Origin of the sequence: Rhizobium sp. RU36D, from assembly GCF_900176345.1 — a bacterium.
Lineage (GTDB): Bacteria > Pseudomonadota > Alphaproteobacteria > Rhizobiales > Rhizobiaceae > Allorhizobium.
Genome location: NZ_FWXU01000014.1, coordinates 1 through 55400, shown reverse-complemented (window position 1 = coordinate 55400; position 55400 = coordinate 1). Strand labels below are relative to the sequence as shown.

The 55400-nt window shown below is 62.7% G+C and carries 59 protein-coding genes and 2 riboswitches (1 of these 61 running past the window's edge); of the genes, 28 read left to right on the top strand and 31 right to left on the bottom strand.

All coding sequences use genetic code 11. From position 1 onward, the window contains the following. The 3 genes in view from B9A97_RS17355 to B9A97_RS17345 are tightly spaced (at most 1 nt apart) and all read right to left on the bottom strand, a layout consistent with a single transcriptional unit that may run on beyond the window. Positions 1–301: the beginning of a hypothetical protein gene (locus B9A97_RS17355; protein WP_084366622.1), read on the bottom strand. 2177 nt of this gene lie to the left of the window's left edge; 301 of the gene's 2478 nt are visible here — the first part of the coding sequence; it begins with the start codon at positions 299–301; the stop codon falls past the left edge of the window. A gap of 1 nt (position 302) precedes the next feature. Beyond that, complete coding sequence (gene kduI / locus B9A97_RS17350; RefSeq protein WP_084366621.1) at positions 303–1139, bottom strand: 5-dehydro-4-deoxy-D-glucuronate isomerase; 837 nt, start codon at positions 1137–1139, stop codon at positions 303–305. Then, complete coding sequence (locus tag B9A97_RS17345) at positions 1136–2248, bottom strand: beta-galactosidase BglB (RefSeq protein WP_084366620.1); 1113 nt, start codon at positions 2246–2248, stop codon at positions 1136–1138. The genes kduI and B9A97_RS17345 overlap by 4 nt, the downstream gene beginning before the upstream one ends. 115 nt (positions 2249–2363) lie before the next feature. Here B9A97_RS17345 and B9A97_RS17340 point away from each other — a divergent pair, with 115 nt between their 5' ends. Continuing rightward, positions 2364–3470: a LacI family DNA-binding transcriptional regulator gene (locus B9A97_RS17340; protein WP_084366675.1), complete on the top strand. Its 1107-nt coding sequence runs from the start codon at positions 2364–2366 to the stop codon at positions 3468–3470. A 250-nt stretch (positions 3471–3720) separates the two neighbouring features. Here B9A97_RS17340 and B9A97_RS17335 read toward each other — a convergent pair whose 3' ends face one another. Together B9A97_RS17335 and B9A97_RS17330 are read right to left on the bottom strand one after the other, a co-directional pair. Beyond that, positions 3721–4881 carry an aminotransferase gene (locus B9A97_RS17335; RefSeq protein WP_084366619.1) on the bottom strand — a complete coding sequence of 387 codons (1161 nt, stop codon included), beginning with the start codon at positions 4879–4881 and terminating at the stop codon, positions 3721–3723. Positions 4882–4923: 42 nt separating this feature from the next. After that, positions 4924–5943 carry a LysR substrate-binding domain-containing protein gene (locus tag B9A97_RS17330; protein WP_084366618.1) on the bottom strand — a complete coding sequence of 340 codons (1020 nt, stop codon included), beginning with the start codon at positions 5941–5943 and terminating at the stop codon, positions 4924–4926. Positions 5944–6112: 169 nt separating this feature from the next. Between B9A97_RS17330 and speB the strand changes: the two genes are divergently transcribed. The 8 genes from speB (at position 6113) to B9A97_RS17290 (ending at position 12628) form a co-directional block, all read left to right on the top strand. Then, complete coding sequence (gene speB, locus B9A97_RS17325) at positions 6113–7168, top strand: agmatinase (RefSeq protein WP_084366617.1); 1056 nt, start codon at positions 6113–6115, stop codon at positions 7166–7168. Between the two features lie 67 nt (positions 7169–7235). Further along, a complete protein-coding gene (locus tag B9A97_RS17320) occupies positions 7236–8324 on the top strand; it encodes an ABC transporter substrate-binding protein (protein WP_084366616.1) in 1089 nt (362 codons plus the stop codon). Between the two features lie 109 nt (positions 8325–8433). After that, positions 8434–8682 (top strand): type II toxin-antitoxin system Phd/YefM family antitoxin, encoded by a 249-nt coding sequence (locus B9A97_RS17315; RefSeq protein ID WP_084366615.1) that lies wholly within the window; start codon positions 8434–8436, stop codon positions 8680–8682. Beyond that, on the top strand, positions 8679–9113 hold the full coding sequence (locus tag B9A97_RS17310; RefSeq protein ID WP_084366614.1) for a type II toxin-antitoxin system VapC family toxin: 435 nt from the start codon (positions 8679–8681) through the stop codon (positions 9111–9113). The genes B9A97_RS17315 and B9A97_RS17310 overlap by 4 nt, the downstream gene beginning before the upstream one ends. A 42-nt stretch (positions 9114–9155) precedes the next feature. Then, positions 9156–10190 (top strand): ABC transporter ATP-binding protein, encoded by a 1035-nt coding sequence (locus B9A97_RS17305; RefSeq protein ID WP_084366613.1) that lies wholly within the window; start codon positions 9156–9158, stop codon positions 10188–10190. Beyond that, entirely contained in the window at positions 10187–11041 is an 855-nt protein-coding gene (locus B9A97_RS17300; RefSeq protein WP_084366612.1) for an ABC transporter permease, read from the top strand. The genes B9A97_RS17305 and B9A97_RS17300 overlap by 4 nt, the downstream gene beginning before the upstream one ends. Then, positions 11038–11838, top strand: a complete 801-nt coding sequence (locus B9A97_RS17295) for an ABC transporter permease (protein ID WP_084366611.1) — start codon at positions 11038–11040, stop codon at positions 11836–11838. The genes B9A97_RS17300 and B9A97_RS17295 overlap by 4 nt, the downstream gene beginning before the upstream one ends. A 10-nt stretch (positions 11839–11848) precedes the next feature. Continuing rightward, positions 11849–12628, top strand: a complete 780-nt coding sequence (locus B9A97_RS17290) for a carbon-nitrogen hydrolase family protein (RefSeq protein WP_084366610.1) — start codon at positions 11849–11851, stop codon at positions 12626–12628. 39 nt (positions 12629–12667) lie between these two features. Here the strand turns inward: B9A97_RS17290 and B9A97_RS17285 are convergent, their stop codons facing one another. Continuing rightward, the gene (locus B9A97_RS17285) at positions 12668–13576 is read right to left on the bottom strand and encodes a LysR family transcriptional regulator (RefSeq protein ID WP_084366609.1); all 909 of its coding nucleotides are present in this window, start codon (positions 13574–13576) and stop codon (positions 12668–12670) included. A 100-nt stretch (positions 13577–13676) separates the two neighbouring features. Here B9A97_RS17285 and B9A97_RS17280 point away from each other — a divergent pair, with 100 nt between their 5' ends. The 3 genes from B9A97_RS17280 to mmsB are packed head-to-tail and all read left to right on the top strand — an operon-like array spanning position 13677 to position 16814. Then, positions 13677–14825, top strand: coding sequence for an acyl-CoA dehydrogenase family protein (locus B9A97_RS17280; RefSeq protein WP_084366608.1), 1149 nt, complete (start codon positions 13677–13679; stop codon positions 14823–14825). Between the two features lie 4 nt (positions 14826–14829). After that, positions 14830–15909: an enoyl-CoA hydratase/isomerase family protein gene (locus B9A97_RS17275; protein WP_179145321.1), complete on the top strand. Its 1080-nt coding sequence runs from the start codon at positions 14830–14832 to the stop codon at positions 15907–15909. A 14-nt stretch (positions 15910–15923) separates the two neighbouring features. Continuing rightward, positions 15924–16814 (top strand): 3-hydroxyisobutyrate dehydrogenase, encoded by an 891-nt coding sequence (mmsB, locus tag B9A97_RS17270; RefSeq protein ID WP_084366607.1) that lies wholly within the window; start codon positions 15924–15926, stop codon positions 16812–16814. Between the two features lie 7 nt (positions 16815–16821). On the opposite strand, the gene B9A97_RS17265 is transcribed toward mmsB, so the two are convergent. Beyond that, complete coding sequence (locus tag B9A97_RS17265; protein ID WP_143530544.1) at positions 16822–17439, bottom strand: hypothetical protein; 618 nt, start codon at positions 17437–17439, stop codon at positions 16822–16824. A 132-nt stretch (positions 17440–17571) separates the two neighbouring features. Next, positions 17572–17674, top strand: a riboswitch (TPP riboswitch). A 137-nt stretch (positions 17675–17811) separates the two neighbouring features. Here B9A97_RS17265 and B9A97_RS17260 point away from each other — a divergent pair. Then, the gene (locus B9A97_RS17260) at positions 17812–18597 is read left to right on the top strand and encodes an ABC transporter permease (RefSeq protein ID WP_084366605.1); all 786 of its coding nucleotides are present in this window, start codon (positions 17812–17814) and stop codon (positions 18595–18597) included. Beyond that, a complete protein-coding gene (locus B9A97_RS17255; protein ID WP_084366673.1) occupies positions 18597–19538 on the top strand; it encodes an ABC transporter substrate-binding protein in 942 nt (313 codons plus the stop codon). Before B9A97_RS17260 ends, B9A97_RS17255 begins: the two co-directional genes overlap by 1 nt. A 22-nt stretch (positions 19539–19560) precedes the next feature. On the opposite strand, the gene B9A97_RS17250 is transcribed toward B9A97_RS17255, so the two are convergent. From B9A97_RS17250 to B9A97_RS17240, 3 genes are all read right to left on the bottom strand, one after another. Then, positions 19561–19875, bottom strand: coding sequence for a type II toxin-antitoxin system RelE/ParE family toxin (locus B9A97_RS17250; protein WP_084366604.1), 315 nt, complete (start codon positions 19873–19875; stop codon positions 19561–19563). Positions 19876–19878: 3 nt separating this feature from the next. Then, on the bottom strand, positions 19879–20145 hold the full coding sequence (locus B9A97_RS17245; protein ID WP_084366603.1) for a type II toxin-antitoxin system ParD family antitoxin: 267 nt from the start codon (positions 20143–20145) through the stop codon (positions 19879–19881). A 108-nt stretch (positions 20146–20253) separates the two neighbouring features. Continuing rightward, positions 20254–20907, bottom strand: a complete 654-nt coding sequence (locus tag B9A97_RS17240; RefSeq protein ID WP_084366602.1) for a TetR/AcrR family transcriptional regulator — start codon at positions 20905–20907, stop codon at positions 20254–20256. A 250-nt stretch (positions 20908–21157) separates the two neighbouring features. On the opposite strand from B9A97_RS17240, the gene B9A97_RS17235 reads away from it, so the two are divergent. After that, on the top strand, positions 21158–23047 hold the full coding sequence (locus tag B9A97_RS17235; RefSeq protein ID WP_084366601.1) for a bifunctional sugar phosphate isomerase/epimerase/4-hydroxyphenylpyruvate dioxygenase family protein: 1890 nt from the start codon (positions 21158–21160) through the stop codon (positions 23045–23047). A 144-nt stretch (positions 23048–23191) separates the two neighbouring features. Here B9A97_RS17235 and B9A97_RS17230 read toward each other — a convergent pair whose 3' ends face one another. The 3 genes from B9A97_RS17230 to B9A97_RS17220 all read right to left on the bottom strand — a co-directional run bounded on the left by B9A97_RS17230 (position 23192) and on the right by B9A97_RS17220 (position 24670). Next, positions 23192–23587, bottom strand: coding sequence for a hypothetical protein (locus B9A97_RS17230; RefSeq protein WP_084366600.1), 396 nt, complete (start codon positions 23585–23587; stop codon positions 23192–23194). A 133-nt stretch (positions 23588–23720) separates the two neighbouring features. After that, on the bottom strand, positions 23721–24419 hold the full coding sequence (locus B9A97_RS17225) for a DUF2161 domain-containing phosphodiesterase (RefSeq protein WP_084366599.1): 699 nt from the start codon (positions 24417–24419) through the stop codon (positions 23721–23723). A gap of 11 nt (positions 24420–24430) precedes the next feature. Beyond that, a complete protein-coding gene (locus tag B9A97_RS17220; RefSeq protein ID WP_084366598.1) occupies positions 24431–24670 on the bottom strand; it encodes a hypothetical protein in 240 nt (79 codons plus the stop codon). A 144-nt stretch (positions 24671–24814) separates the two neighbouring features. On the opposite strand from B9A97_RS17220, the gene B9A97_RS17215 reads away from it, so the two are divergent. Beyond that, a complete protein-coding gene (locus B9A97_RS17215) occupies positions 24815–25417 on the top strand; it encodes a DUF922 domain-containing Zn-dependent protease (protein ID WP_084366597.1) in 603 nt (200 codons plus the stop codon). A 10-nt stretch (positions 25418–25427) separates the two neighbouring features. Here the strand turns inward: B9A97_RS17215 and B9A97_RS17210 are convergent, their stop codons facing one another. The 8 genes from B9A97_RS17210 to B9A97_RS17175 all read right to left on the bottom strand — a co-directional run bounded on the left by B9A97_RS17210 (position 25428) and on the right by B9A97_RS17175 (position 34089). After that, positions 25428–25634 (bottom strand): hypothetical protein, encoded by a 207-nt coding sequence (locus B9A97_RS17210; RefSeq protein ID WP_084366596.1) that lies wholly within the window; start codon positions 25632–25634, stop codon positions 25428–25430. Between the two features lie 33 nt (positions 25635–25667). After that, complete coding sequence (locus B9A97_RS17205) at positions 25668–26210, bottom strand: invasion associated locus B family protein (RefSeq protein ID WP_084366595.1); 543 nt, start codon at positions 26208–26210, stop codon at positions 25668–25670. Between the two features lie 147 nt (positions 26211–26357). Next, positions 26358–27758 (bottom strand): dipeptidase, encoded by a 1401-nt coding sequence (locus B9A97_RS17200; RefSeq protein ID WP_179145326.1) that lies wholly within the window; start codon positions 27756–27758, stop codon positions 26358–26360. 19 nt (positions 27759–27777) lie between these two features. Further along, entirely contained in the window at positions 27778–28836 is a 1059-nt protein-coding gene (locus B9A97_RS17195; protein ID WP_084366594.1) for an ABC transporter ATP-binding protein, read from the bottom strand. A gap of 7 nt (positions 28837–28843) precedes the next feature. Beyond that, the gene (locus B9A97_RS17190) at positions 28844–29632 is read right to left on the bottom strand and encodes an ABC transporter permease (protein ID WP_084366593.1); all 789 of its coding nucleotides are present in this window, start codon (positions 29630–29632) and stop codon (positions 28844–28846) included. A 2-nt stretch (positions 29633–29634) separates the two neighbouring features. Next, positions 29635–30459, bottom strand: a complete 825-nt coding sequence (locus B9A97_RS17185; protein ID WP_084366592.1) for an ABC transporter permease — start codon at positions 30457–30459, stop codon at positions 29635–29637. A gap of 478 nt (positions 30460–30937) precedes the next feature. Beyond that, complete coding sequence (locus tag B9A97_RS17180) at positions 30938–31978, bottom strand: ABC transporter substrate-binding protein (RefSeq protein ID WP_084366591.1); 1041 nt, start codon at positions 31976–31978, stop codon at positions 30938–30940. A 227-nt stretch (positions 31979–32205) separates the two neighbouring features. Continuing rightward, positions 32206–34089 carry an adenine deaminase gene (locus B9A97_RS17175; protein WP_244564268.1) on the bottom strand — a complete coding sequence of 628 codons (1884 nt, stop codon included), beginning with the start codon at positions 34087–34089 and terminating at the stop codon, positions 32206–32208. A 142-nt stretch (positions 34090–34231) separates the two neighbouring features. Here B9A97_RS17175 and B9A97_RS29805 point away from each other — a divergent pair, with 142 nt between their 5' ends. Then, positions 34232–34381 carry a hypothetical protein gene (locus tag B9A97_RS29805; protein ID WP_179145320.1) on the top strand — a complete coding sequence of 50 codons (150 nt, stop codon included), beginning with the start codon at positions 34232–34234 and terminating at the stop codon, positions 34379–34381. Continuing rightward, positions 34368–34826: an HD domain-containing protein gene (locus B9A97_RS17170; protein ID WP_084366589.1), complete on the top strand. Its 459-nt coding sequence runs from the start codon at positions 34368–34370 to the stop codon at positions 34824–34826. Before B9A97_RS29805 ends, B9A97_RS17170 begins: the two co-directional genes overlap by 14 nt. A gap of 8 nt (positions 34827–34834) precedes the next feature. On the opposite strand, the gene B9A97_RS17165 is transcribed toward B9A97_RS17170, so the two are convergent. Then, the gene (locus B9A97_RS17165) at positions 34835–35626 is read right to left on the bottom strand and encodes a class I SAM-dependent methyltransferase (RefSeq protein ID WP_084366588.1); all 792 of its coding nucleotides are present in this window, start codon (positions 35624–35626) and stop codon (positions 34835–34837) included. 111 nt (positions 35627–35737) lie between these two features. On the opposite strand from B9A97_RS17165, the gene B9A97_RS17160 reads away from it, so the two are divergent. The 7 genes from B9A97_RS17160 to B9A97_RS17130 all read left to right on the top strand — a co-directional run bounded on the left by B9A97_RS17160 (position 35738) and on the right by B9A97_RS17130 (position 43287). Further along, positions 35738–36874, top strand: coding sequence for an ABC transporter substrate-binding protein (locus B9A97_RS17160; protein WP_084366587.1), 1137 nt, complete (start codon positions 35738–35740; stop codon positions 36872–36874). A 160-nt stretch (positions 36875–37034) separates the two neighbouring features. Beyond that, positions 37035–38102: a FecCD family ABC transporter permease gene (locus B9A97_RS17155; RefSeq protein WP_084366586.1), complete on the top strand. Its 1068-nt coding sequence runs from the start codon at positions 37035–37037 to the stop codon at positions 38100–38102. Then, positions 38096–38851 (top strand): ABC transporter ATP-binding protein, encoded by a 756-nt coding sequence (locus B9A97_RS17150; protein WP_084366585.1) that lies wholly within the window; start codon positions 38096–38098, stop codon positions 38849–38851. Before B9A97_RS17155 ends, B9A97_RS17150 begins: the two co-directional genes overlap by 7 nt. Before the next feature lie 138 nt (positions 38852–38989). Beyond that, a riboswitch (FMN riboswitch) is annotated at positions 38990–39133 on the top strand. 114 nt (positions 39134–39247) lie between these two features. Further along, positions 39248–39880, top strand: coding sequence for a 3,4-dihydroxy-2-butanone-4-phosphate synthase (gene ribB / locus B9A97_RS17145; protein WP_084366584.1), 633 nt, complete (start codon positions 39248–39250; stop codon positions 39878–39880). 548 nt (positions 39881–40428) lie between these two features. Beyond that, positions 40429–41622, top strand: a complete 1194-nt coding sequence (kynU, locus tag B9A97_RS17140) for a kynureninase (protein WP_084366583.1) — start codon at positions 40429–40431, stop codon at positions 41620–41622. Positions 41623–41681: 59 nt separating this feature from the next. Continuing rightward, positions 41682–42779 (top strand): helix-turn-helix transcriptional regulator, encoded by a 1098-nt coding sequence (locus B9A97_RS17135; protein ID WP_084366582.1) that lies wholly within the window; start codon positions 41682–41684, stop codon positions 42777–42779. 91 nt (positions 42780–42870) lie between these two features. Next, a complete protein-coding gene (locus B9A97_RS17130; RefSeq protein ID WP_244564267.1) occupies positions 42871–43287 on the top strand; it encodes a response regulator in 417 nt (138 codons plus the stop codon). Here the strand turns inward: B9A97_RS17130 and B9A97_RS17125 are convergent. The 5 genes from B9A97_RS17125 to dinB form a co-directional block, all read right to left on the bottom strand. Beyond that, positions 43238–44269 carry a sensor histidine kinase gene (locus tag B9A97_RS17125; protein ID WP_084366581.1) on the bottom strand — a complete coding sequence of 344 codons (1032 nt, stop codon included), beginning with the start codon at positions 44267–44269 and terminating at the stop codon, positions 43238–43240. The two genes, B9A97_RS17130 and B9A97_RS17125, sit on opposite strands and share 50 nt — an antisense overlap. Positions 44270–44273: 4 nt before the next feature. Further along, positions 44274–44717, bottom strand: a complete 444-nt coding sequence (locus B9A97_RS17120) for a response regulator (RefSeq protein WP_084366580.1) — start codon at positions 44715–44717, stop codon at positions 44274–44276. Between the two features lie 10 nt (positions 44718–44727). Next, the gene (locus B9A97_RS17115; RefSeq protein WP_348532402.1) at positions 44728–46902 is read right to left on the bottom strand and encodes an ATP-binding protein; all 2175 of its coding nucleotides are present in this window, start codon (positions 46900–46902) and stop codon (positions 44728–44730) included. 164 nt (positions 46903–47066) lie between these two features. Further along, on the bottom strand, positions 47067–48725 hold the full coding sequence (locus B9A97_RS17110; RefSeq protein WP_084366578.1) for a sensor histidine kinase: 1659 nt from the start codon (positions 48723–48725) through the stop codon (positions 47067–47069). 111 nt (positions 48726–48836) lie between these two features. Then, positions 48837–49934, bottom strand: coding sequence for a DNA polymerase IV (dinB, locus tag B9A97_RS17105; protein ID WP_084366577.1), 1098 nt, complete (start codon positions 49932–49934; stop codon positions 48837–48839). A 148-nt stretch (positions 49935–50082) separates the two neighbouring features. Here dinB and B9A97_RS17100 point away from each other — a divergent pair, with 148 nt between their 5' ends. Then, positions 50083–50628, top strand: a complete 546-nt coding sequence (locus B9A97_RS17100; protein WP_084366576.1) for a GXWXG domain-containing protein — start codon at positions 50083–50085, stop codon at positions 50626–50628. A 150-nt stretch (positions 50629–50778) separates the two neighbouring features. On the opposite strand, the gene B9A97_RS17095 is transcribed toward B9A97_RS17100, so the two are convergent. The 4 genes from B9A97_RS17095 to B9A97_RS17080 form a co-directional block, all read right to left on the bottom strand. Continuing rightward, on the bottom strand, positions 50779–51279 hold the full coding sequence (locus B9A97_RS17095; RefSeq protein ID WP_084366575.1) for a DoxX family protein: 501 nt from the start codon (positions 51277–51279) through the stop codon (positions 50779–50781). A 12-nt stretch (positions 51280–51291) separates the two neighbouring features. Beyond that, positions 51292–52059 carry an HvfC/BufC N-terminal domain-containing protein gene (locus B9A97_RS17090; RefSeq protein WP_179145319.1) on the bottom strand — a complete coding sequence of 256 codons (768 nt, stop codon included), beginning with the start codon at positions 52057–52059 and terminating at the stop codon, positions 51292–51294. After that, positions 52056–52925: an MNIO family bufferin maturase gene (locus B9A97_RS17085; protein WP_084366573.1), complete on the bottom strand. Its 870-nt coding sequence runs from the start codon at positions 52923–52925 to the stop codon at positions 52056–52058. Before B9A97_RS17085 ends, B9A97_RS17090 begins: the two co-directional genes overlap by 4 nt. 286 nt (positions 52926–53211) lie before the next feature. Further along, positions 53212–53499: a BufA1 family periplasmic bufferin-type metallophore gene (locus B9A97_RS17080; RefSeq protein ID WP_084366572.1), complete on the bottom strand. Its 288-nt coding sequence runs from the start codon at positions 53497–53499 to the stop codon at positions 53212–53214. A 186-nt stretch (positions 53500–53685) separates the two neighbouring features. Between B9A97_RS17080 and B9A97_RS17075 the strand changes: the two genes are divergently transcribed. Further along, positions 53686–54222 carry a sigma-70 family RNA polymerase sigma factor gene (locus tag B9A97_RS17075; RefSeq protein ID WP_084366670.1) on the top strand — a complete coding sequence of 179 codons (537 nt, stop codon included), beginning with the start codon at positions 53686–53688 and terminating at the stop codon, positions 54220–54222. 1 nt (position 54223) lies between these two features. After that, a complete protein-coding gene (locus B9A97_RS17070; RefSeq protein ID WP_084366571.1) occupies positions 54224–54862 on the top strand; it encodes an NrsF family protein in 639 nt (212 codons plus the stop codon). Positions 54863–55400: the final 538 nt, after the last annotated feature.

Here is a 55400-nt window from a genome sequence, read left to right as displayed (position 1 = left end):
GGCGGAACCAGAAGCCGGAGAGATCAAGCCGCGGCGAGCCGAAGGGCAGCCACCACTTCACCGGTTCCGGCCGGCCGCGCACGTCGGGCCGCTTACCACGATAAGTCTCGGCAAAGATGGTGCGGCAGGGATATTCATGCGGAATGAAGTTCTTCACCTTGGTCAGGAAGAAGAAGGGATCCATCTCCCCCTTCATCGGCGCGTCGGGAACATCGAAACGCTCCTCAGCAATCTCGCCGAGCTGCCAGTAGCGGATCGCATCGCCCGCGTTGAGGTCCGTCTTCATATAGTGCTGGGTCATCTTACTTCAGTTCCGCCACCGCCACAGGGGCCACGTCATTATATTCCTGGTTTTCGCCGGTCATGCCCCAGACGAAGGCATAGGGGCCGGTGCCGGCGCCCATATGGATCGACCAGGCCGGCGAGATCACGCAATTGCCGTCCGCCACCACGAGATGGCGCGTCTCCGCGGGCTGGCCCATCAGGTGGATCACCCGGTCTTCCGGCGCGAGATCGAAATAGCAATAGGCCTCCATGCGCCGCTCATGCACATGGGGCGGCATGGTGTTCCAGGCGCTGCCTTCGGCCAGATCGGTGATGCCCATGAGCAGGAGGCAGGACGGCGCCACCTGCGGATGGATATACATGGCCAGCCGGCGCTTGTTGGAGCGCCTGTTTTCGCCGAGATCGATGGCCTTGGACTCGGCCTTTTTGATCAGGCGGTGCGGGATCTCGGTGCCGGCCGGCACCGAGTTGATGTAGAAGCGGGCGGGTGCTTGGGAGGACCGGCTTTCTACAGTGATTTCCTTGGCGCCGCGCCCGACATAGAGCACGTCGCGATTGTCCATTTCATAAGCGGTGCCATCGACCGTGACCGTGCCGGCGCCGCCCAGATTGGCGATGCCCATTTCGCGCGCCGAAAGCAGGTATTCCGTGCCGATATCGGCGCCGGAGCCAAATGTGAGTGTCTTGGTGACCGGCATGGCGCCGCCCAGGATCAGGCGGTCGACATGGGTATAGGTAAGTTTCACCTGATCGGCGACGAAGGTGTCGGTCAGCAGGAAGGCATCGCGCAGCTGCTGCGTGTCATAGGCCTTCACATCCTGCGGGGCGGCCCCATAGAGCACGTTCATGGTCATCGGGTCTCTCCGTTTTCGCCCACATGCTGCAGGGCTTCCTGCAGGCACAGGATGGCCAGCGCCTGGCCATAGCCGGTCGGCTGGATCGGAATGTCACGGTAGAACTGCAGGTCATGGCCCATACGGGTGCCATAGGACACGTTCAGCACCGTGCCGCTCGCGTCGATGTTCTTCATGACGGCGGCCAGCGCCTTCAAGCCGGCGTCGCGCCATTCCACCGGTCCGAGACCGAGGCGATAGCCCTTCATCAGGCCATAGCCGATGCCGGCGGTTGAAGATATCTCTTCATAAGAGGATGGATCGTCCAGCAGCGTGCGCCAGGCGCCCGACGGAGCCTGCAGCGGCAGCAGCGCATCGACCTGCGCCTTCAAGACGCCGAGCAGATAGCCCTTTACCGGCTCCTGGATATCGGCGAGGTCCATAAGGTCGAGAATGCCAGCCGTGATCCAGGCATTGCCGCGGGCCCAGCGTGCCCGGGCGAAATTGTGCCGGCCATCGAAGGTCCAGCCATGGAACCACAGGCCCGTTTCAGTATCCGCGAGGTAGCGGGTGTGGACGAGGAACTGGCGCTCCGCCTCCACGACAAGCTCGCGGCGGCCACTGGCCTGCCCATAGCTCGCCAGGAACAGGGCGACCATATAGAGCGTGTCGTCCCACAGCTCGTTGTTATTGATCTTGTCGGAGACGTGGTGCTCGAAGCCGCCTTCCGGCGTGCGGCCAAGCTCGGTCATGCAGCGGTTGGCCCAGCCATCGAGAACCGGCTGCCAGCGCGGATCGCGCGTCTTGGCCCAGAGCACGGAGAGGCCCAGCATCGGCGCCGTGGTATTGACGTTGAGGCTCGGCAGGCCGGCCTTGATGCGGGCGTCGTACCAGCCTTCGATCAGCTGCTGGAGGTCGTCGCGGCCGGTGAACAGCCAGAGCTTCAGCAGGCCATAGAGGCCCACGCCCTGCGGCCATTCCCAGCTGTCGAAACTGATGTAATCACCGGCGGTGCCATCGAGATTGGGCTCGTGAAAACGCCCATCATGCTTCAAACCGGTCATCCCGGTCGCGAGCCTATCCAGGCCCACGCGAATATCCTGGCCAGTGATGGCCTCAATGACGGCCATTGGCATGCCTCCCTATCTCCCCGCTCTATCGGCGGCTCCTTGGGACAAATAATGCATGAGGAAATGACTTGCGCAATTTGAAAATTTTTCTCATGTTCGGCGCAGGGGGATGACCATGACATCAAAGCCACTGCCCGGAAAACGCGGCAAGAAGAGCCGCCGCGTGCGGCTGGAAGACATTGCCGCGGCCTGCAACGTCTCGCTCAGCACCGCGTCGCGGGCGCTGGCCGGTGAAAAGGGCGTGCGGCCCGATATCCGCCAGATGGTGCTGGAAGCCGCGAAAAACGCCAATTATTCCGTGCCGACGGCGGTTGCCGGGCAGAAGGTGATATTGGCTGCATCCAGTGCGGCGATGATCGACTATGTACGCAACCAGTTCACGCTTTACGTGCTGGAGGGGCTGAAGGAGCGCGCCCAGGTGCTGGGGCTCGACATCGTCACGCGGCCGATCGCCGACCGGGCGGAAGAACTGACCATGCTGGCCGAAGCCCGCGATGATGCCGATGTGGCGGGTGTCCTGTTCCTGACCGTCGATGACGAGGCCATGCTGGCCGCCAGCCGCGGCTTCGACAAGCCCGTCGTGCTGCTCAACGGTGACGATCCGCTGATGCGGCTATCCAGTGTAACCCCCTGCAACCGCTCCAGCGCGCAGGTGGCGACGGATCACCTGATTTCGCTGGGCCACCAGCGTATCCTGTTTTTCATGCGGCCGGGTCGTCGCACGATCGAGCGTCGCTATGAGGGGTGGCGGGATGCGCTGCGCCATCACGGCCTGCCGGTGGACGAAAGCCTCGTGGTGCCGGTCGAGGACTGGCTGCCGGAACTGGCGGCGCAGGCGGTGGCGCAGCGGATCGCCGAGCGCGGCCTGGATTTCACCGCCGTCCTGGCCGCCGGCGATAGCCTCGCCGTCGGCGCCATGATGGGCGTGCAGCAGATGGGCTTTTCCGTGCCGGGCGATGTCTCCGTCATGGGCATGGACGACCTGCCGCAGGCCGCATTCCAGAATCCACCGCTGACGACGATGCATATCCCGATGAAGGAGATCGGCTCCGTCGCGCTCGACCTGTTGCGCGACAATCTCTCGACCCTGCCCATGCCGCCACGCCGGGTGGAGCTTGCCTGCCATCTGGTGGAGAGGGCCTCGACGGGGCCGGCGCGGGCAGTAAGCGCTCAGCCAAACTCGTTAGCTGCGCAGAGGAGCCTTAAACCGGCGAGGCATTGAAGCGAGGCTCGGACGTGGTCGGACTCGTCGGCTTCGCACCCCCTCATCCGGCGCTACGCGCCACCTTCTCCCCGCCGGGGAGAAGACGAACCGCCAGCCTTTTCGCCCGACAGTCGAAGTCGGCAGGACGGCAGCGGTGAGGTTATAGAAGACAGCGCCGACGGATTGTCTTCTCCCCAGCGGGGAGAAGGTGGCGCGTAGCGCCGGATGAGGGGGTGGCGGAGCCAACAACTACACGGAAACCCCCATCTCAAGCCACCGGCAGTCGTTCTCCCAGCAAAGCGATGGTCTCGCTGTCGCAATTGGCGAAGGCAAAGCGCAGATAGCCGTCCAGCCCCTTGCCGAAATAGGCGCCGGGCAGGGTCAGGATGCCGCTTTCCTTGGCCAGCCGCTCTGCCACCTCTGCAGACGATTTGCTGTCGAAGGGATGGCGCACGAAGGCGAAATAGGCGCCGACGGCGCCAATCTGCCACGGACCCTGGCCGAGCGTCGCCTTCAGCACGTCCGATCGGCGGCCGATTTCCCGTCGGTTGTCTTCGCGCCAGTCGGCGAGCATCGGCAGGGCTTCTGCCACGGCGGCCTGGGCGGAGCGCGGCGCGCAGATCTGCAGGTTGTCCATGACCTTGGCGACTTCCGTGATGACAGCCTCTCCCGCCGTGATCGCACCCAGCCGATGGCCGGGAATGCAGAAGCTTTTGGAAAAGCTGTAGAGGCCGACCAGCGTGTCCTGCCAGCCGGGCCTGGCGAACAGTCCATGGGGCCGGGTCATGCCATCCGGCAGGAAATCGCGATAGGTCTCATCCAGGATCAGCCAGATGCCGCGCTCCCGGCAAAGATCATAGATCGCCTCCAGCAGGGGCTCCGGATAGATCGCTCCGGTGGGATTGTTGGGCGAAACCAGCGCCAGCGCCCTGACATCATGCGTGATGGCTGCGGCGATATCGGCCAGGTCAGGCAGGAAGCCGCTCTCCGCCGGGCAGTTCACCAGCCGTGGCCGGACGCCCATCATCTGGAAGGTCGTCTCATGGTTGAAATAATAGGGATTGCTCATCAGCACCGTCTCGCCTGGACCGGCAACGGCCATGGCGGTCGCGGCAAAGGCCTGGTTGCAGCCCGAGGTGATGTGGATATTGCCGGCCTTGATCTCGCCGCCATAGATCTCGCTGACATGGGCGGCATAGGCCGTCCGCAACACCGTCTCGCCTTCGATCGGCCCGTAGCCGGTATAGGCCGGCGAAGCGGCAAACTGGCCGAGCAGCCTGAGCATGTCGGGATGAGCCGGATAGCCGGGCACGGCCTGGGACAGGTCGATCATCGGCCCGCGGCTGCCGTCATAGGCGCGGCCCCAGGCAAAGACGGAGGGAATGGGCGGGGCCGACAGGCGGGTAACATTCGGATTAAGAATAGGCATGACGTGGCTTTCGAGTGGACTGAAGGGTGTTGGCCGCAGCCCCTAGGCGCGGCTTTTGCGTTTGCTGGCGGGTGCGGTTCGCCGCGGGGCAGGCGCCGAGACAGGCTGGAAACTTTCGGAACTGCGGCCGGAGCGCCCGCGCAAAAGCGTGCGCGCAGACGTCTGCGGCTCCGGCAGGCTGTCGGCTTCCAGCGAGGCGAACAGCCAGTCGATGAAGACCTTGACGATGGGCGCTGCCCTCAGCGCCGGGCGGCAGGCGACATAGAAGGCATCATTGGCCGGCACGCTGAGGTCAAACGGCACAATCAACTCGCCCCGCGCGATGAGGTTGCCGGCGGTGATCGGATCACCCAGCGCAATGCCCTGGCCATGCAGTGCCGCTTCCGTCGAAAGCCGGGCATCGCTCATGAAATGCTGCTGGGTGCGTGTGACATCGACAGCGTCGGCAGCCGTCAGCCAGGTGTTCCACTCGCGGCCGTCATCCCCGTGGATCAGCGTGTGATCGGAGAGATCGCGGATCGAGCGCAGCGGCTTGGAGTTGATCAGCGTCGGACTGGCGATCGGAAACAGCCGGAGATGGCTCCACAGCCGCGCCCAGCAATCCGCCCAGTTGCCGTCGCCATAGAGGATGCAGATATCGACTTCGGGGGAATGCAGCCTGGCCGGATCATTCGCCGCGATCAGCGTCAGCCGGACATCGGGATACTGCTCGGTGAAGCGATGCAGACGCGGAATGATCCAGAAGGACAGAAGGGCAGGAACGCAGGTGATCGTCAGGTCGCCGCTGGTGGCGGGACGCTTCATCATCGCTGTCGCTGCCGCAATCTCGCCGAAGGCCTGGCTCACCGCCGGCAGCAACAGGGCGGCCTGCGGCGTCAGCTTCAGGCGCTTTGCCCCGCGCTCGAACAGAGCAACGCCCAGCGATTCTTCCAGCGCGCGGATCTGGTGGCTCACCGCGCCATGGGTGACATTCAACTCCCGCGCCGCGGCCGACACCGATCCACGCCTGGCCGCTGCTTCGAAGGCGCGCAGCGGATTGAGAGGCGGAAGACGGCTGTGCATGGCAAAATGGCTCGTGAGTTTTTCTCACGTAAATCGCTATAACAATGTCAATTGATTTTCCAGTCTTGTTGGGGTGATATGGTGAAAACAAGGGCAAAAGTCCGGGGGAGCCAAATTTTGTGCGCTTGCACGCTTCCGCCTTGCCCTCGCGACAGGAAAGACGAAGCACATGGCCTTTGATGCAGACAAGCTGGCAGCCCTCCGGGCGAAATATGGCGAAAGCCGCAATGGCGAGATTTTCGACCCTGCCTTCCAGAAGGTCGGCGACAAGATCTTTTCCAACGGCACCCGACAGGCACCCTTTGCCGGCGTTCCGACCTTCCTCTCCGCGCCCTATCGCCAAGTGGATGCGCAAAACCCCGATTTCGGCGATCTGCAAGTGGCGATCACGGGCGTGCCGATGGACCTGGGGGTTACAAACCGGCCGGGCTCACGCTTCGGACCGCGCGCCTTGCGCGCCATCGATCGCATCGGGCCGTATAACCATGTGCTGGGCTGCGCGCCGGTGCATGAGCTGAAGGTGGCCGATATCGGCGACGTGCCGCTACGCAGCCGCTACCGGCTGGAACAGGCGCATGAGGATATCGAGAAGCGCTTCAACCAGATCGTCGATGCCGGTGTGACGCCGCTTGCGGTGGGCGGCGATCACTCGATCAGCTATTCGATCCTCCGCGCCGTCGGCAGACAAGCTCCCGTGGGCATGATCCATATCGACGCCCATTGCGATACCAGCGCGCCCTTCGAGGACACCAAGTTCCACCATGGCGGCCCCTTCCGCCAGGCGGTGCTGGACGGCGTGCTCGATCCCACCCGCACCGTGCAGATCGGCATTCGCGGCTCGGCGGAATATCTGTGGGAATTCACCTATGAATCCGGCATGACGGTGATCCATGCGGAAGAGGTGACCGGGCTCGGCATGCCCGCCATCATCGAGAAGGCGCGCGCTATCGTCGGCGATGGGCCGACCTATCTGTCCTTCGACATCGACAGCCTCGATCCATCCTTTGCGCCGGGCACCGGCACGCCCGAAGTCGGCGGCCTCACCACCCGCGAGGTGCTGGAACTGATCCGTGGCCTCAAGGGCATCAACCTCGTCGGCGGCGATGTCGTCGAAGTGGCGCCGCAATATGATGCCACGGCCAACACCGCCCATGCCGGCGCACAGGTGCTGTTTGAAATACTGAGCCTGATGGTCTTCAGCCCTTCCGTGACCAAGACCGCCTGATAAACTGACAACAAGTGGGAACGCGCCGACCCGGCACGAAACCGGGCGGCATCAACAGGAGAAAGACATGAGCGATATCATCAACACGAGGCTCAGCCGCCGCGCGGTGCTGGGCGCAGGCGTTGCCGGCGCCTCCATGCTGGCCATGCCGGCAATCCTCAAGGCGCAGGACAAGTCGCTGAAGATCGGCGTCTATGGCGGCTACTTCAAGGATTCGTTCGACAAGAACATCTTCCCGGAATTCACCAAGGCAACCGGCATCGCAGTCGAATCTGTCGCGGAACCCACGGGCGAAGCCTGGCTGGTGCAGCTAGAGCAGGCCGCCAAGGCCGGCCAGGCACCCGCCGACCTCTCGATGATGTCGCAGGTCGCCATGCTGAAGGGCCAGGCCACCGAACTCTGGTCGCCCATCGACATGGCCAAGCTGAAGAATGGCGGCAACCTGATCGACCATTTCGTCAACAAATATCCTGACGGTCGCGTCGCCGGCATTGGCGCGGTGGCCTGGTACATCACGCTGGTCACCAATACCGACACCTACAAGGAGGCGCCCACCTCCTGGGCAGCTCTGTGGGATCCGGCAAATGCCGACAAGCTCGGCCTTCTGGCGCTTGTCTCCAACTCCTTCCTCCTGGAAGTGACGGCCAAGACCCATTTCGGCGGCACCAATGCGCTGGACACGGAAGAGGGCCTGCTGAAGGCCTTCGAAAAGCTCGCGGAAGTGAAGCCGAATGTCCGCCTCTGGTATCGCGACGAAGCCCAGTTCGAACAGGCGCTGAAATCGGGCGAAATCCCAATGGGCCAGTACTACCATGACGTCACGGGCCTTGCCGCTGCCGATGGCCAGCCGGTTCGTTCCACCTTCCCCAAGGAAGGCGGCATTCAGGATTCCGGTTGCTGGGCCCTGTCGCGCGCCTCGAAGAAGAGCGAGGAAGCGCATATCTTCATCGACTACATGTGCCAGCCGGCGATCCAGGCGACCCTCTCGCGCAAGGTAGGCACCTCGCCCACGGTCAAGCGCGAGCTGCTGGACCTGACGGCGGACGAATTCGCCGCCGTTTCCTCCGACATCGCGCCGATCATCCCCCGCTACGACCTCTACCAGACCAAGTCGGACTGGCTGAACCAGAAGTGGACGGAAATGATCGCTGGCTGACGGGACTGCATTGCGCCTCCTCCCTTGAGCGGGGAGGAGGTGGCTGCTCCTTTTGCAGCCGTCCGGCCCGCGTGGTAATGTCGCCTCATGGCCATCTGGAGACGAAGTCATGACGATGAGCGTGCGGGATGTGAAATCCGATCTATCCGAACTCGTGGATGAGGTGATCAAAGGTGGCAGCGTCACCATCACGCGCGATGGCAAGCCCGTGGCGACGCTGGTGCCGGTTGAGAGCGCAGCTGTTGACGTGGTGGCTCAGAAGCCCAAGCTCAACTTGATCGATCATTTGAAGGCATTTCCCGAGCCCGGCATGGTGTTTGAGCGCAACAGGTCACCGAGCCGGGATGTGGATCTTTGAAAGGCTACCTTCTGGACACCAATGCCGTTTCGTTGCTTTACAACGGGAGAGCATCGGCATCCTTCGAGGAGTGGCTTAGGCAGCGTTTTCGGGAAAATGCCCTGTTCCTCTCGTCGATCACCATTCTGGAAATTCAGAAGGGGATTACAAAGCTGGAGCTTGTGAAGGGTGGCAGTCCCGCAAGAGCACGAGCTCTGCAATCCTGGCTGCAGGGTCTTGTTCTGCAATACGAAAACAGCATCATCGTCGTAGACGTGGACGTTGCCTTTGCTGCGGGACGACTGGAGGGAACCATGATCGCGCGCGGCCACAATGCTGACTTGGCCGACCTCCTGATCGCTGCAACCGCCCAAACCCACAATCTCACGGTCGTCACGGCAAATATCAAGGATTTCGAAGCCCTTGAGGTTGCGTGCCTGGCGCCGTTTTGACCATAGTAAACATATCCTTACGATACTGGAACCCAAGAGCCCATGTCAGGACTGACCCTCGAAAACGTCACGAAGGAATTCGGCAATTTCACCGCCGTGAAAGGCGTGAACCTGACCGTCCCGCACGGCACCTTCGTCTGCCTGCTCGGGCCTTCGGGCTGCGGCAAGACCACGCTGATGCGCATGGTGGCGGGGCTCGATCTGCCGACGTCAGGTGCCGTCAGGCTTGACGGAGAAGACATCACCCATGTGCCGACTCACAAGCGCAATCTCGGCATGGTGTTCCAGTCGCTCGCGCTTTTTCCGCATCTGACAGTGGGGGAGAACATCGCCTATTCGCTGCGCATTCGCGGTGCCGCGAAGGAGGAACAGAAGAAACGGGTTGAGGAACTGCTCGGCATGATCCACCTCTCGGGCTATGCCGACCGCCCGGTCACCAAGCTCTCGGGCGGTCAGCGCCAACGCGTCGCGATCGCCCGGGCGCTCGCTATCTCGCCAAAACTCTTTCTGCTGGATGAGCCGCTGTCGGCGCTCGATGCCAAGCTGCGCGAAGCCATGCAGGTGGAACTCAGGCAATTGCAGCAGCGGCTCGGTATCACCACCATCGTCGTCACCCATGACCAGCGCGAGGCGATGACCATGGCCGATACCGTTGTGGTCATGAGCGGCGGGAAGATCCGCCAGGCCGCACCGCCGGTTCAGATCTATCGCCGCCCGGCCGATACCTTCGTGGCCGATTTCATTGGCTCCACCAACCTCCTGGATTTCGAAGCCGACAGCAGCGGTCGCGTGCGGGTGCTCGGCGCCCCGGTCGAGGGGTTGACCGCGCCTGGATTGCAGAAGGGCATCCTGTCCGTCCGCCCGGAAGATGTGCAACTCACTGCCCCCGGCGGCGCCACCATCCCGGCAACCGTCACCTTTGTGCGTGATCTCGGCGGCACCATCGAGACCTTCGTCGAGGCGGGCGGCAAGCAGATCGTCGCGGTCTCGATGCCCCATGCCAAGCCGGATGTCGCCGTCGGCCAGGCCGTGGGCTTGAGGCTATCGCCTGCGTCCTGCGTGGTGCTGAAGTCATGAGACGCGAAGCGCCGCAAAAGCTTGGCGATTACGGACCGCTGGTCTTTCCGGCGGGCATGCTGATCGTGTTTTTCGTCATTCCCTTCGCCACCATGATCGCCGTCTCCTTCTTCCAGCGCGATCCGGCCGGCTTCTATTCGCCCGCTTTCGTCACCGATAATTACGCCCGCTTCCTCAGCCTGTTCTTCGGCAAGGTGCTGGGCTTTTCGCTGTGGCTGGCGGTGGCGGTGGCGATCTGCTGCGTGGTGCTGGCGCTGCCCTTCACCTATCTGCTGTCGCGCGGGTCGCGGCGGGCACAGGTGCTGTGGCTGGTGGCGCTGCTGTCGGTCCTGTCGCTGTCGGAAGTCATTATCGGCTTTGCCTGGTCCACCCTGTTTTCCAGGACGGCGGGCATCACCAATCTGTTCGTGGCCATCGGCCTGATGGACAAGCCCGTGGCCCTTAACCCCAGCTTCGGCGCGGTGCTGACCGCGATGGTCTACCAGGCGCTGCCCTATACTGTGCTGGTGCTCTATCCCGCTCTCGTCCGGCTCGACCCAACGCTGACGGAAGCCGCACGCACGCTTGGTGCATCGCCGGTCAAGGCCTTCTTCACCGTGGTCGTCCCCGCGCTGCGCAACACTATCATCGCCACGCTGATCATGGTCTTCATCTTCGCGCTGGGCAGCTATCTCCTGCCGCAGATCCTAGGCCGGCCGCAACATTGGACGCTCTCGGTCATGATCACCGACCAGGCGATCTACCAGTCCAACATGCCCTTCGCTGCCGCCATGGCCGTGTTCCTGGTGCTGGTGACGCTGGGTCTCGTGGCGCTCACCCTCTATGCCGGACGCAAGGGAGAGGCAGCATGAACACGCTTGCCCAGCGCATCTATTTCGCGATGTTCGGCCTGTTCCTGGCTTTGCCGCTGATCGTCGTCGCCGGCGTCTCGGTCAATGAAAAACAGAACCTTGCCTTCCCGCCTCAAGGGTTTTCGCTCGCCTGGTATGGGGAGATCTTCAGGAATCCGGAATGGCGCAACGCCCTCATAGCCTCGCTGACGTTGGCGGCCTTGTCCGCCGCCGTGGCGCTGGCCATCGCGCTGCCGCTGGCCTGGTTCCTGTGGCGCCGTCATGCGCCCTGGGCCAATATCTTCCAGGTTCTGGGCGTCGCGCCCTTCACCCTGCCGCCTGTTATCACCGCGCTTGGGCTCCTGACCTTCTGGGCAACGACCGGCTTCTATGGCCAGCCCTGGACGGCCGTCATATCGCATGCGATCTTCTTCGTGACGCTGCCGCTGGTGACGCTCTCGCTCGGCTTTTCCGCCATCGACCGCTCGCTGGTGGAAGCGGCGGCCACCATGGGCGCTGACGATCGCACGATCTTTCGCACCGTGGTCCTGCCGCTGATCCTGCCCTATCTGGTATCGGGTTATGCCTTCGCCTTCGTGCTGTCGCTGAACGAGTATATCGTCGCCTATATGACCGTGGGCTTCGTGATGGAAACGCTGCCGATCAAGATCTTCAACGCGCTGCGCTATGGCTACACGCCGACCATGGCCTCTGTTACGATCCTGTTCGTGGCAGTCGCGGCGATCATCTTCGGCCTTGTCGCCCGGTTCGGCGATCTGCCGAAACTGCTGGGCGCGATGGCGGAAGACGACAGATAGGATCGAGAGCATGAAGATAGCCGCCTTGCAGATGCAGGCCGTCGCGGGTGATGTTGACGCCAATCTGGAGCGTATCGCCCGGGCCGCGAAAGAGGCGGCGGCGAATGGAGCCAGTCTTCTGGTCGCGCCTGAACTGGCTGTCACAGGCTACGGTGCTGCCGAAGCGTTTCCCGATCTGGCCGGTACCTTCATGGGTGATGTCAGTGAACGCCTGTTCCGCATCGCCCGGGAAAACCGCATCGCCGTGGTTGCCGGTTTCGCCGAGCGGGCGGGCGAACAGATTTTCAACAGCGCGCTTTTTACCGATGGCGAGGGGAAGATAGCGCTCTATCGAAAGTCCAATCTTTATGGCGACTACGAGCGCAGCTGGTTTACGCCGGAACAGCCGTCCACCGTACTGGTGGAGCATGGCGGCCTGAAGTTCGGCATGCTGATCTGCTACGATGTCGAGTTTCCGGAAAATGTCCGGCGGCTGGCGCTCGCCGGCGCCGACCTCGTGGTGGTGCCGACCGCCCTGCCGAAGGGGTCGTCGGGCAATTTCATCGCCAATCACATGATCCAGGTGCGCGCCTTCGAAAACCAGGTTTTCGTCGCCTATGTCAACCACTGCGGCGCCGACGCCAAGTTCAGCTATGCCGGCCAGTCTCGTATCGCCGCCCCGGATGGCAGCCTGCTCGGCCAGGGTCCGGACGAGGGCGAGGCGCTGATCATTGCAGAGATCGTGCCGGACAATTTTGCCCGCTCGCGGGCTGAAAACACCTATCTCGCTGATCTTGTGACCAGCAACTGAGCGGCACACAGATGGTGGGGCTCCTTAAGCAAGGTCGCTTCACGGCTGCGGCGGCAGAAACAGGCTTTCGGCATCCCGAACCAGTCTTGCAATGAAATCGGCCGTGGCCGCGATGCGGGGCATGCTGCGGGTATCGGCATGGACTGTTATCCAGAAGCTGCGGATCAGCCTGACTTCCCGCGGCAGAATGCGCATCAGCCTCCGGTCGCCTTCCGCCAGGAAGCAGGGCAGAACGCACAGCCCCAGCCCCGAGGCGGTTGCCTGCATCTGCGCCACCACGCTGGAGGAGCGCAGCCGCGGCGCGATCGATCGGGATATCGAGGGGATATAGTCGAGTTCCGGCGCGAAGATCAGGTCATCGATATAGCTGATGAAGGGATGGCGGGCGAGGTCGTCGCTGGTCTTCAGGTCCTGCCAATCCGCCGCCCGGGCCGCCGCACCATAGACGCCCAGCTCGTAATCCGTGAGCTTGCGCCCCTGCAGGCGCTCGGCCTGCGGCTGGGAGAGGCCGATGGCGATATCCGCCTCCCGCTTGGACAGGTTGAAGCTGCGCGGCATGGCCACAAGGTCGATATCGAGCTCCGGATGCATCTGGCAGAGCGCGCCGATCCGGGGCGCCAGGAAGGCCGTGCCGAAGCCATCGGGAGAACCGATCCTGACCGTGCCCGAGACCGCCGCACTTTCCTCCGCGATCGAGGTTTGCGCCCCGAAGACCGAGGTTTCCATGTCCTCTGCCCGCGCCACAAGACGCTCCCCCTGCGGGGTCAGCCGATAACCCGCCACGTCCCGGTCGAACAGCTTCACGCCGAGCGCGCCTTCCAGCGCCGAGATGCGGCGGCTCAGCGTGGCATGGTTGATCTTGAGGCGCCTCGCCGCCGTGGTCAGCTTTCCCGCGCGGGCCACCGCGAGGAACGACCGTAGAAGGTCCCAATCGATCGTCTTCTGCATGCGAATTTCCGCACAGGTGAGGTGAGATATTTACGGTATCGCGGTGCGAAATTTCATGCAAGCATAGTGGAAAATAGGTTTGGAGGAACCTGGGGGCAGCATGAATTTTGGCCTGAGCGAAGAGCAGGCGGCAATTGCCGAGATGGCGCGCGGGTTTGCGGCGGACGAGCTTGCACCTTTTGCGCTGGATTGGGATCGCGACAAGCATTTCCCGGTGGAGACCCTGCGAAAGGCCGCGGCTCTCGGCATGGGCGGTATCACCGTGCGCGAGGATGTCGGCGGCTCCGGCCTTGGTCGGCTGGATCAGGTCGTCATCATCGAGGCGCTGGCCACGGGCTGTCCGTCGATTGCCGCCTATATCTCGATCCACAACATGTGCGCCGGCATGATCGACAGGTTCGGCAGCGAGGCGCAGCGCGCCCAGTGGCTGCCCGGCATCGTGACCATGCAACAACTGACGAGCTATTGCCTGACGGAGCCCGGCGCCGGCTCTGATGCGGCGGCACTTGCCACCCGCGCGGAGCGCGATGGTGACCACTACGTGCTGACGGGACAGAAGCAGTTCATCTCCGGGGCTGGCACATCGGATGTCTATATCGTCATGGCCCGTACCGGCGAGGCTGGCCCGCGCGGCATTTCCGCCTTCCTTGTGCCGCGTGAAACCGATGGCCTGAGCTTCGGAGCCAATGAGCGCAAGATGGGCTGGAATGCCCAGCCCACCCGAGCTGTTATCATGGACCGCGTGCGCGTTTCCGCTGAAAACCGCTTAGGCGCGGAGGGGGAGGGCTTTCGCATCGCCATGTCCGGGCTTGACGGCGGCCGCATCAACATCGCCGCCGCCTCGCTGGGCGGCGCGCAATCGGCCTTTGACAGGACGCTGGCCTATATGGGCGAACGACGCGCCTTCGGCCAGCAGCTCAACAGCTTCCAGGCCCTGCAATTCCGCTTGGCCGACATGGCAACCGATCTCGAGGTGGCCCGCACCTTCCTGTGGCGGGCGGCAGTGGCGCTGGATGCCGGCGCGGCCGATGCCACGAAGCTCTGCGCCATGGCCAAGCGCGTGGTGACCGACTGTTGTTTCGAGGTGGCCAACCAGGCGCTGCAACTGCATGGCGGCTATGGCTATCTCAGCGAATACGGCATCGAGAAGATCGTCCGGGATCTTCGCGTCCACCAGATCCTCGAGGGCACCAACGAGATCATGCGCCTGATCATCGCCAGGGCGGTCCTCGGCCACAGAAACGGATAATGTCATGACCGCGGATTTGAATACCGAAAACCATGTCCTGGTCGAGCAGACCGGCTCCCTCGGCGTGATCACGCTCAACAGGCCAAAGGCCTTGAACAGCCTGACCTATGAGATGGTGCAGGCGGTCGATGCCGCGCTCACCCGGTTCGAAGGCGAGCCAAGCGTCGCCGCCGTGCTGGTCTGCGGCGCGGGCGAGCGCGGGTTATGCGCCGGCGGCGATATCCGGCAGGTCTTGGAGAGCGTGAAGGCGGGCAAGACAGCCCAGGCCGCGGCCTTCTGGCGCGACGAATACCGCATGAATGCCCGTATCAGCCATTTCCCGAAACCCTACATCGCCATCATGGACGGCATCACCATGGGCGGCGGCGTCGGCATATCAGCCCATGGCAGCCACCGCATCGTCACCGAGCGGTTGCGGCTCGCCATGCCGGAAACGGGGATTGGCTTCTTTCCCGATGTCGGCGCGACCTGGCTATTGACGCGCAAGCCGGGCGAATTCGGCCTGTTCATGGGCCTCACGGGCGAGATCATCGGCGCCGATGACGCTATCCGTGTCGGTCTTGCAGACGCTTTCGTGCCATCAGAGAAGATCGCCGCGCTGCGCGAGGCGCTGTCCGCCGTCCCTCCCGGCGGAGGTGCCGGCGCCGTCAGCGCGGCGATCGCCCGTTTTGTGCAAACGCCGCCGCCATCCCCTGTTAGTGATGCGGACCGGGCGATGATCGACCGGGTCTTTGCTCATGAGACGGTAGAGGGCATTCTGGCGGCGCTGGAGCAGGAAGAGGGGGCGTTTGCGGCACGCATTCTCGGCGTGCTCAATTCCCGCTCGCCGACCGCGTTGAAAATCGCGCTCCGGATGCTGCGGCTGGCGCGCGGCTCGCCAAGTCTTGAGGAATGCCTGAACAGGGAATTCGCCGGCTCCGCCCAGATCCTGACACTCGGCGATTTTCATGAGGGCGTGCGCGCCGCGGTCATCGACAAGGACCGCAATCCACGCTGGCAGCCGGCAAGCCTGGCCGAAGTCACCGAGGGGACCATCGCACCCTTCTTTAAGCCACACCAAGAGCCGCCATTCGGGCGGCCATAGCGGGAGAGACAGCCATGAAAAGCGTGACGGCCTTTGTCGGCCTCGGCAATATGGGCGGGCCGATGGCGGCCAATCTGGTGAAGGCGGGCCATGCCGTGCGCGGCTTCGACCTGTCCGAAGCATCGCGAGATATGGCCGCAAAGGCCGGCATCCAGGTCTTTGCAACACTGGACGAGGCCGTATCCGGCGCCTCTGTCGTCATCACGATGCTGCCCGCCGGCCGCCATGTGCTGGGAGTCTGGTCGGAACTTGTGGCGCTTGTTTCTCCCGGCACGCTGCTAATCGATTGCTCGACCATCGACGTGGACAGCGCCCGCAAGGCCCACGCGCTTGCCGCGGACAAGGGCTGTCTTTCGCTTGACGCGCCGGTCTCCGGCGGCATCGGCGGTGCGGCGGCAGCGACGCTGACCTTCATGGTCGGCGGTCCCGACGAGAGTTTCGCGCGGGGCAAACCCGTGCTGGAGGCCATGGGCAAGCGCATCGTTCATTGCGGCGCCGCCGGTTCGGGACAGGCCGCCAAGATCTGCAACAACATGATCCTCGGCGTCACCATGGCCGCCGTCGGCGAAGCCTTTGTGCTGGGCGAGAAACTCGGCCTGTCGCACCAGGCGCTGTTCGATGTTGCCTCCACCTCCTCGGGCCAGTGCTGGTCCATCAACACCTATTGCCCGGTGCCCGGTCCGGTGCCCACATCGCCTGCCAACAACGACTATAAACCGGGGTTCGCCACCGCACTGATGCTGAAGGACCTGCGCCTTGCCCAGGAAGCGGCACTCGCCAGCGGCGCCACCACGCCGCTGGGCGCCCAGGCCGCCCAGCTCTACGGCCTGTTCGAAAAGCTCGGCCATGGCGGGGAGGACTTTTCCGCCATCGTGAAGTTTTTCCGAGAGCAGGGGGCGGCGTAGAGGCCGCTTAGCTCTTCGGTTTTTGTACGCTCCAGCACGGCGAGGACTTGTAGCTTTCAAACGCCGCGCTCTTGCCGTTTTCCGGCAGTGGATATTCCACCAGTGTCTTGTTCCAGGAATTTATACGCAGAACCGCCTTGGGACTGGTCCTGAGGACTTCAATGAGCGTCTTGGCATTCGCCGCAGACATCAAAAATCTGCTCCCCCACACATATTCGCCGTCATAGTTCATATCGTTTGCATAGGTTATTTCTTCGAGGCGCAATATATATTCGTCATCAATGGGATGCTGTCCTTTCTCGGCTTTCGTCGTGAAGGACAGGTAGAGTGCAAACCTCTCAACCGAATAATTTGTGTAGCCTGGATAAGACTCGTCTGCCGCATCCTGTTCCGCGGTTGCAGCATGTAAGGTGGCTGGCTTCAGCGGAACGAAGATCTGCAGGTAGTCGCTACGGAAATTCTCAGAGAATTCGCAGGAGAATTTTACATATTCTTCGTCAACGTCGACAAAGAAGTATATTCCGGTTTCGTTGGCTTCATAATCGCCAATCCTGTCCGCAAGGGATGGCGTGGCTGCCAGCGCGACTATGGCCGCTGCTGAACTCACTCTTGCACGCTGTTTCAACGACACTCCGGCCCGCTCCCCGTGTGAAAATTGGAATACGCGACAAAAAAACACGCGTGGCAGGCCATGGCAAGTCCGGGGATGCCGCACCACAACCCCGTTGACATCCCCACCCCGTTGCGCCACTTTCGCCTCCATTCCGAGGGGGGCATCGAACGATGCTGAGATGGCGGTGAGCCGGACCCTTGAACCTGATCCGGGTCATGCCGGCGTAGGAACGGAAAACGGCTATCTCGCGCCACTTTCTCTTCTCCGCTTTGCCTGGATCTCCGTGATATCTATCGGGAGATCTTGATATGCCATTGCCATCGACACCCACGACGCGCAATCCCGCGCTGATACCGAAAGAGCGACGGCGCAAGGGCTGAAGCCATGCGCCTCCTCCATACAGGCCTGTCGCTCGCGCTGTTGCTCGGGCTGTGGCAGGCCGTGGTCTCCGGTTTTCAGCCGCCGCGCTATATCCTGCCGTCGCCGGCCGGCGTGCTACAGGCACTTGCACGGCAGCCGGCCTTTCTCGCGGAACACGCGCTCATCACATCAGCGGAAATCCTGCTGGGTTTCGCCGCCGGCAGTTTCGTTGGCGCGGGCGTTGCCTTTGCGGTCGCGGCCTTGCCGCGGGTGGGGCGGCTTGCCTGGCCCATGGTGCTGGTGTTGCAGGCCTTTCCGGTATTCGTGCTGGCACCCGTGCTGGTGCTCTGGCTGGGCTTCGGCATGGCGTCGAAGGTGGCGATGACCACGCTGATCATCTTCTTTCCCGTGGCTTCCGCCTTTGCCGACGGTCTCAACCGCACGCCGCGCGAGTTGCTTGACGCCGCGGCACTGACGAAGGCCAGCCACTGGCAGATGCTCATTCATATCCGCCTGCCGCTCGGCCTGCCCGGCCTTGCCACCGGCCTGCGGGTCGCCGCCCCGCTGGCCCCGCTCGGTGCCGTCATCGGCGAATGGGTCGGCGCCTCGGGCGGCCTCGGCTTCGTCATGGTCCAGGCCAATGCCCGCATGCAGACCGATACCGTCTTTGCCGCCATGGCCGTGCTTGCCGCGCTGACCGTCGTCATGCGGTCCGCCGTCGATCGCGCGACGCGCCACCTCACGCCCTGGGCCATGGAAACCCAGGGACATCCCGCTTCCCCGCATCCCCTCTGGAGATCAACGACATGATCCGCAAAGCTCTGACATCACTCACGCTCGCGCTCGCCCTGCTGCCGGCCGTTCCAGCCGCGGCCGCCGACCGGCTGACAGTGCTGCTCGAATGGTTCGTCAATCCCGATCACGCGCCGATGGTGATTGCCGCCGAAAAGGGCTTCTTTGCCGAGGAGGGACTTGAGGTGGAACTGATCCCACCATCCGACCCCTCCGCCGTGCCGCGGCTCGTTTCTGCCGGGCAGGCCGATATCGGCGTGCATTACCAGCCTAATCTTTATCTCGACCATGAGGCGGGCCTGCCGCTGAAGCGCTTCGGCACGCTGGTGGAAACGCCGCTGAATACGGTGACGGTGCTGGCGGACGGCGCGATCAAGACACTGGCGGATCTGAAGGGCAAGCGTGTCGGCTATTCGGTCAGCGGCTTTGAGGATGCCATGCTGGGCCGGATGCTGGCCTCGGCCGGCCTCACCAAGGCGGATGTGGAGCTGATCAACGTGAACTTCTCGCTCTCGCCCTCACTGATTGCGGGCAAGGTCGATGCGACGCTGGGCGGCTTTCGCAATTTCGAACTGACGCAGATGCGGATCGAAGGCCATGAAGGCCGCGCCTTCTTTCCCGAGGAACACGGCGTTCCCGTGTATGACGAGCTGATCTTCGTCACCCGCAACGATCTCATTGCCGATCCGCGCCTGCCGCGCTTCCTCCATGCCGTCGAGAAGGCCGCCGTCTACCTCACCAACCATCCTGAGGAGGCCTGGCAGCTGTTCGTCAAGGCCTATCCCAATCTTGAAGACACGCTGAACGCCCAAGCCTTCACCGACACGCTGCCCCGTTTCGCCAAGCGGCCGGCCGCGCTGGATCGCGCCCGCTACGCGCGGTTCGGCGCCTTCCTGGCGGAGAGCGGTTTGGTGAAGGCGGCGCCTGACGTGGAGGCGATTGCGGTGGAGCTGCGGTAAGGGCGAGACGAAACGGGTTCTGTCAGCCGTCTCTTTCGCTCAGGGTGGCTTCCGTGATGTTTCGGCCCCGCGCGAAAACACCGAGTATGAGGACATCTTCGTCCCTGACAGCGAAGGCGATGCTGACGCTTCGGCGGTATCCGATGATCCGCAGGCCTGTAATGCGGCTTTCCCGCACGGTTCCGCGTTCGGGAAATGTCTCGAGAGATTCGATGTAGCTGATCAGGCCGTCAACAAAATCGCCGGCGACACGGGCGCCGGCGGAGAGAGCTATATCGGCATAGAGGGTATCGAGCTCGGCTTCGGCCTGTGGGTGATAAACGACACGGAAAGCCATACCTTATTCGGCTTGCCCCGCATCCCGTTTGCGCTTGGCATCGAACCGGGCGCGAACGCTTTCAGCGGAAACAGCCAAGGAAGGATCTCGCATCATATCATCGTAACGCGCTGGAATTTCCTCATCGATCCAGCGATCACGGGCCTGCTCCAAATCTTCCAGCAGCCGCAAACCCGCACGAACAACCTCGCTGGCATCGCTGAAACGCCCGGACTCAAGCTGTTTGCGCACGAATTCTTCGTAATGGCTACCGAGAGCGACATGTGGCATGAGGTTTGTCCTTTCCGACAAGCCTGAATATGTGCCAGCAGCGGATCGATGGCAATAGTTGCGGCCATTCTGGCAAGCGCCCCCTCCGCCCATCTGCCAAGAACCCCGTCACGCCTCCTGTGCCGCGGTCGTCAGATAGCTCAGCACCGCGTCCGAGATCATCTGCTTGTGCCGGTCATAATATTGCGGCTCGGACAAATCGCGCTGGAAGATGGTGCCGAAGGTGTGGCGGTTCGAGACGCGGAAGAAGCAGAAGGCGCTGATCAGCATATGCAGGTCGATGGCATCGACGTCGCGGCGGAAGGTGCCGTCGGCGCGGCCGCGCTCGAGGATCTCGGTCATGGTGCTGATGATCGACAGGTTGACGTCGCGAAGCTCGGTCGAGCGCTGCATATGGACGGCATGGTGAATATTCTCGATCGACACCAGCCGCACGAAATCCGGGTTGCGCTCGTCATGGTCGAAGGTCGTGGAAATCAGCGTTTTCAGGGCTTGAGCCGGCGGCATTCCGGAAAGCTCAAGATCGGCTTCCAGCGATCGGATCTTGCGGTAGGCCTTTTCCAGAACAGCCAGATAAAGCCCTTCCTTGCTGCCGAAGTAGTAGTAGATCATGCGCTTGGAGGTGCGCGTCTTCTCCGCGATGGCATCCACCCGGCCCCCCGATAGCCCAAACTCGGAAAACTCCTCGGTGGCGACCGCCAGGATATCCTCGCGCGTCTTCTCCGGGTCGTTCTTGCGCAGCTTGCGCGTGGCGTCTGTCATGGTGTCTCACTTCGAAGGCGGGCGGCGGCAGGCTATCGCTTCTTTCTATCCAGAATGCTCAACCGTTTCAATCGAGCCGCCGCATCGTCACATTGACATGTACTAATTGGTACATTATTCATTTGCAGACAGAATGAGAACCTCAAGCCAGATCCACTGGCGAGGCCGAACCCGGCGAGAGAGGACCATGCCGCGCCACATGCGCCATGGCTTGCCGTTAGATGGCGCAAGGATTTCTCCGGGAGGACGCATGAAAACCTCGATCGCAACAGTATCGATCAGCGGGGAATTGCCGGAAAAGCTTGCCGCAATCGCCCGCGCCGGCTTCGACGGCGTCGAAATCTTCGAGAATGATTTCCTGGCCTTTGATGGCAGTCCCGCCGATGTCGGCCGGATGGTGCGGGATTTCGGCCTGGAGATCACGCTGTTCCAGCCCTTCCGCGATTTCGAGGGCATGCCGGAGCCGCATCGCAGCCGCACATTCGATCGGGCCGAACGAAAGTTCGACATCATGCAGCAGTTGGGCACCGACCTGGTCCTGGTTTGCTCGAATGTCTCGCCGGTCTCACTAGGGGGCATCGACCGGGCCGCGGCCGATTTTCATGAGCTGGGCGAACGGGCGGCGAAACGCGGCCTGAAGGTCGGCTACGAGGCGCTGGCCTGGGGTCGGCACATCAGCGACCATCGCGACGCCTGGGAGATCGTGCGCCGTGCCGACCATCCCAATATCGGCCTGATCCTCGACAGCTTCCACACGCTGTCGCGCAAGATCGACATCAAGTCGATCCGCTCTATCCCGAAGGACAAGATCTTCATCGTGCAACTGGCCGATGCGCCGCTGATCGACATGGACCTGCTCTACTGGTCCAGGCATTTTCGCAACATGCCGGGCGAGGGCGACCTGGCTGTGACGGACTTCACCGCAGCGATCGCCGCAACCGGCTATGACGGCTATTTCTCGCTGGAGATCTTCAACGACCAGTTCCGCGGCGGCTCGCCCAAGGCGATCGCGGTGGATGGCCATCGTTCGCTGATCTGGCTCGGCGACCAGGTGCGCCGCCGGCCCGAAAGCGAGAGCCTGACGGTGACGCCGATGCCGGATCGCGCCGTCGTCAAGGGTGTCGCCTTCGTGGAATTCGCCGCGGACGAGACCGATGCCGAAAACCTGATCGGCATATTGCGCATTCTCGGGTTTTCCAAGACCGCAGTCCATCGCAGCAAGAAGGTCGAAGTCTATAGCCAGAACGACATCCGTATCCTGGTGAATACCGAAAACTCCGGCTTTGCCAGCGCTTCCTATGCCGTGCATGGCACCTCGGCCTATGCCGTGGCGCTGATGGTGGATGACGCCAAGGCCGCCCGCGAGCGTGCGCTGGCGCTGGGCGGCGAGCCCTTCGTGCAGGAGCCGGGGCCAGGCGAACTGGAACTGCCCGCGATCCGCGGCGTCGGCGGCGGCCTCATTTACCTGCTGGACGAGGCGAGCGATCTCGGACGCTTTTCCGAAATCGATTTCCGTCCCGTGGAGGACGACGTTCCCGTGCAGACCACCCATCTGCGGCATGTCGACCATGTGGCCCAGACCGTGGGCTATGAGGAGATGCTGACCTGGCTGTTGTTCTACACCTCGCTGTTTGCCACCCACAAGACGCCGATGGTCGACATCATCGATCCGGCCGGGGTGGTGCGCAGCCAGGTGGTGGAGAACACCGAGGGTTCCCTCCGGATCACGCTCAACGGCGCGGAGAACCGCCGCACCCTGGCGGGCCATTTTCTGGCTGAGAAATTCGGCTCCGGCGTGCAGCACCTCGCCTTCCACACGGACGACATCTTCGCCACCGCCGAAGCGCTGAAGGCCAATGGCTTCAAGCCACTGGCGATCTCTCCCAATTATTATGGCGACGTAGAAGCCCGCTTCGGCCTTGCCCCTGAACTGACCGAGCAGCTGAAGGCGCACAACATCCTCTACGACCGCGACGATCATGGGGAATATTTCCAGCTCTACAGCCGCACCCTTGGTGAAGGCTTCTTCTTCGAAATCGTCGAGAGGCGCGGCTACAAGGGCTACGGCGCCCCCAATGCCATCTTCCGGATTGCGGCGCTGAAGAAGGAGTTGAGGCCGGAGGGCATGCCGCGGGAATAGCGGCGGAAACCAAGTCGTTTCGGGCGGACCGACCGGCTCTCCCATACTGCAACTGCGTGAGGGAAGAACCGGCCTCGGTGCCTGGGTGTTATTGCTCGGTCGGGCGCGTCAAGCTGAGACGCGGCGGCTTTTGCAGGCGGCCTATCAGGCCCTGCTGGCAAGGCGCATGGGGTTGGTCTTTTCGCGGCGTGCGCGATCCAGCGCGGCCTGGGCGCCGCGGGCGCGGGCGGTTCTGGCCCGTTCTGCAGACTTGCGGGCATCATTGTGCCAGCGGGTGATGGCGGCAAAGCCGTGCAGCGTCTGGCGCTTGGCTTCGGCAAGGCTCTCGCCTTCCAGATTGCAGGCGACGGCAATTTCCTGCCAGTCGATCTTGCCGCCATGGTGCGGCGGCATCACGCCACGGGCAACGAGCCCCAGCATGTAACAGCGGATATTCTCGTAGTCGGTAGCGGAGAAGTGGGGGGCGAGACGCTGCTCGCAGAAGGAGGAGATTTTCTTGAGGAAAACCTGGGTAGAGGCATTGGGCATTGGCATCGACATGGGCTTTACTAATCACTCTTTTCATGGCCGGCATAGGCCGGGCATGGCGAGCTAAGCGATCTGTCTTAATGAAGCCTTGATGTCCAGTGCTAATTTGCTGATATCGTTGAATTGATTTCCGCTATATGCAAACTCATGGATTGACTGTGGCCATTGCGTCGCACAGCTGTGCATCCGAAAATGGTGGCTGCGGCCAGCGCTCCAGCGCAGCGTGTCCGGCCGCCGTCAGGCCATAGATGCCCCGGTCCTGGCGCAGGAACCAGCCATAGACATTGCCTTGCAGGATCTTCGCGGCGTCCGGCGCTACAGGCCGGATATCCCTCGGCCGCACCACCCCTTGCGCCAGCGCCGCCGCGCAGATCAGCGCCTGCTGCCGATAGGCTGTCATGATCGGTGCGCGCGTGCTGCCGCCCAGCGTCGGGTCACCCGCGCGCCGGCGATGCTCCTTCAGCAGACGCGTGCGACGCTTCGGGTTCGTGCGCGGCATCGGCGAAACCGAACTGACAATGATACTGACATCGCCGGTATCGGATATGCCGAGCATGCCGATGCCCAGCCGGCGGCAGAGGTCGCGATAGCGCTTGTCGGATTCACGGCCCTTGCCCTTGGCGGAGATGCGCGCCGCGATCCACACCTCGTCGCAGATAGCGGCCCGGTCCACGGCCTGCAGGACGAGATCGAGATTGAAAGTCAGCTTCAGCTCGCAGACGACAATGACCGGCGGCTCACCCTCGATGACGCCGACGATGTCACAGCCGCCGACCTCGCCTTTGACGTCATAGCCCGCGGCCTCCAGGAAGGCTTTGACGGGCAGGTACAGCGTGGTTTCCATCGGCAGAAGGGTCAGGCCGCATTGAGATCGGCGATCTCTCCGTGGCGCGCCAAGAGCCGCGGCGCGGTCATGTCGCCGGTTTCCTCGTCCACCATCACGGCATAGGCGGCCACACCGGCGAAGCGCTCGGACATCGAGCGGGCGATCTTCTCGGCACTGATGGCATTGGAGGCCTGGCGCATTTCTCCCGGCACCAGCTTGCCGCGGTTCAGCCGATACGGCAGGACGATGAACTTTTCGGCATTGGACATGACAGCATTTCCCGATATTCTTGTTCGTGAAATGTTCTGATTTGGACCGATAAGTCAATCCATGCCTCCTGCGAATGCGATTGATTGCGCGCGCGGATCGGGGCAATAGGGTTGAGGTCGTGGATTACCCAGTGGGGAGGTCGTTTGAACAAGTTCGTTGCTTGGGGCGTATCGCTGCTATGCGCATGTCTTTGGGCCGGCACAACCGGCGCGCAGGCGTGGCAGCCGGTCGAGAAGATCGAGACCTATTCCGTCCAAGGCGAGACGGGGCTGGATCTCTTTCGCTCCATCGGCGACCACGGCCCGCAGATCGGGATGACGCGCGCCATCGCCGTCACCAACTTTAAACTGACCTGGACCCGTAAATACGAGCCCCAGCCGGATGGCCGGTGCGTGCTGACGGTCGCCAAGCCCAAGCTCATTATCACGACAACCCTGCCGAAACCCGCTGGACGCCTTCCCGGCGGGCTGGCCTCGGCCTGGCAGACTTTCATTGATGGTGTCGTGGCGCATGAAAAGGTGCATGCGCAGATGATAATCGACATGGTCAAGCAGATCGAGGCGCTCAGCATCGGCTTTTCGGCGCCCAATGATCCGAAATGCAGCCAGATCCGCAAGGATCTGACGCAGCGGCTGGGAGAGCTCTCCATGGCCCGGCAGGCCAAGAGCCGGGAGTTCGACCGTGTGGAACAGAGCGAGGGCGGCAATGTCCACCAGCTCGTCTTGCAGCTCGTCAACACGCGCTGAGGGCCTGTCGTTACTCCGCCACAAGCCCGTCGAACACCTCCAGCATGGCCTCGCTGATGGCCTGGCCCAGCGCCGCGGCGGATTTCGCCAGCGCTTCCTCGTCCATGTCGCGCGCCGCGAGCGCAAAGGCAGCACCTTCCGCCGTCACGATCTCCTGCGCGCGCTGGATGGCCCACAGCGCGAAATCCGCGCGGGTTTCGATTTCGACGGTATCCATGATGGTCCTTATAGCCGCAGACGTGGGGCGTCGTTACTTCAGCAGGGCCTGGACACGATCCAGGGCCGGCGAAAAGCCGCGAAGCGGGATGCTGAAGGCGGCCGGTTCCTTGGCGCCATCGGGCGTGGCCGAAACCTTCAGGGCCGTGCCGCCGCGCAGCGATTTCAGGCTGTTGGCATCGAAGGAGAGGTTGACCAAGCAGCCGACGGGCAGGCAGGTCCGGAAGCGCAAAGCAGCGCCGCTCGGCAGGTCATCCACCTGCAGGGTCACGCCACTGTCGATCGACAGACCAAAGGGCATTACCAGGGTACCGATCACCGTATTGCCGTCGGCGGGCGTCAGCTCGACCGCCAGCACCAATTGCCGCGTCTGCTGGTTCGCCTGCTGCTGGGAAAGCGCACAGCGCTTCTGCCCCTCGGTCACGACGCAGTTCACCATCCAGTCGTCAAAGGTCTCCTTCAGCGATGTCGCGCCGCCGGGCAGCGTCGCAGGCGCAGCCTGCGCCAGAACGGGTGAGGCGGCACCGGCAGAGAGGGCAATGAACGCCGCAGCAAAAATGGAGGCTTTCAACCGCATGACCTTTCTTATCCTGGTAAAAATAGCAGACGCTTGATGTAACTGACTGATTCTGTGCAATTGGCTGCACATTTGCCGGAAAGCCCTGGAAGGTCAACTAGAGCCTTGCGCGCACCTGCTGGCGATCCTGAGATCGAAGCCTAGTCGTCAGCCCGCAATCGCCGCGAGAATCCGCACCCAGGAGCGGATGCCCTTGTGGAAGCTCGACAGGTCGTATTTCTCGTTGGGGCTATGCACGCGGTTATCGAACCGGGCAAAGCCGACCAGCAGCGCGTCGGCGCCGAGCCGTTGCTTGAATTCGCCGATGATCGGGATCGAGCCGCCGGTGCCGGCCAGTGCTGCTTCCTTCTCCCATTCCGTCGTCAGTGCGCCCAGCGTCTTCTTCAGGAAGTCGCTTTCCAGCGGCATTGATATGGCCGGCGCCAGGCCATAGGTCTTGAAGGTGACGGAGCAATCCGCCGGGATGCGGGCGCGAACATGAGCCTGGAAGGCATCGCGGATCTTTTCCGGATCCTGGCCCGCCACCAGGCGGAAGGAAATCTTGGCCGTCGCCTTGGCCGGGATCACCGTCTTGAAGCCCTCGCCGGTATAGCCGCCGATAACGCCGTTGATCTCGCAGCTTGGCCGCGCCCAGACCTGCTCCAGGATCGAGCGGCCCATCTCGCCTGCGGGGATCGACAGGCCGACATCGGCGAGGAAACCTTTCTCATCGAAGGGCAGGCGCGCCCATTGCGCCCTTACATCCTCCGACAGTTCCGTCACGCCGTCGTAGAAACCCTCGACCGCGACGCTGCCATCCGGCCGCCGAAGGCTGGCGATTATCTCGGAGATCACCTGCAACGCATTGCGGGCGGCATTGCCGAACATGCCGGAATGCAGGTCGCGGTCCGCGCAGGTCACCTCGATTTCCTGGCTGCAGAGACCGCGCAGCATGGTCGTGATCGCCGGCGTCTCGCGGTCCCACATATCGGTGTCGCAGACATAGACGACATCGCTTTTCAGCTCGGCGGCGGACTGGTCGAGGAAGGGCGCCAGGCTGGGTGAGCCCGCCTCTTCCTCGCCCTCGAACAGGATGCTGACGCCCACCGGCAGCGAGCCGGTGACGGCCTTCCAGGCGCGGCAGGCCTCGACGAAGGTCATCATCTGGCCCTTGTCGTCGGAGGCCCCGCGGGCAACGATGGCGGTATCTCCATCAGGCAGCTTTTTCAGGGTCGGCTCGAACGGCGGGCTTTCCCACAGCGCCAGCGGATCGACAGGCTGAACGTCGTAATGGCCGTAGAACAGAATATTGGCGCCGGCCTCGCGGCGCTGATGGCCAACGACCATGGGGTGGCCTGTCGTGTCGCGCACCGAGGCATCGAAACCGATGGTGCCCAGGTCATTCGCCAGCCATTCGGCGCAGGCCCGGCAATCCGCCTTGTAGGCCGGATCGGTGGAAATGCTCTTGATGCGGATCAGGTCGTAGAGCCGGTCGAGGCTTTCAGGCAGCGTGGCATCGACATGGGCGAGAACCGCATCGATGCGGGATTGATCAATGGTCATGGAAATCGGGTCCTGGAAATGGCTTTCAATCTTCAGCAGGCAATATGCAGCATTGTTCGGCAACCGGCACCAGCACGGCGGCCGATCCCGCCTCAAGCGGTTCTCCCAGCGGGCCGTTGGCCAGGTACTCGGCGGCCCCCGCCTTGGCGCGATACTGATAGGCGCGGCCGAGATAGGTGTGGATGCCGAGCGTCACCGGCATGCCCTGGCCCTCGCGGCGCACCTGCAGGCCATCGGGTCGGGCCGCCAGCACGAAGCGATCCGGGATGGCGCCAAGCTCGTCCTGCGACAGCAACACCTCGGCGCCTTCCGCCGTGCGGGCGGTCACGCTGGCACCGTCACGAGCGGTAACCGACATCGGGATGAGGTTTTCGAAGCCGACGAAGCGGGCGACGAAGGCATTGGCCGGGCGCTGGTACAGCACTTCGGGCCGGTCGAGCTGCATGATGCGGCCGGCATGCATGATCGCCACGCGGTCGGAGATCGAAAACGCTTCTTCCTGGTCATGGGTTACATAAAGCGACGTGGTGCCATTGGCGCGCTGCAACTGGCGGATCTCGACGCGCATATCCACACGCAGCTTGGCGTCGAGGTTCGACAGCGGCTCGTCGAACATCAGGAGCGGCGGCTCGATGACGAGCGCACGCGCCAGTGCCACGCGCTGCTTCTGGCCGCCCGACAATGCGGCCGGCAGGCGATCGGAAAACTTGGCCAACCCGACGCGTTCCAGCATGCTTTCTGCCTTCTTCGCCCGCTCCTCGGTTCCCATGCCGCGCTGCTTCAGGCCGAAGGCGACGTTGTCGCGCACGGAAAGATGCGGGAAGAGCGCATAGTTCTGGAACACCAGGCCGATATTGCGGGCATAGGCCGGCAGCCGCGTCAGGTCCTTGGTCCCCAGCCGGATCTGGCCGGAGGTGGGCTCCAGGAAGCCGGCGACAAGGCGCAGCGTCGTGGTCTTGCCGCAACCGCTGGCGCCGAGCAGCGACACCAGTTCGCCGGCCTTGATGTCCAGCGACAGGTTTTTCAGCACCTCGGTCTGGCCGTAATGGGCGGTCACATTTTCGATGGTCAGCGATACGGTCACGGTGTCTCTACTTTGTCAGGAATGTCAGGCCGAGCGTCTTTTCCACGATGGCCATCACCACGACGGTGACGAACATCAGGAGCACGGAGACGGAGGCGATGGTCGGGTCGAAGAACTGTTCCATATGGGCGAGGATCTGGATCGGCAGGGTGGAAATGCCAGGACCCGTCAGGAAGACCGATATGGAGACGTCGTTAATCGAGGTGATGAAGGCGAGGATGAAGGCGGCGATGACGCCGGCGCGGATATTGGGCAGCACCACCGTGAAGAAGGTCTTCCACGGCGGGCAGCCCAGGCTGATGGCCGCTTCCTCGATGGAAAAGTCGAAGGCCGCGAGGCTCGCGCCCACCACCCGCACCGAATAGGGCAGCACCAACAGGGCATGGCCCAGCAGCAGCGTGGCATAGACGGGCACGTCCATGCCGACGGTGATCGACTTCATCAGCGAAAAGCCGATGACGATTTCCGGCACCAGGATCGGCAGCACGAATAGCGTGGACAGCCAGGACGGCAGCTGGATGCGGTAGCGGTTCAGCGCATAGGCCGCGGGCACGCCGATCAGCAGCGAAAGCAACGTTCCCGACAGCGCCAGTTGGAAGCTGGTGATGGCGGTGTTCCGGAACGCGTCGATCTCGAAGATATTGGCAAACCACTGCAGGGTCAGCCCCTGCGGCGGAAATGTCAGATAGGTGGTGTCGCTGAGCGAGGCGCCGACGATGATGATCAGCGGCGCGATCAGGATGATGAAGACCAGGACGGTGAAGGCCATGAGGGCGGGGTGGATGCGTGTCGTCATCGTCACACCGCCATCGGGTTCAGGCGCTTGGCCAGGCGCGTCATCACAAGCACCACGGCGATGGTCACGACCACCATGATGGTGGCGACCGTGGAGGCGCCCGTCCAGTCGAAGGTGACCATGGCGCGCTGGTAGAGGAAGGTGCCCATCATCATCTGTTTCTCGCCACCCAGAAGTTGCGGCGTGGCATAGGAGGTGAAGCTGCCGGTAAAGACCAGCACGGCGCCGACGATCAGGCCTGGTGTGGCGAGCGGCAGGATCACCTGGCGGAATGTCGCCAGCGGCTTGGCGCCCAGCGAAGTCGAGGCCTCGATCAGGTCCTTCGGAATGCCTTCCAGCACGCCAACCAGGGTCAGGATCATCAGCGGCACGAAGAGATAGACCATGGCGGCGATGACCGCGCCCTTGGTGTAGAGCATGGCGAAGGGCTCGGCGATCAGGCCAAGCCCGATCAGCGTCGAATTGAGAATGCCGTTCTTGCCGAGGATGATCAGCCAGGCGAAGGAGCGCACGACGACGCCGGTCAGCAGCGGGAAGACGGCGGCGATGATCAGGATGCTCTTGGCGCGACCCGGCATCTGCGCGATCACATAGGCCGCGGCAAAGCCGATCAGCACCGACAGCACCGTGGTGACGAGCGCGATCTCGATGGTGCGAAACAGCACCGCACGGCGGAAGGCACTGTTGAAGAAGGCGATATAGGGCGCAAACAGCCCCTTCGGATCGCCGAACGTGGCCAGCAGCGTGGCGCCGACGGGCAGGAGCAGGAACAGCAGCACCAGCGCAAGCCCAGGCGCCGGCAGCGTCCACAGACGCAGGTTTTTCATCGTTCACCGAACCGGCACGCCATGGCCGGCCCTTTCATTAGGCAAGGCCGGCTAGATATCGCTGGCCTTTTTAAATTGTTTAACAACCGGGTCCGGATCATCACGAACGCAGAGTTGTCTATCCATCAACAAGCCGGCTACGCTCTCCCTCTTCTCCCCAGCGGGGAGAAGTGCCGAGCCAATGCGAGGCGATGAGGGGGTCTCGCAGGCTGAACTTGCATATGTCAACGGGGGCTTCGCCGCCCCCTCATCCGACGCTACGCGCCACCTTCTCCCCGCTGGGGAGAAGAGGGACCGCCGGCGTCGCATGCCACTACGCGACAGTAATGTATCCGATCATCTTCAACACCAGGCCATTTGACGTGTACGTCGCAAGACCAGATCTCCGTGTCACCCCAGCGGGGAGAAGTGCCGAGCTTGCGAGGCGATGAGGGGGCCGCTTGCGCTGCCGTTTCCCCTCACGCCCCACCCCAACACATCACATGCCGAAGATTTCGTTCCAGCTGTCGACCCAGTCGGCCTTGGCGGCGTTGAGCTTGACGTAATCGAGGCGCTTCAGCGAGGCGATCATGTCGGCGCCATAGGTCCAGAGCTTCGCCTGGTCGGCATTCAGCTCGACCTTGGTGGAAACAGGCGCGTCGACGCCCTGTTCGGCCTGGATCTGCTGGATGTCCTTGGACAGGACGAAATTGATGAACTGGTGGGCGAGCTCGACATTTTCGGAGCCCTTGGGGATGTTCACCGTGTTGAGCGTGGCAATGTCGCCGTCCTTCAGGGCGGCCCAGGTCATGGTCGGCACGGCCTTCTGCATGGAAGCCAGCGTGAAGTCCTGCGCGATCGAGACCTTGGCTTCGCCTGTTGAAATCAGGTTCACCAGTTCCGAGCCGGTATTGTAGTTCTTGACGACGTTGTCCTTGAGCTTGGCGACGGCTTCGAATGCCTTTTCGCTGTCGGCATAGGCGTCGACGCCGGCATGGGCGGCAGCCTGCAGAACGACCATCGGGCCGGCTGTCGTCGTGATGCCCGGCAGCGAGATGGAAGCCTTCAGGTCTTCGCGCCACAGGTCGGCCCAGGAGGTGATGGGCGGGTTGACCTTGGCGGAGTCGTAAACGATGCCGACGCGGCCGATGGTGTAGGCCGGGCCGTAATTGCCCTGCGGCGCCTGGGCGAGATCGTAGAGTTCCGAAACATTCGGGATCTTGGCGCGGTCGACTTCCTGGAACAGGCCTTCCTCGATGCCGAGCTGCGAGAAGCTGTCGGTCAGGTAGATGACGTCGACGCCCTTGCCATCGCGCAGCTTGAGCTTGTTCAGGCGGTCGGCATTGTTGCCGGTCTCGAACACGATCTCGCAGCCGCAGATCTTCTTGAAGGGCTCGATGATGTTGGCGTTCAGCTTCTCGCCGTTATAGCCCCACCAGGAGATGGTCAGCGTCTTGGACTGCGCCTGCGCCGTCGAGTGGGCGGCAAGTCCGGCAACCAGGGCAAGGCCGACGAGCGGCAGGTTGAAAATCATCTTCATCGTGGAAAATCCTTCTTTCCGAAACGGGTCGAGCCCAAGCCACCGGCCGATGCTCACGGGCGGGAAGTCTATTCCTGCCTAATAAAAACTCAAGCCGAATAACTAGGCAAAAGATCGTGTTTAACGGTCGTCCACACCTGAAAAACCAATGTTTTGCCCCGGCGACAATTGAAGCGTGTGCGGCGCAACTTGAAGCTTAAAATATTGACGCTTGTCAGGGCTGACGATCACCACACCACGGGATGGGTCTCACCTGTCTGCACGTTGACGAAGCCTTCAGGCGCGTGCTCGCTCGGCGCCACCAGCACCCAGCGCCAGGGGGCGCAGGTCAGCGTGGCGAAGGCCAGCCGCTCGGGAAAGCCCGGGAACCAGCGCGGGCTGAAGGTCGGCTCATACATCCATTCGATCTTGTCTGCCTCGGCATAGAGCGCCTGCATCTCCTCATGCAGCGCCTCGGCCGGGCGGCGGCTCATCAGCCCGGCAATCTCATAGCGCACGCGGGCAACGACCGCGCCGTCACGCACCAGCGCCCAGCCGCCGTCATTGTCGGCCACGGCATTCACCGCCGTCGCCATGGCCTCGTCGCAGGAGCCGACGCACCAGATATTGTGCTTGTCATGGGCCATGGAGCAGGCAACCGCCGTCTTTGGCGTGCGCGGCCCCGTGCCGAGCCAGAACATCCTGGAGACCGCAGCCTTGCCGGAAAAGCGGTCGATGATGGAAAACTTGGTGATGTTGCGGCTCCCGTCCCGCTGCACCAGCCCGTTATCCACAGGCAGTTCGAAGGTCAGGAAATCGTCGGCCCAGTGGAAGGGCCGCAGCACCGCGGCCTGCATCGTCTGGCGGCCGGGAGCAGCCTTGATCTCGAAATCGGCCGCCGTCAGCGCCCGGCCGATATTGATGGTCTTCGTCGCCCATTCCGGCCAGTCGATCTGCGGAATTTCAGGCAGGTAGGTCTTGCCCTCGGAGACCTGTTTTCCATCCGCCCAGACCTTGGCGATCTCGAAGCGTTGCAGATCCGAAAGCAGAACGATGTCGGCATAGCGGCCCGGGGCGATGGCGCCGACCCAGGGGGTCAGGCGCATATGGCGCGCCGGATTGATCGTCACGCACTGGATGGCGATTTCCGGCGCCAGGCCGTTTTCGATCGCCAGCCGCACATTGTGATCCGTGGCGCCGAGCTTCAGCGTGTCGGACGCGCTGCGGTCGTCGGTTGTAAAGGCGATCTGCGACCAGTCCTGAAGTCCCCGCTCCAGCAATCCGGCAAGCACTTCGGGCATGCTGTGCGGCCGCAGTTCCATGAACAGGCCGTGGCTCAGCTTGTCCCAAAATTCCTGCACCGTCCAGGCTTCGTGGTCAGACGCAAGCCCGGCGGCAGCAAAAGCATTGATCGTCGCCATGTCGCGGATGCCGGCGGCATGACCTTCCACCACGCCGCGCTGCTCAAAGGTGGCGCGGATCATGCCCCAGAGCCGCTGATATGATGGATTTTCCGGGTTCCACACCGCCGGCCAGTCCATCACCTCGTCCAGGCCCGCGACCATCAGGCTCTCCTTCAGGAAAGCGCGCTGCTCGTCATAGCCGAGATAACCGCCGCCATGCTCGTAGCCTGTTGGCGGCACGGCGGAGCCGGGCAGGGGGAAGATCTTGAGCGGCGAGCCGGCGGCCCGCGCCTTCAGCCAGAAATCGAGCGTGCGGCCGCCATTGACGTTGGAAAACTCGTGGCTCGCCTCGCAGGTCCAGGTATTGCCGCGCGGCAGCACCAGCGCCGCCTCGTATTCCGGCGTCAGATGCGAGCTTTCGATATGCTTGTGGACTTCGCCGAGCCCGGGAACCGCCATCAGGTCGGGCTCGTGCACGCGGTGCCCCACTTCGCCCGGATAGCTGCCGGCCGGTCCGACATAGGCGATGCGCCGGCCCTTCATCACGATTTCCTGATCTTCCGTCCAGGTGCGGGTGGCGACATCAAGCAGGCGCCCGACCCGGAGCGCCGTATCCGCCGGCCGTTTGCCCAGCGCGACCAGCGTCAGGTCCTGGCGGATCTGTGTTTCGGTGGCGGCGTCAAGGCTGGTGTCGTCGGGAAGCTGGGTCACGGTGCAGGCTTTCGTCAAGGCAGGGATCGTGAGGGGAGGAAATCGGCTTGTTGCGCTGCAAAGTCAATCGTTCAAAGGGATGTGAGCAACTCGGAACATTCGCGGTTTGCTGCCGTTGTCCCTGCATGTTCAAGAACTTCGACGAGAAGGAGGCGCTCTGATGGCGTCGGACTTGTGGATTATCGCCGTGATGTTGATGGCCGCCCTGCTGGGCGCCGGCATTTCCTATGCGCTGCTGCGACACTGGCAGATCAGCTCGCGCGAACAGAATATGCGTGCCGTCGCGGAACTCTATCATGAGCGAAAGTAAGGCGCGAGACGATGGTCCGGGCCTGCTGGAGGCCGTGGCGATCGCCCAGAAGGCGCATGACGGGCAGAGCGATCAGCACGGTTTTCCCTATGTCGCCCATTGCCTGCGCATGGCGGAGCATTTTCACGACAAGCGCCAGAAGATCGTCGCCCTGCTGCATGATGTCCCCGAGAAAGGACCGGGCTGGAGCCTCTCCCGCCTCCGGCGCTTCGGTTTCGACAAGGAGATCCTGGGCGCCGTCAACGCCATGACGCGGCGGGAAAACGAGTCGGAAGACGAGTTCGTATTGCGCGCGCTTCAAAATCCCCTGGCGCGCGACGTCAAGCTCGCGGACCTCCGGGACAATCTGCGCCAGGCGCTGGAAACCGGGCGCAACCCGGCCAAGTATCGTCGGGGACTTGACCTGGCCGAGGAATGGTTCGCCTTCGAGGCGGGCTTCGAATAAACGTGCCCCTACTTTTCCGCGCAGACCGCATAGCGATGCTGGGTGGCGCGCTCCAGGCCTTTCAGGAAGCTGAAATTCCGCCGCTGGGTGCGGTGAATCGCGCGCATGTCGTAATCGACCGTCACCTTTGAGAAGCCGGCCTGCCGCAGCAGGTCCGCGACCGTATCGGCCCGGGCGCCGCTCGAAAAATACACCCTGGACAGAATGCTTTGATGGGTTTCGCCGAGCGCAGGCGGGCGGTGTTCCGCCGCCAGACCCACCTTCGCCAGCAGGCGGTTCAGTTGGCCGGCAATGCGCGACACGAGCGTCTTGTTGACGAAATCTCCGTCGACAATCAACAGCTTGCCGCCGGGCTTCAGCACCCGGTGCCATTCCCTGAAACAGCTCAGCGGATCGACCAGAGTCCACACCAGATGCCGGTTGGTGATGACGTCATAGGCGTTGTCGCCCTCCATGGTGTTTTCCGCGTCGCCCATCAGAAACCGGATCGACCGGTTACGCTGCTTCGCCTTGGCGCGCGCCCGTTCCAGCATCGGCTCGGCCCAGTCCATGCCCGTCACCTTGAAGCCGAGATCATCGAGCAGATGGGACACGACGGCCGTTCCACAGGCCAGATCGAGTGCCGGACGTCCCGCGCCTTCGCCCAGGTGCTTGCGAAACAGCTGGTGCCATGCCGCGCGCTCTTCCTCGGAAAATATCTCATGGCCGGGCTGGGTATCGAAGGTGGCGGCGCGCTGAGACCAATAGGCCTTTATCTCGTCTCGCAGGTCATGGTTGGAGAGCGCAGCGGCCGTGTCCATGGGCATGTCATCCTTGCAGGCAGGTTCGTTTCGAATTCTTCTAAAAGATAATTGTTGACTGGTGAAGTCATAAAATAATAATTCCCCTGACGCAAATCACAGGAGAGAAACGTGTTCGTTTTCAATAAGGTGGCCTTCGCCGCCGCGGTTTCGCTCGGCCTTTTTTCGGGGACCGCGCTTGCTGAAGTGGTCAAGATCAAGGATATCGCCGGCCGTGAGGTCGAGGTCAACGTGCCGGTCGAGCGCGTGATCCTGGGCGAAGGCCGCCAGATCTATTTCACCGCGGCGCTGGACACGGAAAAGCCCTTTGGCCGCGTTGTCGGCTGGCGCGACGACTTCAAGAAGGCGGACCTGGACGGCTACAACGCCTATCTCGAGAAGTTTCCGGAGATGGACAAGCTGCCGACCTTCGGCGGCATGAAGGACGGCACCTTCGATATCGAGCAGGCCATCGCGCTGAAGCCCGACGTCATCATCATGAACACGGAAGCCAAGTCTGCGACCGAGGAAAGCGGCTATATCGAGAAGCTCCAGAAGGTCGGTATTCCCCTTGTTTACATCGACTTCCGCGAAAAGCCGCTGCAGAACACCGATGCCTCCATGCGCATCATCGGCAAGCTCTTCGGCAAGGAAGCCCGCGCCGAGGAATTCGTCGCCTTCCGCGCAGAGCAGATTGCCAAGGTTGAGGACGTGCTGGCCAAGACCACCGATCTCAAGAAGCCGGTTGTCTTCATGGAACGCGCCGGCGGCTATTCCGACGATTGCTGCATGTCCTTCGGCAACGAGAACTTCGGCAAGATGGTGACGATGGCCGGCGGCATCAACATGGCCGAGTCGATCATTCCCGGCACCTTCGGCACCGTCAATCCCGAGCAGATCATCGCGTCGAACCCTGACCAGGTCATCGTGACGGGCTCCAACTGGGAGCTTTACGTTCCCGGCGGCAACTGGGTCGGCGTCGGTCCCGGCGCGGACAAGGCCAAGGCTGCCGAGAAGCTGGCCAACCTGATGAAGCGTCCTGCCTTTACCGGCGTCAAGGCCGTGGCTGACGGCAATGTCCACGCCATCTGGCACCAGTTCTACAACAGCCCCTACCAGTTCATCGCCGTACAGCAGATTGCCAAGTGGCTGCATCCGGAGCTGTTTGCCGATCTCGATGTCGATGCCACCTTCAAGGAACTGCATGAGCGCTTCCTGCCCGTGGACTATCGCCCAGGCTACTTCGCTTCGCTGAAGTCGGGTTCCTGACACTTCTGGCCGGGAGGCAGATGCTTCCCGGCCTTGCCCATCTCATAGGACCGGCCATGTTCCGTTTTGATTTTCCAGAGGCGATGATCGCCTCGTCGTCGCTTTCGGCGGTCGGCTTCCATGCCGGCCTTTTCGTGTTTTATGCCGGAGGGAGCAACTGATGGCCGCAATCCCCCATGAGGCCAGCGCAGCCGCCCCTCGCAGCCAATACCGCAGTCTGTCCTACAAGCGCCTGCTGCTGATCGCGGGTCTTGTCGTCGCGCTGTTTCTGTCGGTTGCCGTCGACATGGCGCTCGGGCCGGCACGCTATACCCTGTCTCAGGTGCTGACCGCGCTGTTCTATCCGTCCTCGGTCGGCGATCAGCTCCGCGTGGTCATCTGGGATATCCGCATGCCCATCGCGCTCATGGCGGTCACGGTCGGCGCCTGCCTGTCGCTGGCCGGCGCGCAGATGCAGACCATTCTCGCCAACCCGCTCGCCAGCCCCTTCACGCTCGGCATTTCGGCCGCCGCCGGTTTCGGCGCGGCGCTGGCGCTGGTCACGGGCGTCGCCATCTTTCCCGGCGCCATCTACTACATGGTGCCGATCAACGCCTTCATCATGGCCATGCTTGCCTCGCTGTTCATCTACGGCGTCTCGACGCTGCGCGGCGTGACCGTCGAGACCATCGTGCTCCTGGGCATCGCGTTGGTCTTCACCTTCAACGCGCTGCTGTCGCTCCTCCAATACCTCGCCTCGGAACAGGCGTTGGCGGCCGTGGTGTTCTGGACCATGGGCTCGCTGACCAAGGCGACCTGGAGCAAGGTGTTTGTGACCGGTGCCGTGCTCGTATTCTGCGTGCCCCTGTTCGCCCGCAATGCCTGGGCGCTGACCGCCTTGCGGCTGGGCGACGACAAGGCCGCCAGCTTCGGCGTCAATGTTCGCCGCCTGCGGCTCGAAACGCTGATGCTGGTCAGCCTGCTGGCCGCCATCCCGGTGTCCTTCGTCGGCACCATCGGCTTTGTCGGCCTCGTGGGTCCGCATATCGCGCGCATGCTGCTCGGCGAAGACCAGCGCTATTTCCTGCCGGGCTCGATTGTCTGCGGAGCCTTGCTGCTTTCCACCACCTCGGTCGTCTCGAAAATGCTGATCCCCGGCGCCATCCTGCCGATCGGTGTCATCACCGCGCTTGTCGGGGTTCCGTTCTTCTTCTCGCTCATCTTCACCACCCGGAGGCGGTCATGGTAGCCCTCAAGCTTCAAAACCTGAGCGGCCGTTACGGCCGGCACGAGGTCTTCAGCGATGTCACGACGGACCTGATCCGCGGCGGCGAGCTGACGGCCGTCATCGGCCCCAATGCCGCCGGCAAGTCGACCCTGTTCAAGCGCATTGCCGGGCTGATCAAGGGCGGCGGCGTGGTCGAGCTGGATGGCGCCCGCGCCGCTGGCCGACCGATCTGCTACATGCCGCAGGACACCGGCGCCAATGCCGTGCTGACGGTCTATGAATCCGTGCTGCTGGCTTCCAAGCAGGGCGCCGGCTGGCGCGTCGAAGACGGCGAGCTCGAGGAAATCGACACCATCCTGAAGGCGCTGCGCATTTCCGATCTCGCCTTCCGCAATCTCGGCGAACTCTCCGGCGGCCAGCGCCAATTGGTGGCCATCGCCCAGGCGCTGATCCGCAAGCCCGATGTGCTGCTGATGGACGAGCCCACCTCGGCCCTCGACCTGTTCCGCCAGATCGAAGTGCTGGATTTCATGCGCGGTCTGGCCGGCCGCACCGGCATGGCCGTGGTCATCGCGCTGCACGACCTGAACCACGCCCTGCGCTACTGCCACAACGCCATGGTGGTCGGCAATGGCCGCCTCATCGCCAGCGGCCTGACCGAGGACGTGGTGACCTCCGACCTGCTGCGGAACGTCTATCGCGTGGAGGCCCGCATCGAAAACTGCACGCAAGGCCGCCCGATGGTGATCGTCGACCAGGCGCTCGCTTGATCTGAAGACCCGCGGACGGCTCGCTGTCCGCGGATGCCCTGCCAGGATGCGTTCACCACGCGGAAATTTGTTTCCCTGTGGGGCACAAGTATCTGCAACGCGCACCTTGCATTCCATGCAAATGAAATTGTATTCTTCCCGGGTTCTCAGGGCGGGGCGAAACTCCCCACCGGCGGTATCCGGCGTTGCCGGGAGCCCGCGAGCGCTTCCACTTCGGTGGAAGGCAGCAGATCCGGTGCGATGCCGGAGCCGACGGTATAGTCCGGATGGAAGAGGACAAGGTTTGTGAACCCATCCCCCCGGGATGGGCGCAGGCGTTTGTTCGCCCAAGGGACAAATGGCGACCGTTTGGTCGTGGTTTGCCGCATCTGCGGAGTACCCTTGAAAGGCTATGGAATGACTATCTCGAGTATTGAAAATGCGATCGCTACGCTGGCACGTGGCGGTATGATCGTTGTCGTCGATGATGAAGATCGCGAAAACGAAGGCGATGTGATCGTCGCTTCAGAAGCGGTGACGCCGGAAGCAATCGCTTTCATGATGAAGCATGCAAGGGGCCTGGTTTGCGTCGCCATGGAAGGCGAACGGCTTGATGCCCTTGATATCCCGCTGATGGTTCCCCGAAACACCGAATTTCTGAAGACGGCCTTCACCGTGTCGGTGGACTATATTCCCGGCACCTCGACCGGCATCTCCGCGGCCGATCGGGCAGCGACCGTGAAGGCGCTGATGGACAAGACGTCCCAGCCGGATGACTTTGCGCGGCCGGGGCATATCTTTCCGCTGCGTGCCCATCCCAAGGGTGTCCTCGGTCGGTCGGGCCATACGGAAGCGGCCGTCGACCTGGCCCGGCTCGCCGGCTTCGCGCCTTCAGGCGTGATCTGCGAAGTGGCCAATGACGACGGCACCATGGCCCGCCTGCCGCAGTTGGAAGTCTTCTGCAAAGAGCATGACCTTCCGCTGATCACGATCGAAGCCCTGACCCGCTATGTGCAGGAAAAGCAGGCGCTGCAGTCGGAAGCAGCGTAAGCTGAGACTGAAATGACGAAATGCCGGTCCCGTGCCGGCATTTGATAGCTTTAGCGCGAGACCCTATTAATCCGTCATTCCGGCGAAGGCCGGAATCCAGCCACGGCGCGTCTGCGCCGTGAAAAGAGTCTATTGCAATCAAGGACTTGATTGCGCTGGATGCCGGCTCGGCGGCCGGCATGACGGTGAGGTTTTCGGTCAAACCAACGTAGAAGTACCTGAAACGAGAGTTTGTCAGCAGCTTGGCGAACTTTGTCATCAACCTCAGGCAATGCCGGCCCTGCGCCGGCATTTCGCTGATAGCGGCATCCAGATTCGGTGCCGGAGCCATTCTGCAATCGCTCCCGAAAACGGGGACCAAATGGTCATTACGGACAAGGTCGATCCCATCGATGACGCTACATGGCGGGCATAGCCATCGGTGCCATACCGGTCGCCACTGGTTAACAAACATTCGCAACGCGTCGGTGACGAAAAACACTTTCCGCAGATCGAGCCTATCGATTACAAGGGTTTGGTCGCCGTGACCGCCATGCATAGGACCCGATATGACCGATTTCGAAAGAACCCGCGCATTGTTCCACCTGCCGGAGGGCGTCGTCTACCTGGACGGCAATTCGCTCGGTCCGCTGCCGCTTGCGGCCAAGGAGCGCGTCGCGCTGATGATGACGGACGAATGGGGCGAGTTGCTGATCAAGGGCTGGAACAAGGCCGGCTGGATGATGATGCCGCGGCGCATCGGCGATCGCGTCGGTCGGCTGATCGGCGCAGCCGAGGGCACCGTCGTGATGGGCGACACGCTGTCGATCAAGGTGTACCAGGCGCTTGCATCTGCGCTGGATCTGGTACCAGAGCGTAAGGTGATCCTGTCCGACAGCGGCAATTTCCCCTCCGATCTCTACATGGCCCAGGGCCTCATTTCGTCCTTGGCGCGCGGCCACGAATTGCGCATCGTCGACCCGGAAGAGGTCGAGGCGGCGCTGGACGAGACGGTCGGCGTGCTGATGCTGACGGAGGTGGATTACCGCACCGGGCGCCTGCACGACATGAAGGTGCTGACGAAAAAGGCCCATGACGTGGGCGCCGTTGCCATCTGGGACCTTGCCCACAGCGCCGGCGCGCTTCCGGTCGATCTTGCCGGAGCGGATGCGGATTTCGCTGTCGGCTGCACCTATAAATATCTGAATGGCGGGCCTGGGGCACCGGCCTTCATTTATGTGGCGCCCCGGCATGCAGACAAGGTCAAGCCCGCGCTCTCCGGCTGGCTCGGTCATGAAAAGCCCTTCGCCTTCGATCTGGGCTATCGTCCGGGCGGCGGCATCGACCGGATGCGCGTCGGCACCCCGCCGATCCTTGGGCTGGCCGCACTCGATGCCGCACTGGACGCCTGGGACGGTGTTGACATGGGGGCCCTGCGCCAGAAGTCGATTGCGCTTTGCGACCTGTTCGTCAGCGAGGTGGAGCGGCGCTGCCCGATGCTGACGCTCGGCTCGCCACGGGACGGGCACAAGCGCGGCAGCCAGATCTCCTTCCTGCATGAGGAAGGCTATGCCATCATGCAGGCGCTGATTGACCGCGGCGTCATCGGTGATTTCCGCGCGCCTGATGCGATCCGCTTCGGCTTCACGCCGCTCTATATCGGCGAGGCCGATGTGCTGAAGGCCGTGGATATCCTGGCCGACATCATGGACAACAGGCTGTGGGACAGCGAGCAATACAAGCAGCGCGCGCTCGTGACCTGAGGCTCAGCGGCCCGCGGCGTCGTGTAACGTTGAACCTGCTGATCTAAGGTTGCCCGATAATGCAGAGACATCCCTCTGACCTCACCGATCGGATCTACGAAGCCGCCATCCTGCCGGAGCTGTGGCCGGAGACCTGCGATCTGATCAGCCAGGAGATGCGGTCCTACTCCACTGCTGTCATCACCATCAGCCCGAACGAAGGTCTGCGCTGGGTCAGCAGCCCGCGGATCGCCGAGCAGATGGAGATCTATGAGAAAAGCGGCCTGGCGCAACGAACCGAAAGGCCAAAGATCGGCCTTCAACTGGCGCCCGGCAGTTTCCTTCGCGATATCGACCTGCTCGCCCCGGAAGTCCTTCGCAGCGATCCGATCCGCGTGGAGCTGCTGGAACCCATCGGGCTTGCCTGGGAAATGGGTGCGGCGTTCATCGAGCCGTCCGGCACGATCATGGTCTTCAGCCTCTTGGCCAAGACATCAGATGGGCCGTTCGATCTCCAGTCCCTGGAGCGAGCCAATGCGATAAAGGGCGATCTCGGACGCGCCGCATTTCTCTCCACCCGACTGGCCTTCCGGCAAGCCCAGGCCACGACGCAAACCCTAGCGGCGCTTGGCCTGCCGGCCGCCGTGGTGGGCGCCACGGGCGATGTCATGGCGATGAACGACCTTATGGAAGGGCTGGCGCCACGGCTGACGACGCTGGCCAGAAACCGCCTGCACTTTTCGGACCGCCAGGCCAATGCGGTTTTTGTGACTGTCCTGGAGCAGCTCCGCCAGGAAAACGCCCCGCCCTGCCAGTCCTTTCCCGTGGCCGCCCAGCCGGATGCGCCGGCCCTTGTCGTTCACGTCGTACCTGTCAAACGCAATGCGCGTGATATTTTCACCCGCAGCAGCGCTGTCGTCGTCGTCACGCCCGTCGGCGAGGTTGGCCCTCCCGATCTCAAGGTCATTTGCGGGCTGTTCGACCTGACCCGGGCCGAAGCGCGCGTAGCGCAGGAAATCACCATCGGCCGCTCGGTGGAGGAAGTGGCAGCCAGCATGGGCACGACGGTGGCGACGATCCGCACCCAGCTCAAGTCAGTCTATCGCAAGACGGGGGTGAACAGGCAATCCCAGCTGGTTGCCCTGCTCTCAGGCATGCGGCCGATCACGAGGACGTGATAACGGCCATATGGAGCTGCGCCTCCCGTAACGGGAACCTTTCCGGTACGAGCACGTTTCCACCTGCCTGAATATTTGGAGAATAGTGCGTATGGCTGTCGCCACCGGAATGATCAAAGGGGCTCGCATCCTGATATTGGAAGACGACCCGTTGCTGGCGATGGACATGGAAGACTTCATGCTCTCTCAAGAGGTCACTGTCATTGGCCCGGTCTCCAGCGTGGACCAGGCGCTGCAGGCGGTCGACCGCGGCATTGATGGTGCCGTCCTCGATCTCAACCTGCGCGGCACCTATTCCTATCCGGTCATCGAGCGGCTGAAGCTTTTGGGCATCCCTTTTGTCGTCTGCTCGGGCTATGCCGAGCTTCCCGAGACCCGCGAGCGGCTTGACGGCGTGGCCTTGCTGCCGAAGCCTTGCGATTTCAACAAATTGAAGGTGCTGCTCGCCGAAGAATTCGTCAAATCGGCGAGCTTGACTGTCGGTTCTCCAGAGGAAAAGACAAGGTAACCAAGGCTCCCTCCGGCGGGTAGTCGACAACCACCCTTCCATCCAGCTCATATTCCACATTGGCGCGGATAAGCCGGCTGCCAAACCCCTGATGTCCAGGCGCGGCCACGATTGGACCGCCGCTTTCGACCCATCGCAGATGCAGCCACCGCTTGCCGTCATCGCCGCTTTCCACATACCACTCGACGGCGACGCGGCCGACCTCGTTGGACAGCGCCCCGTATTTGGAGGCATTCGTCACCAGCTCGTTGAAGATCATCCCCACCGACAGGGCATTGGCGGGGTTGAGGGTGACCAGATCGTGCTGGCCGATATCGATACGTGAAGGATCGGAGTCATAGGGGGTGACCGCGCGGCGAAAGATGCTAAGCAGGTCCGTATCGGCCCAATTGCGTTCAAACAGCAGCGAATGGGCCTCCGCGAGCGCGCCGATGCGATCGATGAGCTTTGCCCGGTAGCTTTCCACGCTGATATTGTCGGCGGCGGTGCGGCGGACCAGCGACAGGATGACCGCCAGATTGTTTTTCACGCGATGGCTTAGTTCGCGGACCAGCAGGTCCTTCTGCTCTTCCGCCCGGCGTCGCTCGCGCCGATTGCGCGTCTCTTTCAGCGCTCTTTCCACCGCGGCCGGCAGGCGGATCAGCCGCTGCTTCAAGATGTAATCCGTCGCACCCTTGCGGAAGGCCTCGATGGCGGCCTCCTCGCCCAGCACGCCCGAGACAAAGATGAAGGGAATGTTCGGCGCCCGGGCGACGGCCATCTCCAGGGCCCCCATGCCGTCAAAATCCGGCAGGGAAAAATCGGAGAGAATGATGTCGAATTTCTGCTGTTCCAGCGCTTGCGCATAGGCTGCGCGTGTGGCCACGCGGGTCACCAGCGCCGGCGGGTCGCAGGCATCAAGCTGGGTTTCGATCAGTTCGGCGTCAACCGAACTGTCCTCGAGCAAAAGAATGCGAGGTTGCGATCCATCCCGATCCTGCATGAAATTACCTCAACCTCGGAGGAGGTTCGTTCAGGAGCGCCCAGAAGACACCGAGATCCTGGATGGCCTTGAAGAACTGGTTGAACTCGACGGGCTTCACGACGAAGGCATTGACCCCGAGCTCGTAGCTGCGCACCAGGTCCTGTTCCTCGCGGGACGAGGTCAGCATCACGATCGGGATATGCCGCAAGCGCTCGTTTCCCTTCACCTTGGCCAGCACCTCCAGCCCGTCCACCTTAGGCAGCTTGAGGTCGAGCAGCACGACGGCCGGATCGCCCGGCGCCCGGTCTGCATGTGGATCCTCCGCATGGAGAAAGGCCAGTGCCTCGGCGCCATCGCGGGCAACCACGACCTCGTTGGCCAGTTGGCATTTCTCCAGAGCGGTCAGTGTCAGTTCCAGGTCGCGGGGATTGTCCTCGACGAGCAAGATGGGTCTCAGTTCAGTCAAACAAGGCTCCTTAGCCTGCGATGGGCAATGTGAAGGTGAAGGAAGCCCCCTTGTCGATCTCGCCTTCGGCCGAGATGCTTCCCTGATGTCGTTCCAATATGCGTCGAACCAGCGCAAGACCGATCCCCGTGCCCTCGAAGTCCTCGACGCGCTGCAGGCGCTGGAAGACACCGAAGAGCTTCGCGTGATAGGTCATGTCAAAGCCGACGCCATTGTCGCTGATGGTATAAATCGCATTCTTGCCATCAATGCGGCCGGAAATGGAGATTCGTGCCGGATCCCGCGGACGGGTATATTTCACCGCGTTGTCGATGAGATTGTGCCAGACCTGCCGCAGCAGTGACTGGTCTCCATGGGCGATCGGCAGCTTGCCGACCTGCCATTCGATGCTGCGACCCCGCAATTCCGGGGCCATGCCCTGGCGCACTTCTGCCACCAGCTTGTCCATGTCCACCTTCTGCTTGCTGATCGAGGTTCTGCCGAGCTGGGAAAAATGCAGGAGGTCATCCACCAGCTTGCCGGCGGCGAGCGCTGAATCGCCGATCATCTCCAGGTAATGCAGGGATTTGGCATCAAGGCCGGACTGGCGCTCGCGCAAGAGCTGCGCAAAGCCGACGATATGCCGGAACGGTGCGCGCAAATCGTGAGACACGGAGTAGGAGAAGGCCTCCAGCTCCTTGTTCGAGCGCCTGAGTTCATCGGCAAGCTCCGCCACCTCCTCGGCCTTCTTCAAGACGATGTCGATGATCGAGGCACGAAGGTCGCGGGCCGCCGCGATCTCCGCCTGCTGCCAGGGCAGGCTCTGGTTATGCACAAGCTGCTTCCACGCCTCGAACGACTTGCGCGGATGGATGCGCCCGGTTTCCTGCACAGCCTTGTGCGGGTCGCCGCCCCAGGTCACCGTCTCGACCACTTCGGGCCGGAACCACAGAAGCCAGCTGTTGTGGAACTCCGAGACGCGGCAGGCCAGAAGGCCGCAGGCCAGCGGCGCCAGCGCATCGCCGCCCGGCATATCCTGGGCAAGGGACTGGCTTGAGAAGAAGTCGAGATCCGAGCCCTGCTCGGAGAGCCAGCGCGCCACGGCGCGTATGGCCTCACCGTCGGGCGCCCGACCGAGGATCAGACATTCGTCGTTGACGACGATGGCCGCTCCGGCTGCAGCTGTCAACGCCAGCAAGGCAGCTTCCTCGCGCGCCAGACCCTCGGTCCAGCTGCCCGTAGACGACATGGAAGTCAGCAAAGCGCGGTGATACTGGGCGAGATGCATGCGGCGCGCGGCATCCTCAGATGCCATATGCGCCGAAATGCGCATGGCGAGCGATTGCACCACGAAATCGCAGGCGTCCCGGATCGCGCCCGGCACCCAATGGGGCTCGCGGCTATGGCAGGAAACCAGGCCCCAGAGCTTTCCGTCCACAAGAATGGAAATGGACATGGAGGCCAGCGTGCCCATGTTGCGCATATATTCGAGATGAACAGGAGAGACGCTGCGCAACTGCGCGAAGGTCATGTCGAGCGGGGCTTCGCCATCCTCAGTCGTCAGCTTGCGCAGCGGCACCGGCTGATAGGTGGCGTCGGGAATGAGCCGCACCCGGTTCACTTCATAGAGCTTGCGCGCCTGAGCCGGGATGTCCGATGCCGGGAACCTCAGGTCATGATAGGAGGGTAGCGCGCCGTTTCCAGCTTCCGCCACCACCTGTCCGTTCCAATCCTCGTCGAAACGATAGACCATCGTTCGGTCGAAACCCGTCAGCTCCCGAACGAAGCGCGTGATGGCCGAAAACGCGTCTGCCAGTTCCACCTGCGCGGCCAGTTGCTGCGCAAAGCCTGTCAATCTGGAGAGGATATCATCCGGCTTATCGACATGATTGCGCTCCAGTTCGACGATCAGCCGCTCGCCTTGGCGATGGGCGATGACCGCGAGCGACGGGGCGTCCATCTTTCCGCGGAATGCGCCTTCGCCCTGGTCACGCCAGAGCGTCAGCGGTTCCTCGAGCGCCAGCAGTTGGCCGCCAAGCCGGTTGGCGGACAGCGCGTTCGGCCCGACCACTTCGTCCACATTGGCTGACGCGGATATGACCTCGAGCGTTCCGGCATCCAGCACGACAAGGCAGCCATGTGGCTGGATGGCCTCGGGTCTATGGATCGGTTCTCGTGCGCATGTGTCGAGATTCGTGTCCGCCAAAGTCAAAATGTCCTCTGCGGGCCTCCGGTTTCCCGGGGAATTTACCTGTCGATCCATCCGGCCATGCTAGTCATTACGGTCGTGATGTAAAGCGCATATGCCGGTGGGGCGTGCCTGGCCCGTCCAGACGAGCCAAGCCTGAAACGCGGATCGGCGCGGTTTGTTCAGCTGTTTTGATCCGCTTTGTTTTCGATTTCGCCATCATATTCGAGGCGGAAGGTCAGGCCATCGGCACGGTAGTCGATGGCAAGGCGGGGATTGCGTTGCGACGGGAATGCCCGGCGAATCAGGCGGGACCCGAAGCCCTCCTTCATCGGCTTCTCGACCGCCGGCCCGCCCTGTTCCTGCCAGAGGATGGTTACCTTTCCGTGCTCTGCCCGCCAGGAAATATCGACATGGCCTTCAGGACGCGACAGCGCACCGTATTTCATCGCATTGGTCGAGAGTTCGTGGAATATCAGCGACAGCGCCAATCCCACCTCGGGATCGACAGGGCAGTGGGGGCCATCGAGCCGGAAACGCTGGTGACCGGCCGTCTCATAGGGGCCGATGGTATTGCGGATCAGCCGCTCGATATCGCCGGCGGACCCTTCGCCGGCCAAAAGCAGATCATAGGTGCGACCCAGGGCCGAGAGACGCTGGGAAAAGCCTTCGAACGCCTCGGTATCCGTCTTGAACGACTGGCGCGCCATGGCGCCGACGATGGCGAGCGTGTTCTTCACCCGATGCGCCAGTTCGCGCGCCAGGAGATTGCGCCGTTCCTCGGCCTGTTCGGTCGCGATACGCCGCTGTTCCAACTGGTCGAGCAGGCTATCCAGCGAGGTGCCGACAAGGCCGAGTTCGCCATGCCGTCCCTCCATCCGGGTGCGGATCGTGGTGTTGCCACGCTTCCATTCCTCCAGAACATCCACGATGCGGTAAATCGGCTTGAGGATGAACCGGTTGCCGACAACGGCCGCGGCCAGCACGGCCAGGATGGCGCTGAGAAGGACCATGGCCACGCTTGTCAACGTGACGCGGTTGACCTCGGCAAAGGCCTCCGTCTTCGACAGCCCGGCGCTGACGTAAAGCGGCGTGGATGCGGAGATCGGCCGATAGCCCATCACGCGTTCGGTGCCGTCCTGGCTCCGGATCTCCAGCGTCCCCGGCGCTTCGGCCCGCACCAGGTATTGATAGGTCTCGGGAATGCGCGTGCCGACAAAGCGATCCGGAAACGGCTCACGCGCCACGATCGTGCCGTTGCGGTCGGCCAGCGTCACGGCGCCGCCCTCACCGATCACGCCGCGCTCGGCAAGCCGGTTCTGCAGCCAATCCAGACGAATGCCCGTGGCGACCACGCCCACCGTTCGGCCCGCCTGGCGCAGCGGGAAAGACACCGGCAGAACGGCCACGCCGGTGATCTTGCTGACCGTATAATCGCCGACAACAAGGTCGTTGGCGGCAAGGCCATCCATGACATAGGAACGTTCGGAAAAATCCACGCCCGGCGCGGTGCCCTGGCTGTCGCAGACGAGCTTGCCATCCGCCCCGATCACCAGGATCGCACCAGTCGTGGTCAGATTTTCCGCGACCCGGCGCAGCGTGCGGGTGCATTCGACCGTGTCGAGGTCGACAATGGCCGGAATCGCCGAGGCCGCGACGAGAAGACTGCGTGCGCCCTCGAAGATGCGGTCGACCTCTGATGCCGCCAGCCGAGCGGCCTGCGCCGCCTCGCTGTGGATCTCGGCGGCACGCTGCTGCCGGCTGGCCAGTTCATTGTAGGCCAGCAATCCTATACCCGGCAAAAGGGCTGTCGCCGCCACTGCGAAGAGCCGCTTCCTCACGATGTCCCGCCCCAGTTTCCGGAATATTTTCTCAAGTCCTATCACGAACGGCCCAGCATGCAATCAATACCTTCGACAGGGCGACGGATGGGCCGGGACGGGCGTGACGCACTAAAGATCCAGTCCGAGCTGTGGCTCGCGCTGCCCATCGCCGCCGCTTGCCACCGTCAAGGTCGACAGCGTGACGCCGAGCAGCCGTACCGGCCGGCGAAAGGGATAGACCGTGGCCACCAGGTTTTCCGCGGTTTGAAGGATATCGTTTATGCCTGAATAGGGCAGCACGGTGGTCCGGCTGCGGGTGGCCTGGGTGAAATCCGAATACTTGATCTTCACGGTGACCGTCTTGCCGCTCAGGCCATGGCTGGCGCAATGCCGCCAGACCTTTTCGGCCAGCGGTTTCAGTTCCTGCCGGGCCAGCGCCAGATCGTCGATGTCGATCGCAAACGTGTCTTCTGCGCCTACGGATTTCCGAACCCGATCGGGCCGCACCTCGCGATGGTCGATGCCGCGGGCGATGCCGTGAAAATAAGGCCCCGATTTTCCGAAATGCTGCACCAGGAACTCAAGCGGTTTCGATTTCAGGTCGGCGCCGGTCTCGATCCCCAGCCTGTGCATGCGCTCGGCCGTGGCGGGGCCAACCCCATGGAACTTCTTGACCGGCAAAGCCTCGACGAAGTCAGGTCCCTTGCGCGGCGTGATCACCGCCTGGCCATTCGGCTTGTTCAAGTCGCTCGCCATCTTCGCCAGGAACTTGTTGTAGGAAATGCCGGCTGATGCATTGAGGCCCGTCACCTGCTTGATCTTGGCGCGGATCTCCAGGGCGATCTCGGTGGCGATCTCCATGCCCTTCAGGTTTTCCGTGACATCGAGATAGGCTTCATCGAGCGACAGCGGCTCGATCAGCGGCGTATATTCGGCAAAGATCTCTCGGATCTGCCGGGAGACGGCCTTGTAGACCTCAAAGCGCGGCGGCACGAAGATCAGCTCGGGACATTTGCGCTGGGCAGTGACCGAGGGCATGGCGGAATGCACGCCGAATTTCCGCGCCTCGTAACTGGCCGCCGCAACGACGCCACGAGCCGCCGAACCGCCCACCGCAATCGGCTTGCCGCGCAGCTCCGGATTGTCGCGCTGCTCCACCGAGGCATAGAACGCGTCCATGTCAACATGGATGATCTTGCGAACCGGGGTCTGGATCATGATGTTCATGGCGCTGATGTCGTGAGCAGATGGAAACAAAATAGGAACATAGCACGGCCAGCCGACTGATCCAACCCGTTTCCGACCTCGGATTTCCTGCAAGGCAGTTGCCTGACGCCGGGCGGCACGCCAGATAGAGGCAGAGGGATGAACCGGAATGGAGACGATCATGGATCAACAGGCGGCGCTTGAACGCTTCCGGCAGCTGCCGCCGGTGCAGCCTCGCGAGCTCATCGGGTTGTGGCGGGGACGCGGGCTGCCGACCGGCCATCCGCTTGATGGTGTTCTGGAAAACCTGGGCTGGTTCGGCAAGCGCTTCACGCCCGACATGAAGGCCGATGCCCTGCTGTTTGACGGCGGCGAGCGTCGGCTGCTGGCCATCGATCCAGCCTGGGTGCCGCTGCGCATGGCGCTTCGCTTCAGCAGCTTTGGCCGCACCCAGGCCGCCCGCAATCTCTTCTCCTATATCGGCAGGCGGCTGCGCGCCCAGGGGCCTGTCGCTACCGTCAAGACCGTCACTTACGAGGGCGTATCGAGCGCGGCCATGGTCTATGACAGCAAGCCAATTACGGACCACTTCCGCCGCATCGATGAGACGAGGATCCTCGGCATGATGGTCATCGAGGGCGATGCGAGGCCCTATTTCTTCGAGCTGGAACAGGTTGTCGATCCCGCCGCGGCGACGGCTGGAACAGCCTCTTGAAAACCGGAATGGCCATGGCCATCTAAGGCCTACCACCCGTCATAGATGATCACCTGCCGCCGCAGCCACCTGCTGGCGCGTGCTCGTACGGGTTGGGCAGGGCGCTCCCCGAAAGGGTCGAGCGCCCTGTTCGTTTCTGCAGCCCGTGGTTCAAGGCATGCGCCGCGGCGTGATCAGCGGATCGAGCCCGATCCTGCCGCCGCCGAACACGACCAGCGTCAGCGCCATGGCGGCCCAGGGCAAATGGAAATTGGCCCAACCGTCCGGAATTGTCAGCTGGATCACCGCCGTCATGGCGAGGATGCCGAGCGCGGCATAGCGGGTGAAGAGGCCCAGCACCAGCAGAATGGGCAGCACGATTTCGCCAATGCCAGCAGCCGTCGCCATGGTGAGCGGCATGGGATAGGGGAATTGGCTGCCCAGGATATGCAGCTTGAATTCCTGCTGGAAGAGATACCGTGCGCCATTCGAGAGCGTCAGGAAACCATCCCATTTGGTCAGGCCCGATTTGAAGAAGGGAACTGCCAGCCCGATGCGCAGGGCCAGCAGCGGCAGCGAGGACGGGATCGCGGCAAGCAGGCTCTCCGCGCGCCGGTGCAAAGCGGCAAGCCGGCCGCCGGGAACGCTTGAAGGGACGAGGTCGACGGTCATGAAAGAGCTCCTTTAGGGTATTTTGACGGCGCAAAATGCGCCAAGGCCGATCAGACCGACGAGGGCCGATCCGAAATCGAAATCATGATTGGCGGCATAGGCCGCTTCGGCAGCCGCACCGAGGGTGACACCGGCAAACAGGGCGGCGGCAAAGGCGGTATCGCGCGGCGGCAGGATATGGACCTGCACATGCATCTCCGGGCGCACGACCAGAACCGTCTCCGATACCCAGTCATGCACCGGCTCGACCGTTCCGCCTTGATGGGCCGCCCAGATCGAGCCTGCCGGATGGTCGGATCGCAGCAGCCGGGCGGAGGGGTGCAACTCGAGACCGGCATCGGCCAGGCTGTCCGCCGGCACCGTTGCAAGGGCTGACAGATCAAGCGGCGCGCAATCTGCGGCATGATAGGCCTGGCCCCAGGCCACCTCCAGCCGAGCGACATCCGCGAGATAGGCAAGGGACGCGGCTGGGGGGAAGACCGCGATGAAGTCCGGGAAACCGTCGCCATAGGCCATCAGCAGCGGCGAAGCCGGTTTGTGCTGGCCGGCATAGGCGCGGGCCATGCCGGTGAAGAATTCCTCCCCCACCAGGCGCCTGGTCACCGGGAACCGCTGCGCCAGCGCCGTGGTCAGCCCGACATGGACATTGTTGCGGTAGACGGCAAAGCGCAGGGCATCGGGCTCGCCGCGCGCCGTGGTGAGGCCAGGCGGAGGCGGTCTTTCCGGATCGATGAGGGCGGCGGCAAACGCATTCTGGCTGGTCACGAAACCCATGGTCATGCCGCCCGCGTCAAGCCAGGCCTGATAGCAGCGGCAAGCATCGCATCGGCCCGCTGCGCTTCCGCCTGAAGCGTCGGAAAATCCGGGACGTCATTGTCCCATTCGATCAGCGTCGGCAGCGGGCCGATGCGGCCCAGCGTGTGGCGGTAGAGCTCGACCACGTCAGTGCGCACGGCGCTGCCATGAGCATCGATCAGCAGCCGGTCGCCAGCGCCGTCCACCGTCTCGTCATAGCCCGCCAGATGAATTTCGCCGACAAGATCGAGCGGAAAGCGGTCGATATAGGCAACCGGATCCAGCCGGTGGTTGACCGCAGAAACCATGACATTGTTGACATCGAGCAATAGGCCGCAACCGGTGCGCGCAGCAATCTCTGCCAGGAAATCCACCTCATCGATGGTGCTTTCGGCAAACAGCAGATAGGTCGAGGGGTTTTCCAGCAGCAGTTTTCGGCCGATCCATTGCTGCGCCTCATCAACATGGTCGATCACCCGCGCCAGCGTTTCGGCCGTATAGGGCAGCGGCAGCAGATCGTTGAGAAAGCCGGTGTCATGGGTCGACCAGGCCAGATGCTCGGAGAAGCTCTGCGGATTGTAGCGGTCGATGAGGGCGCGAAGCCGCTTCAGATGCTCCTTGTCGAGATCGCGCGCCGCGCCGATCGACAGGCCGACCCCATGCAGCGACAGCGGATAGTGTTCTGCGATCTCCTGGAGATAACGATGCGGCGGCCCGCCCGCACCCATGTAGTTTTCAGCATGCACCTCGAAGAAGCCGATATCCGGCTTGTTCGCGAGGATGGTCTCGTAGTGCTCCGGCTTGAGACCGAGACCTGCGCGTTGCGGCAGGGCAGTTGCGGAAACGGTCATGGCATGTCTCCAGATAGGGATGGAAGATGAACGAAGGGGCAAGCCCGGTTTAGGATTCAGGACGATGCGTTAGCTTCACCGGCGAACTCTGACTTCCGTCATGCCGGACTTGATCCGGCATCCAGTCACGGCGCGTCTGCGCCGTGAAAGAAGCCTTTCGCGATCAAAGACTTGATCGCACTGGATCCCGGCTCGGAGGCCGGGATGACGGAAAGCTCTGCTGCTTGCGACTAAAAGCGAGCTTCCTGTATTCTGACACCCGGGCTCACCCGGCCTGCCGTCTGGATCAGCTCTTGGCCGGTTCCAGCATGCCCTTGTGGCCGTCGACATTCATCGTGGTGCAGGTGCCGGCGGGAACGGCCTTCCAGGCATTGCCCTGGTAGTCCATGGTCGAGGTGCCGGCGCAGGTGGTGCCGGGGCCGGCGGCGCAATCGTTCTGGCCCTTGAGAGCGATGCCGTAGCACTTCTCCTGGCCGGACATCTGTTCCGGGGTCATGGGGGCGGCGAAGGCAGCGGAAGCGACTGCCGAAGCGAGCGAGCCTGCGAGAGCAAGGGTGAGGGCGGAACGGTTCATGGATGATCTCCTCTATCGGTTTGCGCAGGCCGTCATCGGCTGCGTAACCCTCACTTCGATCCGTTCCCGCCCGATGTTACGCACCGTGCAAACACGAATTCGTGAGCACGCCGTGAGCTTGATTGGACAAAATTTCGGGCACCGCGTAACAAATGCACCTGCGCACGCGAAGGGGGATCAATGGGTTTGAGCGGCCAGGACGAACGAGAGCTCGCCATGCTGTTGCAGGCGGCCATTGGTGGTGATGAAAAGGCCTATGCGGCGTTTCTGACGCGCACGGCTGCACTCGTCAGGGGCTTTGCGCGCCGCAAGATCGTGCATGGCGGCGTCGATCCCGAAGACGTGGTGCAGGAAACGCTACTGGCGATCCACACCAAGCGCCATACATGGATGGTTGATGCACCCGTGCTGCCATGGATCTATGCGATCGCGCGCTACAAGCTGATCGATGCCTTCCGCAGGCGGGGGCGTCGCGTGGAAGTGGAGATCGGCGAGATGGCCGACCTCTTGGCCCAGCCAGAGACGGAAACGGTCAGCGAGCGGGATATTGGCCGGGTGCTGGATAGCTTGACGCCGGGCCAGCGATCGGTGGTGTCGGCGATATCGCTCGACGGTCATTCGATCGGCGAGACCGCCGAGAAATTCGGCATGACGGAGACGGCCGTGAGGGTTGCCCTGCATAGGGGCCTGCAGGCCATCGCCAAGACATTTGGACGGAATTGACATGCAGACCGATGACCTGATCAAAGCGCTGAAAGCGGATGTGGCAAAGCCGGCAATGCCGCTTGGCCTGACCTGGTGGATCGCGCTCGGCTGCGCAACCGTCGTGGCGGCCGTCGCCTTCTTCCTGATGATCGGCCCGCGTCCGGATTTTGCAGCGGCCGCTGAAACCCTGCGTTTCCTGTTCAAATTCGTGGTGACGCTGCTGACAGCAACCCTTGCCTTTGCCCTGCTGCAACGCCTGTCGCGCCCGGATGATCAGGCGGGCCTCCCGGCGCGCTGGCTGATCGCAACGCCGCTTGTTCTCGCCGCCGCCGTGGTGGCCGAGCTCGTCGCCGTACCCCAGGATCAATGGGCCACCGTCTGGTGGGGCAGCAATATCCTGGTCTGTCTGACCTTCATTCCTTTGATCGGTATCGGTCCCCTCGCCATATTCCTGCTGGCGCTTCGTCACGGCGCCCCGACGCGCCCCGGCCTTGCCGGCACGGTGGCGGGCCTTCTCGCCGGCGGCCTCGCTGCCACCTTCTACGCCGCCCACTGCACGGATGACTCCCCGCTCTTCGTCGCCACCTGGTATTCGATTGCAGTTGCCGGTCTGGCTGCCCTCGGCGGCATTTTGGGAAGCCGCGTCGCCCGGTGGTAGGGGATTACAGCCCTTATCCCTGAAAACGATAACAGCCGGACGTTCCCGCCCGGCTCACGCTGCTGAAATACTCTCATTCCAGCTCTTTCGACCTTGGTCTTGACCGAAAACCTCACCGTCATGCCGACCGCCGAGCCGGCATCCAGCGCAATCAAGTCCTTGATTGCGAAAGACTCCTTTCACGGCACAGACGCGCCGTGGCTGGATTCCGGCCTTCGCCGGAATGACGGACGAATAGGGTCTCGCCAAATACGTATCTTTGTCACCACGCTCAGCCGGACGTTTCCGCTCGGCTCGCACTGCTGATAAAGGTGTGGTCCACGCGTGTAACTCTAAGTTCCCGTCATTCCGGCCTTGAGCCGGAATCTAGCCACGGCGCGTCTGCGCCGTGAAAAGAGTCATTATGATCAAAGACTTGATCGCACTGGATCCCGGCTCGGGGGCACTGCTGTCCGGTTTAAATTTGGTGGACATGGCGCACGGTGTTGATTCTACTTGTGTTCGAGCGTTTGGCGACGATCTCGGACACGAAAGGGGA

Coding starts and splice junctions, on each gene's coding strand:
- B9A97_RS17330 (WP_084366618.1), bottom strand. CDS start 5,943: ATGCACAGCCGTCTTCCGCCTCTCAATCCGCTGCGCGCCTTCGAAGCA.
- B9A97_RS17285 (WP_084366609.1), bottom strand. CDS start 13,576: ATGCAGAAGACGATCGATTGGGACCTTCTACGGTCGTTCCTCGCGGTG.
- B9A97_RS17345 (WP_084366620.1), bottom strand. CDS start 2,248: ATGGCCGTCATTGAGGCCATCACTGGCCAGGATATTCGCGTGGGCCTG.
- B9A97_RS17340 (WP_084366675.1), top strand. CDS start 2,364: ATGACATCAAAGCCACTGCCCGGAAAACGCGGCAAGAAGAGCCGCCGC.
- B9A97_RS17335 (WP_084366619.1), bottom strand. CDS start 4,881: ATGCCTATTCTTAATCCGAATGTTACCCGCCTGTCGGCCCCGCCCATT.
- B9A97_RS29805 (WP_179145320.1), top strand. CDS start 34,232: ATGGCGTCGGACTTGTGGATTATCGCCGTGATGTTGATGGCCGCCCTG.
- B9A97_RS17080 (WP_084366572.1), bottom strand. CDS start 53,499: ATGAACCGTTCCGCCCTCACCCTTGCTCTCGCAGGCTCGCTCGCTTCG.
- B9A97_RS17240 (WP_084366602.1), bottom strand. CDS start 20,907: ATGACAGACGCCACGCGCAAGCTGCGCAAGAACGACCCGGAGAAGACG.
- B9A97_RS17320 (WP_084366616.1), top strand. CDS start 7,236: ATGAGCGATATCATCAACACGAGGCTCAGCCGCCGCGCGGTGCTGGGC.
- B9A97_RS17245 (WP_084366603.1), bottom strand. CDS start 20,145: ATGCCACATGTCGCTCTCGGTAGCCATTACGAAGAATTCGTGCGCAAA.
- B9A97_RS17095 (WP_084366575.1), bottom strand. CDS start 51,279: ATGACCGTCGACCTCGTCCCTTCAAGCGTTCCCGGCGGCCGGCTTGCC.
- B9A97_RS17300 (WP_084366612.1), top strand. CDS start 10,187: ATGAGACGCGAAGCGCCGCAAAAGCTTGGCGATTACGGACCGCTGGTC.
- B9A97_RS17085 (WP_084366573.1), bottom strand. CDS start 52,925: ATGACCGTTTCCGCAACTGCCCTGCCGCAACGCGCAGGTCTCGGTCTC.
- speB (WP_084366617.1), top strand. CDS start 6,113: ATGGCCTTTGATGCAGACAAGCTGGCAGCCCTCCGGGCGAAATATGGC.
- B9A97_RS17180 (WP_084366591.1), bottom strand. CDS start 31,978: ATGAAGATGATTTTCAACCTGCCGCTCGTCGGCCTTGCCCTGGTTGCC.
- B9A97_RS17190 (WP_084366593.1), bottom strand. CDS start 29,632: ATGACGACACGCATCCACCCCGCCCTCATGGCCTTCACCGTCCTGGTC.
- B9A97_RS17155 (WP_084366586.1), top strand. CDS start 37,035: ATGGCCGCAATCCCCCATGAGGCCAGCGCAGCCGCCCCTCGCAGCCAA.
- B9A97_RS17220 (WP_084366598.1), bottom strand. CDS start 24,670: ATGTCCAATGCCGAAAAGTTCATCGTCCTGCCGTATCGGCTGAACCGC.
- B9A97_RS17260 (WP_084366605.1), top strand. CDS start 17,812: ATGCGCCTCCTCCATACAGGCCTGTCGCTCGCGCTGTTGCTCGGGCTG.
- B9A97_RS17305 (WP_084366613.1), top strand. CDS start 9,156: ATGTCAGGACTGACCCTCGAAAACGTCACGAAGGAATTCGGCAATTTC.
- B9A97_RS17150 (WP_084366585.1), top strand. CDS start 38,096: ATGGTAGCCCTCAAGCTTCAAAACCTGAGCGGCCGTTACGGCCGGCAC.
- B9A97_RS17275 (WP_179145321.1), top strand. CDS start 14,830: ATGACCGCGGATTTGAATACCGAAAACCATGTCCTGGTCGAGCAGACC.
- kynU (WP_084366583.1), top strand. CDS start 40,429: ATGACCGATTTCGAAAGAACCCGCGCATTGTTCCACCTGCCGGAGGGC.
- B9A97_RS17130 (WP_244564267.1), top strand. CDS start 42,871: ATGGCTGTCGCCACCGGAATGATCAAAGGGGCTCGCATCCTGATATTG.
- ribB (WP_084366584.1), top strand. CDS start 39,248: ATGACTATCTCGAGTATTGAAAATGCGATCGCTACGCTGGCACGTGGC.
- B9A97_RS17235 (WP_084366601.1), top strand. CDS start 21,158: ATGAAAACCTCGATCGCAACAGTATCGATCAGCGGGGAATTGCCGGAA.
- B9A97_RS17185 (WP_084366592.1), bottom strand. CDS start 30,459: ATGAAAAACCTGCGTCTGTGGACGCTGCCGGCGCCTGGGCTTGCGCTG.
- B9A97_RS17170 (WP_084366589.1), top strand. CDS start 34,368: ATGAGCGAAAGTAAGGCGCGAGACGATGGTCCGGGCCTGCTGGAGGCC.
- B9A97_RS17250 (WP_084366604.1), bottom strand. CDS start 19,875: ATGGCTTTCCGTGTCGTTTATCACCCACAGGCCGAAGCCGAGCTCGAT.
- B9A97_RS17280 (WP_084366608.1), top strand. CDS start 13,677: ATGAATTTTGGCCTGAGCGAAGAGCAGGCGGCAATTGCCGAGATGGCG.
- B9A97_RS17210 (WP_084366596.1), bottom strand. CDS start 25,634: ATGGATACCGTCGAAATCGAAACCCGCGCGGATTTCGCGCTGTGGGCC.
- B9A97_RS17225 (WP_084366599.1), bottom strand. CDS start 24,419: ATGGAAACCACGCTGTACCTGCCCGTCAAAGCCTTCCTGGAGGCCGCG.
- B9A97_RS17295 (WP_084366611.1), top strand. CDS start 11,038: ATGAACACGCTTGCCCAGCGCATCTATTTCGCGATGTTCGGCCTGTTC.
- kduI (WP_084366621.1), bottom strand. CDS start 1,139: ATGACCATGAACGTGCTCTATGGGGCCGCCCCGCAGGATGTGAAGGCC.
- B9A97_RS17205 (WP_084366595.1), bottom strand. CDS start 26,210: ATGCGGTTGAAAGCCTCCATTTTTGCTGCGGCGTTCATTGCCCTCTCT.
- dinB (WP_084366577.1), bottom strand. CDS start 49,934: ATGAACATCATGATCCAGACCCCGGTTCGCAAGATCATCCATGTTGAC.
- B9A97_RS17070 (WP_084366571.1), top strand. CDS start 54,224: ATGCAGACCGATGACCTGATCAAAGCGCTGAAAGCGGATGTGGCAAAG.
- B9A97_RS17165 (WP_084366588.1), bottom strand. CDS start 35,626: ATGGACACGGCCGCTGCGCTCTCCAACCATGACCTGCGAGACGAGATA.
- mmsB (WP_084366607.1), top strand. CDS start 15,924: ATGAAAAGCGTGACGGCCTTTGTCGGCCTCGGCAATATGGGCGGGCCG.
- B9A97_RS17125 (WP_084366581.1), bottom strand. CDS start 44,269: ATGCAGGATCGGGATGGATCGCAACCTCGCATTCTTTTGCTCGAGGAC.
- B9A97_RS17090 (WP_179145319.1), bottom strand. CDS start 52,059: ATGACCATGGGTTTCGTGACCAGCCAGAATGCGTTTGCCGCCGCCCTC.
- B9A97_RS17230 (WP_084366600.1), bottom strand. CDS start 23,587: ATGTCGATGCCAATGCCCAATGCCTCTACCCAGGTTTTCCTCAAGAAA.
- B9A97_RS17100 (WP_084366576.1), top strand. CDS start 50,083: ATGGAGACGATCATGGATCAACAGGCGGCGCTTGAACGCTTCCGGCAG.
- B9A97_RS17315 (WP_084366615.1), top strand. CDS start 8,434: ATGACGATGAGCGTGCGGGATGTGAAATCCGATCTATCCGAACTCGTG.
- B9A97_RS17290 (WP_084366610.1), top strand. CDS start 11,849: ATGAAGATAGCCGCCTTGCAGATGCAGGCCGTCGCGGGTGATGTTGAC.
- B9A97_RS17135 (WP_084366582.1), top strand. CDS start 41,682: ATGCAGAGACATCCCTCTGACCTCACCGATCGGATCTACGAAGCCGCC.